The 52,569-nt window shown below is 61.1% G+C and carries 68 protein-coding genes and 1 pseudogene (2 of these 69 cut by a window edge); 47 read left to right on the plus strand and 22 right to left on the minus strand.

Annotated elements, in window-relative coordinates; all coding sequences use genetic code 11:
• The 3 genes from TO66_RS03715 to TO66_RS03725 all read left to right on the plus strand — a co-directional run.
• On the plus strand, positions 1–156 hold the end of the coding sequence (locus TO66_RS03715) for a MurR/RpiR family transcriptional regulator (protein WP_044461059.1). It extends 705 nt beyond the left edge of the window; the window shows 156 of its 861 coding nt (coding positions 706–861); its start codon lies off the left edge, out of view; the stop codon is at positions 154–156.
• A gap of 1 nt (position 157) precedes the next feature.
• The gene (locus tag TO66_RS03720) at positions 158–1,618 is read left to right on the plus strand and encodes an amidohydrolase family protein (protein WP_044461060.1); all 1,461 of its coding nucleotides are present in this window, start codon (positions 158–160) and stop codon (positions 1,616–1,618) included.
• Positions 1,619–1,750: 132 nt separating this feature from the next.
• Entirely contained in the window at positions 1,751–2,119 is a 369-nt protein-coding gene (locus TO66_RS03725; RefSeq protein ID WP_044461061.1) for a glyoxalase superfamily protein, read from the plus strand.
• Between the two features lie 171 nt (positions 2,120–2,290).
• Here TO66_RS03725 and TO66_RS03730 read toward each other — a convergent pair whose 3' ends face one another.
• Complete coding sequence (locus TO66_RS03730; RefSeq protein ID WP_044461062.1) at positions 2,291–3,334, minus strand: AraC family transcriptional regulator; 1,044 nt, start codon at positions 3,332–3,334, stop codon at positions 2,291–2,293.
• A gap of 242 nt (positions 3,335–3,576) precedes the next feature.
• Here TO66_RS03730 and TO66_RS03735 point away from each other — a divergent pair, with 242 nt between their 5' ends.
• Positions 3,577–4,134 (plus strand): hypothetical protein, encoded by a 558-nt coding sequence (locus tag TO66_RS03735; protein WP_044461063.1) that lies wholly within the window; start codon positions 3,577–3,579, stop codon positions 4,132–4,134.
• Positions 4,135–4,381: 247 nt separating this feature from the next.
• Here TO66_RS03735 and TO66_RS34230 read toward each other — a convergent pair whose 3' ends face one another.
• Entirely contained in the window at positions 4,382–5,245 is an 864-nt protein-coding gene (locus TO66_RS34230; protein ID WP_409077182.1) for a methyl-accepting chemotaxis protein, read from the minus strand.
• Positions 5,246–5,287: 42 nt separating this feature from the next.
• A pseudogene (locus TO66_RS34235) lies at positions 5,288–6,166 on the minus strand (methyl-accepting chemotaxis protein); the annotation flags it as partial.
• 492 nt (positions 6,167–6,658) lie between these two features.
• Here TO66_RS34235 and TO66_RS03745 point away from each other — a divergent pair.
• The 3 genes from TO66_RS03745 (at position 6,659) to TO66_RS03755 (ending at position 8,686) form a co-directional block, all read left to right on the plus strand.
• Positions 6,659–7,339, plus strand: a complete 681-nt coding sequence (locus tag TO66_RS03745) for a histidine phosphatase family protein (RefSeq protein ID WP_177330386.1) — start codon at positions 6,659–6,661, stop codon at positions 7,337–7,339.
• Between the two features lie 25 nt (positions 7,340–7,364).
• Positions 7,365–8,195 carry a phosphatase PAP2 family protein gene (locus TO66_RS03750; protein WP_044465935.1) on the plus strand — a complete coding sequence of 277 codons (831 nt, stop codon included), beginning with the start codon at positions 7,365–7,367 and terminating at the stop codon, positions 8,193–8,195.
• A gap of 155 nt (positions 8,196–8,350) precedes the next feature.
• Complete coding sequence (locus TO66_RS03755) at positions 8,351–8,686, plus strand: hypothetical protein (RefSeq protein ID WP_044461066.1); 336 nt, start codon at positions 8,351–8,353, stop codon at positions 8,684–8,686.
• 89 nt (positions 8,687–8,775) lie between these two features.
• Here the strand turns inward: TO66_RS03755 and TO66_RS03760 are convergent, their stop codons facing one another.
• The 6 genes from TO66_RS03760 to TO66_RS03785 all read right to left on the minus strand — a co-directional run bounded on the left by TO66_RS03760 (position 8,776) and on the right by TO66_RS03785 (position 14,761).
• Entirely contained in the window at positions 8,776–10,230 is a 1,455-nt protein-coding gene (locus TO66_RS03760) for a glycosyltransferase family 39 protein (protein ID WP_044461067.1), read from the minus strand.
• Positions 10,231–10,453: 223 nt separating this feature from the next.
• On the minus strand, positions 10,454–11,221 hold the full coding sequence (locus TO66_RS03765) for an ABC transporter ATP-binding protein (protein WP_044461068.1): 768 nt from the start codon (positions 11,219–11,221) through the stop codon (positions 10,454–10,456).
• A 20-nt stretch (positions 11,222–11,241) separates the two neighbouring features.
• A complete protein-coding gene (locus tag TO66_RS03770) occupies positions 11,242–11,955 on the minus strand; it encodes an ABC transporter permease (RefSeq protein ID WP_044461069.1) in 714 nt (237 codons plus the stop codon).
• Positions 11,952–12,641, minus strand: coding sequence for an ABC transporter permease (locus tag TO66_RS03775; protein ID WP_044461070.1), 690 nt, complete (start codon positions 12,639–12,641; stop codon positions 11,952–11,954). The genes TO66_RS03770 and TO66_RS03775 overlap by 4 nt, the downstream gene beginning before the upstream one ends.
• A gap of 87 nt (positions 12,642–12,728) precedes the next feature.
• A complete protein-coding gene (locus TO66_RS03780) occupies positions 12,729–13,508 on the minus strand; it encodes an ABC transporter substrate-binding protein (RefSeq protein WP_409077183.1) in 780 nt (259 codons plus the stop codon).
• 71 nt (positions 13,509–13,579) lie between these two features.
• The gene (locus TO66_RS03785) at positions 13,580–14,761 is read right to left on the minus strand and encodes a M20 aminoacylase family protein (RefSeq protein ID WP_044461072.1); all 1,182 of its coding nucleotides are present in this window, start codon (positions 14,759–14,761) and stop codon (positions 13,580–13,582) included.
• Positions 14,762–14,911: 150 nt separating this feature from the next.
• Between TO66_RS03785 and TO66_RS03790 the strand changes: the two genes are divergently transcribed.
• The 4 genes from TO66_RS03790 to TO66_RS03805 all read left to right on the plus strand — a co-directional run bounded on the left by TO66_RS03790 (position 14,912) and on the right by TO66_RS03805 (position 18,871).
• Positions 14,912–15,865: a LysR substrate-binding domain-containing protein gene (locus TO66_RS03790; RefSeq protein ID WP_044461073.1), complete on the plus strand. Its 954-nt coding sequence runs from the start codon at positions 14,912–14,914 to the stop codon at positions 15,863–15,865.
• A 122-nt stretch (positions 15,866–15,987) separates the two neighbouring features.
• Complete coding sequence (locus TO66_RS03795) at positions 15,988–16,332, plus strand: hypothetical protein (RefSeq protein ID WP_044461074.1); 345 nt, start codon at positions 15,988–15,990, stop codon at positions 16,330–16,332.
• Between the two features lie 412 nt (positions 16,333–16,744).
• Positions 16,745–17,062 carry a hypothetical protein gene (locus tag TO66_RS03800; RefSeq protein ID WP_044461075.1) on the plus strand — a complete coding sequence of 106 codons (318 nt, stop codon included), beginning with the start codon at positions 16,745–16,747 and terminating at the stop codon, positions 17,060–17,062.
• 171 nt (positions 17,063–17,233) lie between these two features.
• The gene (locus TO66_RS03805) at positions 17,234–18,871 is read left to right on the plus strand and encodes a glycosyltransferase family 39 protein (protein WP_044461076.1); all 1,638 of its coding nucleotides are present in this window, start codon (positions 17,234–17,236) and stop codon (positions 18,869–18,871) included.
• 34 nt (positions 18,872–18,905) lie between these two features.
• Here TO66_RS03805 and TO66_RS03810 read toward each other — a convergent pair whose 3' ends face one another.
• Positions 18,906–20,006 (minus strand): polyamine ABC transporter substrate-binding protein, encoded by a 1,101-nt coding sequence (locus tag TO66_RS03810; protein WP_044461077.1) that lies wholly within the window; start codon positions 20,004–20,006, stop codon positions 18,906–18,908.
• Between the two features lie 216 nt (positions 20,007–20,222).
• A complete protein-coding gene (locus TO66_RS03815; RefSeq protein WP_044461078.1) occupies positions 20,223–21,128 on the minus strand; it encodes a LysR family transcriptional regulator in 906 nt (301 codons plus the stop codon).
• Between the two features lie 109 nt (positions 21,129–21,237).
• Between TO66_RS03815 and TO66_RS03820 the strand changes: the two genes are divergently transcribed.
• Both TO66_RS03820 and TO66_RS32220 read left to right on the plus strand, forming a co-directional pair.
• Positions 21,238–22,449: an SGNH/GDSL hydrolase family protein gene (locus TO66_RS03820; RefSeq protein ID WP_044461079.1), complete on the plus strand. Its 1,212-nt coding sequence runs from the start codon at positions 21,238–21,240 to the stop codon at positions 22,447–22,449.
• Positions 22,450–22,977: 528 nt separating this feature from the next.
• Complete coding sequence (locus TO66_RS32220) at positions 22,978–25,395, plus strand: SIR2 family protein (protein WP_082061035.1); 2,418 nt, start codon at positions 22,978–22,980, stop codon at positions 25,393–25,395.
• A gap of 749 nt (positions 25,396–26,144) precedes the next feature.
• Here the strand turns inward: TO66_RS32220 and TO66_RS03825 are convergent.
• The 11 genes from TO66_RS03825 to TO66_RS03870 all read right to left on the minus strand — a co-directional run bounded on the left by TO66_RS03825 (position 26,145) and on the right by TO66_RS03870 (position 32,797).
• Entirely contained in the window at positions 26,145–27,341 is a 1,197-nt protein-coding gene (locus TO66_RS03825; protein ID WP_044461080.1) for a site-specific integrase, read from the minus strand.
• A gap of 159 nt (positions 27,342–27,500) precedes the next feature.
• Positions 27,501–28,073 carry an ead/Ea22-like family protein gene (locus tag TO66_RS33590; protein WP_052506093.1) on the minus strand — a complete coding sequence of 191 codons (573 nt, stop codon included), beginning with the start codon at positions 28,071–28,073 and terminating at the stop codon, positions 27,501–27,503.
• A complete protein-coding gene (locus TO66_RS03835) occupies positions 28,066–28,260 on the minus strand; it encodes a hypothetical protein (protein WP_044465937.1) in 195 nt (64 codons plus the stop codon). The genes TO66_RS33590 and TO66_RS03835 overlap by 8 nt, the downstream gene beginning before the upstream one ends.
• Positions 28,261–28,262: 2 nt before the next feature.
• A complete protein-coding gene (locus tag TO66_RS33165; protein WP_044461081.1) occupies positions 28,263–28,637 on the minus strand; it encodes a hypothetical protein in 375 nt (124 codons plus the stop codon).
• Positions 28,634–29,359 carry a metallophosphoesterase gene (locus TO66_RS03845; RefSeq protein ID WP_044461082.1) on the minus strand — a complete coding sequence of 242 codons (726 nt, stop codon included), beginning with the start codon at positions 29,357–29,359 and terminating at the stop codon, positions 28,634–28,636. The genes TO66_RS33165 and TO66_RS03845 overlap by 4 nt, the downstream gene beginning before the upstream one ends.
• Positions 29,356–30,093 (minus strand): hypothetical protein, encoded by a 738-nt coding sequence (locus tag TO66_RS03850; protein WP_044461083.1) that lies wholly within the window; start codon positions 30,091–30,093, stop codon positions 29,356–29,358. The genes TO66_RS03845 and TO66_RS03850 overlap by 4 nt, the downstream gene beginning before the upstream one ends.
• On the minus strand, positions 30,090–30,701 hold the full coding sequence (locus TO66_RS33595; RefSeq protein ID WP_052506094.1) for a hypothetical protein: 612 nt from the start codon (positions 30,699–30,701) through the stop codon (positions 30,090–30,092). The genes TO66_RS03850 and TO66_RS33595 overlap by 4 nt, the downstream gene beginning before the upstream one ends.
• 49 nt (positions 30,702–30,750) lie before the next feature.
• Positions 30,751–30,915 (minus strand): hypothetical protein, encoded by a 165-nt coding sequence (locus TO66_RS33600; protein WP_177330388.1) that lies wholly within the window; start codon positions 30,913–30,915, stop codon positions 30,751–30,753.
• Positions 30,916–30,917: 2 nt separating this feature from the next.
• A complete protein-coding gene (locus TO66_RS03860; protein ID WP_044461084.1) occupies positions 30,918–31,352 on the minus strand; it encodes a tellurite resistance TerB family protein in 435 nt (144 codons plus the stop codon).
• A gap of 92 nt (positions 31,353–31,444) precedes the next feature.
• A complete protein-coding gene (locus TO66_RS03865) occupies positions 31,445–31,828 on the minus strand; it encodes a helix-turn-helix transcriptional regulator (protein WP_044461085.1) in 384 nt (127 codons plus the stop codon).
• A gap of 174 nt (positions 31,829–32,002) precedes the next feature.
• Positions 32,003–32,797 (minus strand): S24 family peptidase, encoded by a 795-nt coding sequence (locus TO66_RS03870; protein WP_044461086.1) that lies wholly within the window; start codon positions 32,795–32,797, stop codon positions 32,003–32,005.
• Positions 32,798–32,904: 107 nt separating this feature from the next.
• On the opposite strand from TO66_RS03870, the gene TO66_RS32230 reads away from it, so the two are divergent.
• From TO66_RS32230 to TO66_RS04035, 34 genes are all read left to right on the plus strand, one after another.
• Positions 32,905–33,195 (plus strand): Cro/CI family transcriptional regulator, encoded by a 291-nt coding sequence (locus TO66_RS32230; protein WP_082061036.1) that lies wholly within the window; start codon positions 32,905–32,907, stop codon positions 33,193–33,195.
• Positions 33,195–33,740: a KilA-N domain-containing protein gene (locus TO66_RS03875; protein ID WP_044461087.1), complete on the plus strand. Its 546-nt coding sequence runs from the start codon at positions 33,195–33,197 to the stop codon at positions 33,738–33,740. Before TO66_RS32230 ends, TO66_RS03875 begins: the two co-directional genes overlap by 1 nt.
• A gap of 131 nt (positions 33,741–33,871) precedes the next feature.
• Complete coding sequence (locus tag TO66_RS03880; protein ID WP_044461088.1) at positions 33,872–34,210, plus strand: hypothetical protein; 339 nt, start codon at positions 33,872–33,874, stop codon at positions 34,208–34,210.
• A complete protein-coding gene (locus tag TO66_RS03885) occupies positions 34,207–34,476 on the plus strand; it encodes a hypothetical protein (protein WP_044461089.1) in 270 nt (89 codons plus the stop codon). Before TO66_RS03880 ends, TO66_RS03885 begins: the two co-directional genes overlap by 4 nt.
• Positions 34,473–34,733 (plus strand): hypothetical protein, encoded by a 261-nt coding sequence (locus TO66_RS03890; RefSeq protein ID WP_044461090.1) that lies wholly within the window; start codon positions 34,473–34,475, stop codon positions 34,731–34,733. The genes TO66_RS03885 and TO66_RS03890 overlap by 4 nt, the downstream gene beginning before the upstream one ends.
• Complete coding sequence (locus TO66_RS03895) at positions 34,730–34,954, plus strand: hypothetical protein (RefSeq protein ID WP_044461091.1); 225 nt, start codon at positions 34,730–34,732, stop codon at positions 34,952–34,954. Before TO66_RS03890 ends, TO66_RS03895 begins: the two co-directional genes overlap by 4 nt.
• Positions 34,951–35,310: a hypothetical protein gene (locus tag TO66_RS03900; RefSeq protein ID WP_044461092.1), complete on the plus strand. Its 360-nt coding sequence runs from the start codon at positions 34,951–34,953 to the stop codon at positions 35,308–35,310. Before TO66_RS03895 ends, TO66_RS03900 begins: the two co-directional genes overlap by 4 nt.
• Positions 35,311–35,312: 2 nt before the next feature.
• Positions 35,313–36,074, plus strand: coding sequence for a Rha family transcriptional regulator (locus TO66_RS31995; RefSeq protein WP_052506095.1), 762 nt, complete (start codon positions 35,313–35,315; stop codon positions 36,072–36,074).
• Positions 36,071–36,448 carry a hypothetical protein gene (locus TO66_RS03915; RefSeq protein ID WP_044461093.1) on the plus strand — a complete coding sequence of 126 codons (378 nt, stop codon included), beginning with the start codon at positions 36,071–36,073 and terminating at the stop codon, positions 36,446–36,448. The genes TO66_RS31995 and TO66_RS03915 overlap by 4 nt, the downstream gene beginning before the upstream one ends.
• On the plus strand, positions 36,445–36,861 hold the full coding sequence (locus TO66_RS03920) for a hypothetical protein (protein WP_044461094.1): 417 nt from the start codon (positions 36,445–36,447) through the stop codon (positions 36,859–36,861). Before TO66_RS03915 ends, TO66_RS03920 begins: the two co-directional genes overlap by 4 nt.
• A complete protein-coding gene (locus tag TO66_RS03925) occupies positions 36,858–37,085 on the plus strand; it encodes a phage-like protein (protein ID WP_044461095.1) in 228 nt (75 codons plus the stop codon). Before TO66_RS03920 ends, TO66_RS03925 begins: the two co-directional genes overlap by 4 nt.
• Positions 37,082–37,816, plus strand: a complete 735-nt coding sequence (locus tag TO66_RS03930) for a helix-turn-helix domain-containing protein (RefSeq protein WP_044461096.1) — start codon at positions 37,082–37,084, stop codon at positions 37,814–37,816. The genes TO66_RS03925 and TO66_RS03930 overlap by 4 nt, the downstream gene beginning before the upstream one ends.
• Positions 37,800–38,600, plus strand: a complete 801-nt coding sequence (locus tag TO66_RS03935) for an ATP-binding protein (protein WP_044461097.1) — start codon at positions 37,800–37,802, stop codon at positions 38,598–38,600. The genes TO66_RS03930 and TO66_RS03935 overlap by 17 nt, the downstream gene beginning before the upstream one ends.
• Positions 38,597–39,967 (plus strand): DnaB-like helicase C-terminal domain-containing protein, encoded by a 1,371-nt coding sequence (locus tag TO66_RS03940; RefSeq protein WP_044461098.1) that lies wholly within the window; start codon positions 38,597–38,599, stop codon positions 39,965–39,967. Before TO66_RS03935 ends, TO66_RS03940 begins: the two co-directional genes overlap by 4 nt.
• A complete protein-coding gene (locus TO66_RS03945; RefSeq protein WP_044461099.1) occupies positions 39,964–41,301 on the plus strand; it encodes a site-specific integrase in 1,338 nt (445 codons plus the stop codon). Before TO66_RS03940 ends, TO66_RS03945 begins: the two co-directional genes overlap by 4 nt.
• Positions 41,288–41,860, plus strand: a complete 573-nt coding sequence (locus TO66_RS32235) for a hypothetical protein (protein WP_256242498.1) — start codon at positions 41,288–41,290, stop codon at positions 41,858–41,860. Before TO66_RS03945 ends, TO66_RS32235 begins: the two co-directional genes overlap by 14 nt.
• Positions 41,857–42,141, plus strand: a complete 285-nt coding sequence (locus TO66_RS03950) for a hypothetical protein (protein ID WP_044461100.1) — start codon at positions 41,857–41,859, stop codon at positions 42,139–42,141. The genes TO66_RS32235 and TO66_RS03950 overlap by 4 nt, the downstream gene beginning before the upstream one ends.
• Entirely contained in the window at positions 42,138–42,527 is a 390-nt protein-coding gene (locus tag TO66_RS03955; RefSeq protein WP_044461101.1) for an antiterminator Q family protein, read from the plus strand. The genes TO66_RS03950 and TO66_RS03955 overlap by 4 nt, the downstream gene beginning before the upstream one ends.
• Positions 42,528–42,835: 308 nt before the next feature.
• Positions 42,836–43,348 (plus strand): hypothetical protein, encoded by a 513-nt coding sequence (locus tag TO66_RS03960; RefSeq protein ID WP_044461102.1) that lies wholly within the window; start codon positions 42,836–42,838, stop codon positions 43,346–43,348.
• Between the two features lie 44 nt (positions 43,349–43,392).
• Positions 43,393–43,722: a phage holin, lambda family gene (locus TO66_RS03965; RefSeq protein ID WP_044461103.1), complete on the plus strand. Its 330-nt coding sequence runs from the start codon at positions 43,393–43,395 to the stop codon at positions 43,720–43,722.
• 114 nt (positions 43,723–43,836) lie between these two features.
• Complete coding sequence (locus tag TO66_RS03970) at positions 43,837–44,172, plus strand: HNH endonuclease (protein WP_044461104.1); 336 nt, start codon at positions 43,837–43,839, stop codon at positions 44,170–44,172.
• A 95-nt stretch (positions 44,173–44,267) separates the two neighbouring features.
• Positions 44,268–44,759, plus strand: coding sequence for a terminase small subunit (locus tag TO66_RS03975; RefSeq protein WP_044461105.1), 492 nt, complete (start codon positions 44,268–44,270; stop codon positions 44,757–44,759).
• Positions 44,760–44,762: 3 nt separating this feature from the next.
• Positions 44,763–46,442, plus strand: coding sequence for a terminase large subunit (locus tag TO66_RS03980; RefSeq protein ID WP_044461106.1), 1,680 nt, complete (start codon positions 44,763–44,765; stop codon positions 46,440–46,442).
• A 2-nt stretch (positions 46,443–46,444) separates the two neighbouring features.
• Positions 46,445–47,659 carry a phage portal protein gene (locus tag TO66_RS03985; RefSeq protein WP_044461107.1) on the plus strand — a complete coding sequence of 405 codons (1,215 nt, stop codon included), beginning with the start codon at positions 46,445–46,447 and terminating at the stop codon, positions 47,657–47,659.
• Positions 47,646–48,287 (plus strand): HK97 family phage prohead protease, encoded by a 642-nt coding sequence (locus tag TO66_RS03990; protein WP_044461108.1) that lies wholly within the window; start codon positions 47,646–47,648, stop codon positions 48,285–48,287. The genes TO66_RS03985 and TO66_RS03990 overlap by 14 nt, the downstream gene beginning before the upstream one ends.
• Positions 48,284–49,483 (plus strand): phage major capsid protein, encoded by a 1,200-nt coding sequence (locus tag TO66_RS03995; protein ID WP_044461109.1) that lies wholly within the window; start codon positions 48,284–48,286, stop codon positions 49,481–49,483. The genes TO66_RS03990 and TO66_RS03995 overlap by 4 nt, the downstream gene beginning before the upstream one ends.
• A 54-nt stretch (positions 49,484–49,537) precedes the next feature.
• Entirely contained in the window at positions 49,538–49,810 is a 273-nt protein-coding gene (locus TO66_RS04000) for a hypothetical protein (protein ID WP_044461110.1), read from the plus strand.
• Entirely contained in the window at positions 49,811–50,110 is a 300-nt protein-coding gene (locus TO66_RS04005; RefSeq protein WP_044461111.1) for a head-tail connector protein, read from the plus strand.
• Positions 50,110–50,451, plus strand: a complete 342-nt coding sequence (locus TO66_RS04010) for a phage head closure protein (protein ID WP_044461112.1) — start codon at positions 50,110–50,112, stop codon at positions 50,449–50,451. Before TO66_RS04005 ends, TO66_RS04010 begins: the two co-directional genes overlap by 1 nt.
• Complete coding sequence (locus TO66_RS04015) at positions 50,444–50,890, plus strand: HK97-gp10 family putative phage morphogenesis protein (protein WP_177330389.1); 447 nt, start codon at positions 50,444–50,446, stop codon at positions 50,888–50,890. Before TO66_RS04010 ends, TO66_RS04015 begins: the two co-directional genes overlap by 8 nt.
• Positions 50,887–51,252: a DUF3168 domain-containing protein gene (locus TO66_RS04020; RefSeq protein WP_044461114.1), complete on the plus strand. Its 366-nt coding sequence runs from the start codon at positions 50,887–50,889 to the stop codon at positions 51,250–51,252. Before TO66_RS04015 ends, TO66_RS04020 begins: the two co-directional genes overlap by 4 nt.
• Before the next feature lie 87 nt (positions 51,253–51,339).
• A complete protein-coding gene (locus tag TO66_RS32240) occupies positions 51,340–52,080 on the plus strand; it encodes a phage tail tube protein (RefSeq protein ID WP_044461115.1) in 741 nt (246 codons plus the stop codon).
• Positions 52,081–52,089: 9 nt separating this feature from the next.
• Positions 52,090–52,449 (plus strand): phage tail assembly chaperone family protein, TAC, encoded by a 360-nt coding sequence (locus TO66_RS04030; RefSeq protein WP_044461116.1) that lies wholly within the window; start codon positions 52,090–52,092, stop codon positions 52,447–52,449.
• Positions 52,450–52,478: 29 nt separating this feature from the next.
• Positions 52,479–52,569: the 5' portion of a hypothetical protein gene (locus TO66_RS04035; RefSeq protein WP_256242509.1), read on the plus strand. It continues 188 nt past the right edge of the window; 91 of the gene's 279 nt are visible here — the first part of the coding sequence; the start codon lies at positions 52,479–52,481; its stop codon lies off the right edge, out of view.

Here is a 52,569-nt window from a genome sequence, read left to right on the forward strand (position 1 = left end):
ACGGCCGCGCGCTACGGCATGCTGCTGGCCATCGACGTGCTGGCCACCGAGCTGGCGCTGGCCTTGCCCGAAGACAACCAGGAACGCCTGCGCCGGATCAAACTGGCCCTGGACGATTACCGTGGCGGCGACGATTGCCTGCCGCTGGGAGACTGACATGCTCTACGACACCCTGATCCGCAACGCCCTGGTCATCGACGGCAGCGACCGTCCGGGCTACCCCGCCGACGTGGCGTTGCTCGACGGTCGGATCGCCCGTATCGGCGACCTGCAAGACGCCCGCGCCAAGGAGGCAATCGATGCCGCCGGGCGGGTGCTGGCGCCGGGTTTCATCGACGTGCACACCCATGACGACACTGTGGTGATCCGCCAGCCGCAGATGCTGCCCAAGCTCAGCCAGGGCGTGACCACGGTGATCGTCGGCAACTGCGGCATCAGCGCCGCGCCGGTGAGTTTGCGCGCCGACCCGCCGGACCCGATGAACCTGCTGGGCAGCCGGGCGGCCTTCGCCTACCCGCGTTTTCGCGACTACCGCGACGCGGTGGACGCCGCGCAACCGGCGGTCAACGTCGCCGCGCTGGTGGGTCATACGGCGCTGCGCAGCAACCATCTGGACGATCTGTATCGCACCGCCACGGCAGAGGAAATCGCCGCCATGCGCGAGCAACTGCGTGACAGCCTGGAACACGGCGCCTTGGGCTTATCCACCGGGCTGGCCTACGCCAGCGCCTTCTCGGCGGAGACCGACGAGGTGCTGCAACTGGCCGAGGAACTGACGGCCTTCGGCGCGGTGTACACCACCCATTTGCGCAGCGAGTTCGAACCGGTGCTGGAGGCCATGGACGAAGCCTTCCAGATCGGCCGCCACGCCAAGGCGCCGGTGATCGTCTCCCATCTCAAATGCGCGGGCGCGGGGAACTGGGGGCGCAGCCCGCAGTTGCTGGCGTCCCTGGAGCAGGCGGCGCAGGACCATCCGGTGGGCTGCGATTGCTACCCCTACGCGGCCAGTTCCTCGACCCTCGACCTCAAGCAGGTCACCGACGCCTTTCGCATCACCATCACCTGGTCCACACCGCACCCGGAGCTGGGCGGCCGCGACCTGCAGGACATCGCTATCGAGTGGGGCACCACCCTGGTCGACGCAGCGCGCCGCCTGCAACCGGCCGGGGCGGTGTACTACGGCATGGACGAGGCCGATGTGCGGCGCATCCTCGCCCACCCGCTATCGATGATCGGCTCCGACGGATTGCCGGAAGATCCATTCCCCCATCCACGGCTGTGGGGCGCTTTCCCACGGGTGCTCGGCCACTTCAGCCGCGACCTCGGCCTGTTCCCGCTGCACACCGCGGTGCACAAGATGACCGGCCTGTCGGCGGCGCGTTTCGGTCTCAGGCAGCGCGGCGAAATCCGCGAAGGGTACTGGGCAGACCTGGTGCTGTTCGACCCGGCGCGGGTCCGGGATGTGGCCGACTTCAAGAGTCCGCAACAGGCCGCCGAGGGTATCGAGGGGGTATGGGTCAACGGCGTGCGCAGCTATGCCGAAGGCCAGGCCAATGGCCGCCGGCAAGGGCGCTTCCTGGCGCGGGAAGGGGACTTGCGCGAAGGGTTCAACGGCTGAAGGCGCGCGGTGCCGAATAGGTGAAAGCCGTCACAATGATGGCCTGATGATATTAAAGAAAGCGAGCGCCAAGCCGAAGTGCTGACATCCACCTGTTGTACGGTGGTGCATCTTTGATCAGGGAGTCGCGCAATGAGCTTTGGCAAAACCACCCCCATCCTGCGGATTTTCGACGAGGCCAAGGCGCTGGAGTTCTATGTCGGTTTCCTGGGCTTCACCCTCGATTGGCAGCACCGTTTCGAAGACAACTTCCCGTTGTACATGCAGGTCTCGCGGGGGGCGTGCGTGCTGCACCTGTCGGAACATCATGGCGACAGCACGCCGGGCGCTGCGTTGCGCATCGAGACCGACGAACTGGAGGCCTTCCAGCAGCAATTGCTGGCCAAGGATTACCGCTTCGCCCACCCGCAGATCCAGGCCATGCCCTGGGGCAGCCAGGACATGACCGTACTCGATCCGTTCGGCAATCGGCTGGTGTTCACCAACGCCATCAGCGCCTGACCCCGAATCCCAACCCGAGTTTGAATTTGGCCCCGAACCTGTAGCCGCTGCCGAGCACCAGCGAGGCTGCGATCGACCCCGAAGGGGGCGCCGGGCCTTGAGGCCGCTGGAGGACCTTCGGTCCTATCGCAGCCTCGCTAGGGCTCGACAGCGGCTACAGAGTTTTAGGGTTCAGGGTTTTGGGGGCGTCAGCGAGACAGGGGGCCGGTGACTCTGGCGATACTCGCCGGGCGGCATTCCGCGGCAGTTCTTGAACGTCCGGTGAAACGAGCGCTGGTCGGAAAACCCCAGGTAGTAGGCGATCTCATGGATCGGCAGGTCGCTGTGCAGCAGGTAATGCTCGGCCAGCTCCTGGCGCAGGTCGTCGAGGATCTGCTGGTAAGAGGTGCCGGCCTGTTGCAACTGGCGTTGCAGCGTCCGTGGCGACATCGCCAGCAGATCGGCCACCTGTTCCTTGCGCGGCAAACCTTCCTTGAGCAACTGGCGCAGGGCGTTTTTCACCTGCAGCGCCAGCGGTGCTTCTGCCAGCGAGGCCATCAGGCTCACGGCGTGTTCCTCCAGGGTTCGCAGCAACTGGGCGTCGGCCTGGCGCAACGGCAGTCGCAGATAATCCAGCGGTGCCAGCAAGGCCGAGCAAGGTTGCTCGAACAACACCGCGCAGCCGAAAAACGCCTCGTATTGCGCCAGGCGGGTGCCGGCCGGCAGCGGGTGTTCGAACCACACGGCACTCGGCGAGAGCTGGGTATCGGCGATCCAGCGGGCATAGAGCAGCCAGGACGCGAGCACGTTCTCCACCAGCTGGCGGCGGGTGTCGGAGACGGGCAGGCGGCAGTTCCAGATCAGCCGCACCTGGTCCTCGGCCATTTCGATGCGGCTGACCCCCATGTCCCCCACCAGCTTCTCGAACGGCATGATCCGGCTCATGGCGTCGCCCAGGGTCGCGCAATTCATGGTGATGTAGCCGAGCACGCTCCAGGAGTTGGGCAGCACGTAGCGAGCGGCATGCAGGCCGAACAGCGGGTCGCCGGAATGTTGGCAGAAGTACCCCAGCAGGCGCTCGTGGACCTCGACGGGCAGGCGCAGGCTGTTGTCGTTCAACTGTTCGGCCACAAGGCCGGCCGCCTGTAGCGCGGGGGCCGTGGACAAGCCGAGGTGTTCGGCGTGGCGCAGGTATTTGAGCAGCGGTGGGACCGAGGTGTAACCAAGGGGCTGCATGGTAGGGGTCCTGAGGGCGTGACGCTTTTTGAGGGTAAAGGTAATGGGCCGCTATCGTTGGCGCAACGCCTGACCTGTAGGAGCGAGGCTTGCCCGCGATGAGGCCAGTAGCCTCCCAGGGAATGCTGGGCGGCATGCACGGTCACTCAAGACTGTGCGGGGCCGGCCGATCTGCGAGAGGCAGGGAAATTTACGGGGGCCTGAAAAGTGCGCCCCGACAACCCCAGGAACGGAGTCCGAAGATGAATACGACACCTGTATGGCCGGAGGTTTTTCTCGCGGCTTTCGAAGCGATCAGCGAGCGCATGGCACAGGTACTGGAACTGGCCGACTGCCGGGAGCACTGGATCCAGGCGGAGCTCAGCCTGTATGCCTGGCAGCACGGCTATCCCGACATCTGGACGGGCGGCAATGCCGGCGGGCGCACCAAGGTCGACCTGTACACGGAAGATCTCGACATGGCGGCCGAGGTGAAATGCCTGGGGGATGTGTCATTTGCCAAGTGCCTGATGGGCAAGGGGATGGGCGAGACCCTCTGCGCTCTTCGAGAGGACGGCGATGGCCGGTTGTGGTTTCCGCAGATCGATCCGGGCGAGGTGGTGCTCTGGTCGGTGTTTGCCGATCTGCACCGGCTGCAACGGATGACGGGCGTGAAGAACAAATTGCTCATCCTGGTGATAGCCAAGGACTTCGTGGCCGAGACGGAAATGGGCGCGACGCTGCGGCGACTTCGCTTGTCGCACGAAGAGTGGTCGCTCGAATTGCCGCGTGCCACGGTGAGGATCTGGCGGATCGAGTGATTAGCCGCGGCCTGCCGTCGACGCTAAACCTGTAGCCGCTGCCGAGCGTTAGCGAGGCTGCGAACGACCCCGAAGGGGGCGCAGGACCTTGAGACCGCAGGAGGACCTTCGGTCCTATCGCAGCCTCGCCATGGCTCGGCAGCGGCTACAGGGATTGTGCGGGTCATGAGAGGGGTGAGGTTTGCGCGGGGGAGGGCGGCCCACTTCCTTGTGGGCGCCTCGTTTTCCCGTGGCGGGAAGGCGAGGGTCAGACGCGGAAGTGGCTGACCATCATTTGCAGCTGGTTGCCCAGGCGGGCCAGTTCGACGCTGGAGGCGGCGGTTTCATCGCTGGCGGCGGCGGTCTGTTCCGACACGTCGCGCACGTTGATGATGCTGCGGCTGATTTCCTCGGCCACGGCGCTCTGCTCTTCGGCAGCGGCGGCGATCTGCTGGTTCATCGACTGGATATTCGACACCGTGCGGGTGATGTTCTCCAGGGAGGCACCGGCCTTGCGGGTCAGGTCGACGCTGCTGTCGGTCAGGTTGCGGCTGTTGTTCATCACGTGGGCCACTTGCTGGGTGCCGCTCTGCAGGCCGGCCACCAGGCCTTCGATTTCCTCGGTGGACTTCTGCGTGCGTTGCGCCAGGGCGCGGACTTCGTCGGCGACCACGGCGAAACCGCGACCGGCCTCACCGGCGCGGGCGGCTTCGATGGCGGCGTTCAGCGCCAGCAGGTTGGTCTGTTCGGCCACGGCCTTGATCACGTCCATGACGCTGCCGATCTTCTGGCTTTCCTGTTGCAGCACGCTCATGGCGTCGGTGGAACGCACCACTTCGCTGGCCAGGCGCTCGATCTGGGCGATGGCTTCGGCCACCACCTTGTCGCCGTCGCGGGCTTCGCTGTCGGCTGCGGCTGCGGCTTGCGAGGCTTCCTCGGCGTTGCGCGCGACTTCCTGCACGGTGGCGGTCATCTCGTGCATGGCGGTGGCCACCTGGTCGGTCTCGACCTTCTGGCTGTTGACCCCGGCGCTGGTTTCCTCGGTCACGGCCGACAGTTCCTCGGCGGCGCTGGCGATCTGGGTCACGCCGTCGCGGATGCCGCCGATCAGCTCGCGCAGGGTCACGCCCATGCGGCCGATGCCTTGTTGCAGCACGCCGAGTTCGTCGCGGCGGGTCACGTGTACGTCCTGGGTCAGGTCGCCGGAGGCGATGCGCTCGACCACGGTCATGGTTTCACGCAGCGGACGGGTGATCTGGCGGGTGATGATCACCGCGGCCAGGATGCCCACCAGCAGCGCCAGCAGGGTACTGATCATTTGCAGGCTGCGGGCCTGGACGCTTTCTTCGTCGCGGCGGTCGAGCTGGAACTGGTACAGCTCTTCACTCTGGTTGACGATCTGTGCGCCCTGGTCGGTCATTTCCTGGCGGGCCTGGGCGGCTTCGCTGACGGCTGTCTTGAAGGTCAGCAAGGAGGTGCGGTAGTCGCCCAGCGCGGCTTTCAGCTGGCGCAGGGACTCGCCCTGGGTGCTGGCGAAATGGCTGTCCAGGGGGGCCAGGGCGGCGATCGCGGCGTCCATCTGGGCGATGGCGTTGCGTTCGGCCTCGGCGGTGCTGTTGTAGATGTATTCGCGGGCTTCGAAGCGCGCCAGCAGGAATTCTTCACGGGCCTTGGTGATGGCCTGGAACTGCTCGAAACGCTGGTCGCTCAGGGGCATCTGCTGGACGTGCGCGGTAATGGTGTTGATCAGGTTGCGCGCGCTTTCCGAGTTGCCATTCATCACCCCGCGGGCGGCATTGGCGTTGCGGTAGGCGTTGCGCATCTTGTTCAGGGACGCCTGGTAGGCGCTGATGGTGGCGCCCTGTTCCTTGAGCAGCTTGACGTTGGCCGGGTTCTTGAAGCTGTTCTGCAGCTTCTGCTGCTGGGCCGAGAAGGCGTCCAGGGTGGTCTGCACATTCTGCGCGGCGGTTTCGTCGCCGTTGGTCAGCATGTATTGCAGGCGGGTCACGCGCAGCTTGGTCAGCCCGGCGTTCAGTTGGGTGATATCGCTCATCCAGTTGCTGCGGTCGATCAGACCGCCGAGGCTGGTCCAGCCCGTGATGGCGAGAATGGTAGTCAGGGCCAGGACCAGGCCGAAGCCCAGGCCTAACTTGAGATTGACGCTGATGTTGCCGAACCAGCTGTTCATGCAATTCCTCCAGGAACGTTGTGCTTCTTGATCGTTATCGCTGGAAGATTGTTGTTATTGGTTGGCCAGCAAGGGTTTGTTCGCAGGTGTGTATCGGCGGCAAGCGCAATAGCTGAAACGATTTCGTCAGATTAGTTTTCTTGCACCATCGTGGTGCTTTTTTGCCCGGGATTTCCCCCTGGAAACCGCCTGGCCAATTGAGCTTTTTTTCACATCCGTTTCACTCCCGGGCCACGCCCGTGGCCCTAAAGTCCGCCCCATCGCTCGGGCGCCACGCGCTCGATTTGTCATGAATGACAGCTAGCTTCTGCTGCGCTGCTCAACTCATTCGCTGGTAGTCATATAGGGGCGGCTCGCGTGACCTCAGGACTCAGTCTTCCGGTGGCAAAGCCCGCGCTCGTCGCGAGTCGCCTTGCCCGTTATCGCAATACCCTGGTGATCGCGCTGGTGGCTCTGCTGGTGCTGCCGCTGACGTTCTTTCTGCTGCGGCCCGCGGCGGTGCCGGACCTGGCCCACGGCAACCTGGCCGGCGCCAGGGCGCTGGGCGAGGGCTGGGCCAAGGGCCAGATGATCGTGCTGATCCGCCATGTGGAGCGCTGCGACCGTTCCCGGGCCGCCTGCCTGAACGCGCCCGACGGCATCACCGATCGGGCCCGCGACGTGGCGGTGGGGGTGGGCGCGCAATTCGAACACCTGGGCCTGGACAAGGCCGACATCTACCACAGTCCGCTGACCCGCGCGGTGCAGACCTCCGGCTACATGTTCAGCAAGGCCGGCAGCGGCGAAGACTGGCTGATCAACTGCAAACGCACCCTGTTGCGCGATGCCCTGGCGCACAAAGTGGCCGGGCGCAACCTGGTGCTGGTCACCCACAGCGAATGCATGGCCGAGCTGGAGAAGGAGATGAAACTGCCGTCTTCGACCCTGGGCTACGGTGCGTCCCTGTTCGTGTCCACTGACGCCCAAGGCGGGAATCCGCACCTGCTCGGCTTCATCGAAGCCAGCGACTGGCGTTCCGTTGCCCTCAATCGTCCCTGACCTTCCCTTGCCCGAGACCCTGACCATGCCGGCGCTTTCCCGTTCGCGCTTTTACCTGTGGAACCTTGGCCTGCCGCTGCTGCTGGCGGCGCTGGTGTTCCTGATGTTCGACATGACCAAGATCGACATCGCCTTCAGCGACCTGTTCTTCGACCCGGTGAGCCAGACCTTCCCGCTGGACCATTCGCGGCTGTTCGAGAAGATCACCCACAAGTGGGCGCGGATCATCCCCGACTGGACCGGCGAGCTGGCGGTGGTGGGGTTGCTGCTGTCGCTGGTCTGGCCACTGTGCAAGGGCCGCGGCAAGGCCCTGCTGGAGAAGCTGCGCCTGGCGCCGCTGCTGCGCTTCACCGCGCGCCATCGCCGGGACCTGCTGTTCGTGGTGGTGGCCTTCGCCCTCTGCACCGGGGCGATCCATTACCTCAAGAGCCACACCAGCGTGTACTGCCCGGTGGAAACCACCCAGTACGCCGGCAAGATCGAGCACAAGGAGTGGTACCAGAACTTCGAGTTACTGCAGACCGCCGGTGAAGGCCGCTGCTGGCCGGGTGGCCATGCCTCGGGCGGTTTCACCATGCTTGCGCTGTATTTCGTGGCCCGGCGTTATCGCTGGTGCTATTCCAAGGCGCTGCTGCATGGCTCGCTGTTGCTGGGCTTCGTGTATGGCACCACCCGGGTGTTGCAGGGCTGGCACTACATGTCCCATACCTTCTGGGCGGGCATCGTGGTGTGGCTGACCTGCCTGCTCACGGCGCTGCTGTTCTATGGCCGCGCGCGCCTGCAACAGCCGGTGCTGGCGCGCACGGAACCGGGGGCCGAGCAGTCCGCGACGCTGATCGCGGCGACGGACCAATAACCTTGCCTCGGTCGCTGACGAAGTCGTCGGCGCGAGGGGGGAGGGGCCAAGGGACAATTTTTGACGCGGGCCGAGGTTTTTTTGCTGACCAGAACTGTTAGGGTGCGCGCCCCCGGAGAAAAGAGTTCCCGGGTTTCTGGTTTATGGAGTCATGCATGAAACATTTGAGCAAAGTCGCCGCCTCTGCGCTGGTTGTCCTGGCCCTGGCTGGCTGTACCGGCACTGCGATGAAAACTCAGCAACTGGATAGCAGCCAATACACCGTGATCGGTCACAGCGAAGCATCGGCTACCGGCCTCATGCTGTTGGGGTTCATTCCCATCCGGCAGAACAGCCGCTTCGTCCGCGCCCAGACCGCGGCCATCCAGGCCAAGGGCGGTGACGCCATGATCAACACCCAAGTCCAGGAAAGCTGGTTCTGGGCCTGGGTACTGAACGGTTACACCACCAAGGTCTCCGGTGATGTAGTCAAGCTGAAAAGCGTTCAGTGAGCCATGACGGCGCCGGCGCGAAAGCCCGGCGACGAGATTGAAAAAGGCACCCATGCGGGTGCCTTTTTTATGCGCGCCCGCTGTGCCGGTCATTGGCCGACAAAGTAGTAGTCCTGGCGGCTGACCGTGACCTTCTTCAGGACCTTGAACGGTGGCTTGGGGGCTTCCTGCAGGGCCATGAGCGCCACGTTGTGTGGCGAGGCGCTGAGAAACTCATTCAGTTGGGCTTCGGTCTGCACGTCCTTGAGCAGGCTCTGGGTGTAGAACACGCTGGCGCCGCCGGTGCGCTCGTTGGCCTGGTATAGCGCCACTTGCTGGCCGGCGGCCTGCAGCGCCTGGATCTCGGTGATCAGCGGCACGAAGGACAGCTTGCGATCGGCGCGCGGCAAGGCCCATTGCGCGGCGGCGAGGTAGCTGCACACCACCAGGGTCAGTACGCCCAGGGCCAGGCCGCGGCGCTGGCGCCCCACGGCGCCCCAGAATCCCGCTCCCGCGGCGCGCTGGCGCAAGCGTTCGTAGAGCACTGCGGCGTACTCGGCCGCCAGCACCGCCGCGGCCGGGGTCAGCGACATCAGGTACACGGTGCGCTTGCTCGACGCCAGGCACAGCAGGGTGAACTGGGCCAGCAGCCACAGGCTGAAAAACAGCAGGTAGCGGTTCTGCACCAGGCGTTTGCGGAAATGCCACAGGCCCAGGTAGACCAGGATGTTCCAGGGCAGGAAGGCCTGCGGCAGCTTCGCCAGGTAGTAATAGAAGGGTTCGTAGTGCCCGGCCTCCTCGAAGGAGCCGTCGAAGCGCCCGACGCTGTTGGTCCACAGCACTTCGCCCAGCGCTTGCAGGCCGCCGCGCTGGTACAGCAGGCAGAGCCAGATCAGCAGCGGTATCAGGCCGAGCAGGGTCAGCAGGGCGGGCTTCAGCCAGTGGCCCGGGGCGAAGCGTTTCTCGATCAGGCTGTCGGCCACCAGGTAGGCGAAGATCACCACGCCCGGCATCGCCAGGCCCAGCACGCCCTTGCTCAGGGTGGCGATGGCGATGCCGAGGGCGAACAGCAGCCAGCTCAGGCGGGCCGGCTGGTGTTCGGCCTGGCGCCGGTGCGCCTGGTAGAACGCCAGCAGCGCCAGGGTCACGCCAAGGCTGAGCAGGGCGTCTTCACCGACGCCACGTACGTTGCTCCAGTAACTGGCCATGGTCGCCAGCATGGCCCCCGCCATCCAGGCCAGCGCCGTGGGCCGGCCGAAGCGGCGCAGCATCGCATACAGCAGCATGACGCTGAACAGCCCGGCGAAGGCCGAGGCCAGGCGCACCGCCCAGGGCGTACCGCCGAACACCCGGATGGCGCTGGCGTCGAGCCACAGGCTCAGCGGCGGTTTTTCCAGGAAGGGCTGGCCGAACAGGCGAGGCGTCACCCAGTCGTCGTCCAGGTGCATCTGCATGGCGATCCCGGCCACCCGGGCCTCGGTGGAACCCTGCAACTGGTGGTTGCCCAGGGCGAAGAAGAACAGCAGAGCGGCGAGCAGGAAGAGCAGCGGGGCGGGTCGCGACATGGGGGGAGTGCCGAAGAAGTGGCGCCGGGAAGAATCAGGCGACCCGAGTATACCGAGGCAATTCTTAACGAATCGTGAACGGGTGCGCAGCGAATCGAGCTGTCCGGCGGGGGCGCTTGCCAGCGCGCGCTCCCGGGCGCCAGTCCGCTCCCTGGAGCTGGCGCCCGAACGCGGCCCTGCCGCCGGGCGTAAGGGGCAACACCCGACGGTGACGCTCAGGACTCTATTTGAGGCAGCCGGAAAGAAACTGCTTCAGGCGCTCGCTGCTGGGTTGTTCCAGGACCTGGGCGGGCGGACCTTGCTCTTCCACCCGGCCCTGATGCAGGAACATGACGTGGTTGGACACTTCGCGGGCGAAGGCCATTTCGTGGGTGACCACCACCATGGTCCGGCCTTCCTCGGCCAGTTGTTGCATGACCCGTAGTACCTCCGATACCAATTGCGGGTCCAGCGCCGATGTCGGCTCGTCGAACAGCATCACCTGTGGCTCCATGGCCAGCGCCCGGGCGATGGCCACGCGCTGTTGCTGGCCACCGGAGAGATAGGAGGGGTACTGGTTCTCGACCTTGGCCGGCAGGTCGACTTTGTCCAGGTACCTGCGCGCCCGCTCGACGGCTTCGTCGCGCGGGATGCCCAGCACGTTGATCGGGCACTCGATGATGTTTTCCAGCACCGTCATGTGGCTCCACAGGTTGAAGTGCTGGAACACCATCGCCAGTTTGCTGCGCATTGCCTGCAGCTGCTTGGGGTCGGCCGCGCACAGCTCGCCCAGGCGATTCTTGCGGGTGCGCAGTTCCTCGGCGTTGACCAGGATACGCCCGCCGGACGGTTGTTCGAGGTAGTTGATGCAACGCAGAAAGGTGCTTTTGCCGGAACCCGAGGAGCCGATGATGCTAATCACATCGCCGGCCCTGGCCTTGAGCGACACGCCCTTGAGCACCTCATGGCTACCGTAGTTCTTGTACAGGTCTTCGACGATCAATTTGTACATGCGAGCCTCCCCGTTGGAGATCAATGTGTCTGTGGCTTGAGGTAGGCCAGCCAGCGCAGTTCGGCGCGGCGAAACAGCCAGATCAGGAAAAACGCACTGCAGGCGTAGAGCACGCCGGCAATGCCGAAGGCGCTGAAGGAGGCGTAGGTGGCCGAGTTGACGTCGCGGGCCACCTTCAGCAGGTCCGGTACCGTGGCGGTAAAGGCCACCGAGGTGGAGTGCAGCATCAGGATCACTTCGTTGCTGAAGGACGGCAGCGCCCGGCGCAGTGCCGATGGCAAGAGGATGCGCCGGTAGAAGGTGAATCGGCTCATGCCATAGGCCTTGGCCGCTTCGACCTCGCCGTGGGCGATGGCGCGGATGGAGCCGGCGAAAATCTCCGTCATGTAGGCGCAGGTGTTGAGCCCGAACGCCAGCACCGTGCAGTTGAAGCCGTCGCGAAAAAACGCGTCGAGAAAGTCCTGGGTGCGCACCACGCTCAGGCTGTAGACCCCGGCGTAGAAGAACAGCAGCTGGATATACAACGGCGTGCCGCGGAACACGTAGGTGTAGAGCCACACCGGGGTACGCAGCAGCGGGTTGTGGCTGACCCGTGCCAGGGACAAGGGCACCGCCAGGGTGAAACCGATCAGCACCGACAGCACCAGCAGCCACAGGGTCATGGCCAACCCGGACAGTTGCGCGGCGTCGCTCCACAGGTAGGCCTGCCAGTACTCCTGGAGAATGTCGGTCATAACGAGGCCCTCCTCACGCCCACCGAGTAGCGCTGGCTCAGCCAGATCAGCATCAGGTGTGAAACGCTGGTAATGGCCAGGTAGATCAGGCCGCCGACCAGGGTGAAGTAAAAGAACTGCATTGAGCCTTTGCCGGCGTCCTGGGTGGCCTTGACCACGTCGCTCAGGCCGATGATCGACACCAGCGCCGTGGACTTGATCAGCACCAGCCAGTTGTTGCCGATGCCCGGCAAGGCATGGCGCAACATCTGTGGGAACAGCACTTTGCGAAAGGTTTGGGCGCGACTCATGCCATAGGCCCTGGCCGCTTCCACCTGGCCCCGGGGCACCGCCTGGAACGCGCCGCGAAAGGTCTCGGTGAAGTAGGCGCCGTAGATGAAGGCCAGGGTCAGGACCCCAGCCACAAACGGGTCGATGTCGATCTGCGCCAGGTGCAGCCGGTCGGTGAACTGGTTGAGCAGCATCTGCAGGCTGAAGAACAGCAGCAGCATGATCACCAGGTCGGGCATGCTGCGGATCAGCGTGGTGTAGCCGCCGGCGAGCGCTTGCAGGCCGCGGTTGCCGCTCGCCTTGGCGCTGGCGCCGAGCAGCCCCAGCAGCACCGCCAGCAGCAGTGACGACAGGGCCAGTTTGAGGGTGGTCAGGGTGCCCTGCAGGATCTGCGGGCCAAAACCTTCCAGAAGCATTTCATGCCCCTTGTTGTTATTAGAGTGAGCTGAAAGAGGCGGCGCCGCGGCCGTGGCGGGCGTCGCGCCGGGAGCTGGGCGCTGCCGTCAGGGCGCGCCGTAGATATCGAAGTCGAAGTACTTCTGGTTGATCCGTGCGTAGGTGCCGTTGGCCAGGATGGTCGCCAGCGCCTTGTTCAGATCTTCACGCAATTCCACATCGTCCTTGCGCAGGCCAATGCCGTCGCCCACACCGAAAAATTCCGTGTCGGCGAGGGTGTCTCCGGCGAACTCGAAATCCTTGCCGATGGGTTTGGACAGGAAGCCGTAGCTGGCCTGGATCGACGACTGCAACGAGGCGTCGAGACGCCCGACGATCAAGTCGGCATACACCTGGTCCTGGCTCTGATAGGACAGGATCTGTACCCCTTGGGCGCCCCATTTGGCTTTGGCATAGGCCTCCTGGGCCGAGCCTTGTTCGACGCCGACCCGCTTGCCCTTGAGTGAGTCGAGGGTTGGCACCAGGCCCGAGCCGCGCTTGGCGATCAGCCGAGCGGGGGCGTTGGAGATCTTGTCGGTGAAGGCGATGCGGGTCATGCGCTTGGGGGTGACGGTCATCGATGAGGCGATGGCGTCGAACTTGCGCGCCAGCAGGGCGGGGATCATCCCGTCCCAGCTGCTTTCAACCCACTCGCAGCGGGCCTTGAGTTCGGCGCAGAGGGCTTCGGCGATGTCGATGCCAAACCCGCTCAGCTTGCCGTCGGGGTCTTTGTATTCCAGGGGCGGGTAGGTCGGGTCGACGCCCAGCTTGAGCACCTTGCCCGACCAGTCGGCCGCGCCGGCGGTCGCCGATATCGACAACAGCACCCATGAAACCGCAGCGATCATTTTTTTCATTGTTTTCTCCTCGGTTAATCGCCGGCTACGGCAGTGATGGCACTGCCACGGCCTTTTTGTCGCTACCTGCCCTCTGTGCCGAGAAAACGCTCGGCCAGCTTGACCCAGTAGGTCGCGCCAATGGGCAGGCAGTGGTCGTTGAAGTCGTAGCCCGGGTGGTGCAGCAGACAGCTGCCTTCGCCCTGGCCATTGCCGATCACCAGATAGCTGCCGGGGCAGCGCTCGAGCATGAAGGCGAAGTCTTCGCTGGCGGTGAACGGCTTGAGGTCGTGGATCAGGTGTTCCTCGCCCAGCCAGTCGCGGGCCACGCCCCGTGCCAGGGCGGTTTCGTCGGGGTGGTTGATCAGCACCGGATGGCAGTGCTGGTAGTCGACTTGCGCCTGGGCGCCGAAACTCGCGGCCTGGCCATGGACCAGCTCGGTGATGCGCCGCTCGAGCAGCTGCCGCACCTCGGGCGTCAGGGCACGCACGCTGATGCTCATGTCGGCCGAAGCCGGAATCACATTGGAGACGGTCCCGGAGTGGATCGCGCCGACGCTGATAATGGCCGTGTCCTGCGGGTTGATATTGCGCGCGACGATGCTTTGCAGGGCGACCACGATCGATGCGCACACCAGCACCGGATCGACCGCCTTGTGGGGCACCGCACCGTGGCCGCCGTGGCCGATGATCTTGACGCTCACGGTGTCGGCCGAGGCCATGAACGGGCCGCTGTAGAAGCCCAGGTGCCCGGTCGGATGGCCCGGCACATTGTGCATGGCGAATACCGCGTCGCAGGGAAAACGCTCGAACAGGCCGTCGTCGAGCATCGCCCGGGCGCCGCCCAGGCCTTCTTCGGCGGGCTGGAAAATCAGTTGCAGGGTGCCCTTGAAGTTGCGCGAACGGGCCAGGTATTGCGCGGCCGCCAGGAGGGTGGCGGTGTGGCCGTCGTGACCGCAGGCATGCATCACCCCGTCGATCCGGCTGGCATGGGCCACGCCGCTGGTTTCCTGGATCGGCAGGGCATCCATGTCGGCCCGCAGGCCGAGCGAACGGCCTTCGCCGTTTTTCAAGGTGGCCACCACGCCGGTGCGACCGACGCCGGTGCTGACCTCATAACCCCATTCGCGCAGTTGCCCGGCCACCCGTGCGCTGGTAACGAATTCTTCGAAGCCCAGCTCTGGATGGGCGTGGATCTGGCGGCGCAGGGCGATCATCGCGCTCTGTTGCTCGGCAATCTCGGGTAGCACGTAACGGGGATTCATGCGGGAACTCCTCGGTCAGGTCCTTGCCTGCTCGGACCCGTCGGGCGAATCGTTGAGGCGCTGTCGGGCTGATCTTAGGCACCGCGCGCGCTGCCGGGGAGGCTCACTTTGGTTATGATGACAACCCGAAGTTGTCACCTGGGCACGCAGATGAAATTGCATCAACTCCAAGCCTTGATCGCCAGCGCCGAGACCGGCAGCATCCGTGGCGCCGCGCGCTCGCTGAGCCTGTCCCAGGCGGCCGTGACCAAGGCGCTGCGCGAACTGGAAACCGCCCAGCAGCTGCCGTTGTTCGTCCGCACGCCCAGCGGCCTGAACTTCACCGAGTACGGCAAGGTGCTCCTGACCCACGCCCGACTGGTACTCAAGCAACTGGAGCATGCCCAGGCCGAGCTCGACCAACTGCGCGGCAAGAACAGCGGCCGCTTATGCGTCGGGGTCACGCCGTGGGTGGCCCTGACCCTGCTGCCCGAAGTGGTGCTGGAGTTTCGCCAGCGCATGCCGCAGGTGCGCCTGGAGTTGTTCGAAAGCCTGATGGCAGTGGCCCAGCCGCTGCTGCGCGACGGCAGCATGGATTTCGCCATCGGTCAGTTGCACCCGTCCCAGGCGCCCCAGGATTTTTCCTGCGAGACCCTGCTGGACTATCAGACCTCGGTGCTGGTGCGCCAGGGACACCCACGGCAGGACGCTCGTTCGATCCATGAGTTGCTCGATCAGGGCTGGACGCTGAACTATGCCCCGGACGGCCACGATGCGCTGATGCAGGATCTGTTCTGGCGCCACGGTGCGCAGATCGACGAGCGCCGTATCGTCCAGGCACATTCGCTGGCGATCCTGCAAATGCTGGTCGAGCGTGCGGATATGTGCACCTGGGGACCCACCATCATGAGTACCACCTCGCCGTTTCTCGGACGCCTGGTGTCGTTGCAACTGCAGGAGCGGTTCGAACCCCGGCACCTGAGCATCGTCACCCGCTGCAATGTTGCTCTCAGTCCCCCGGCGCAGTGTTTTGCCGATTGCCTGTTGCAGGTGATCCGCCGGCATGCGCGCTCGGCGCGCAAAGAGGACCGTGCGCTGTTCGAGACCGTGCGGCTGCGGGTTTGAAACTTGTCCCGCAGGCTTGCAGGCACTGTGGCGCAATCGTCACTACGCTGGGAGGTGGGCCCGGCGGCCTTGCCGAAACCGCGGGCGCCGGTCTTTCCCATGGCTGAACAGGTGCCCCGAACATGCGTGAACTATGGCGAAAGTATTTGCAATTGCTGGACGACGACCTGAATACGCGAGTCTTCGACAACTTCAAGAACCTGCTGGTCTGCGCGCTGCTGTTCGCCGCCGGGACCAACGCGCTGCACGGTGACCATCACCTGTTCATGGGCCTGCTTGGGTCGAGCCTGACCGGCTGGGGGCTGATCGCGGTGTCGGCGTTGCTGATGCTGCTCAATATCAGCGACGGCCTGCGCCGGCTGGCCAAGCTGCGTTATCACACGGCCCTGCAGATCGGGCTGTTCCTGGTGTACCTGATCCTCGCGGTGCGGGTGGTGGAAATCGTCTGGAATTTCCGCGCCGACTAGCCTTCCCCTACCGGTCGATGCTCGATTGCTCGCGATGGTCGTCAACGATACCCGCGTATTGACTGGATAGACGCGGCGCTCTCAAGTCCATCGCGGGCAAGCCTCGCTCCTGCAGCTCGGCACTAGCCGCCTTTTTTGCAACACAAATGCCCTACAAAAAATCGCTATCGACGGTTTCGCCAATGCCCTATACAGAGAGCGGCCGGCGATACCGGCGCCCGCAACCCACTACACAGGAGATGGACATGTTCAGGTTCCTCACGGTCACTGAGCTGGAGCACACCCCTCGGCATCGTCATGGCGGCTCCGTCAGCGGAGCCATTGTTGCCTGGGAGCTGAGAAATCTGGCTCTCAATACCAAGGGGTTTGTCATATGTCCAAAGAATTACTCGGAGTTTCTGCTGTAGGGTTGATGGTGCTGGGCGAGTTCTGCGCGATCTACAGCGAAGTGGTCGCCGCCCGCCTGGCGCATACGGGTAACACCACCTGGCCGGACCTGGCCTTGCCGGTGTTGATCATGTGTTTCGCCGGCATCTGCCTGATCGGCGCCTACTGGCTGGGGTACCTGGCGGTGGGCGATATCTGGATGATCACGGTGGTGTCGGTGACCTCGCTGTTGCTGCTCGAGCCACTGGTGATCTGGGCGATATTCCGTGAGTTGCCCGGCCGCGGCACCCTGATCGGCTGCTGCCTGGGGGCCCTGGGCATGCTTTCGGCGGTGTTTCTGTAATCTGCGCAATGACTCGCATGCGGCCTGGCGGTAATCCCGCCGGGCCGTTTTTTTTGCCTGCCGTCGGCCGCAGATGAATCCTGCAAAACGTTCAGCGATCGTTCAGCATCTGTTCCCGCAACATGCCTGCCGGCACGCCCACTGAAGGGCGATCAACCTGGTGGGTGAAGCATGAGTCAACGACAGTTGGGGGTGCAGTCCTCGGCGATTTTCCTGGTGGCCCTGCTGTTGTTCAGTCTCGGCATCTGGGACCAGCCGGCACAAGGTTTCGACGGGCGCTGGTGGTTGTTCCTGCAGGAGATGTTCCGCCACGGTGCGAGCCTGTTTCCCACCACCTATGGCGAGCCGTACCCGGACTATCCGGGCACCGCCACCCTGTTCAGCTATGGCTTTGCCCAGTTGTTCGGCGCGCCCAACCAGCTGGCCAATATCCTGCCCACGGCGTTGGCCTCGGCCGGAGTGCTGGCGCTGCTGTTCCGCTTGCTGGCCCCCTTCGATCGCAGTTGGGCGCTGCTGGCGGTGTTGCTGACGGCGCTGACGACCCAGTTGCTGGAGAAGTCGCGCTCGGTGTGCCTGGACCAGATGGTCTCGCTGCTGTGCCTGGGCTGCTTCTACCTGCTGCACCGCGGCGAGCAATTGGGATCGCAATGGCGCCAGTACGCGGTCTTCCCGCTGTTCGTCATCGCTTTCGCCATTCGCGGCCCGCTGGGGCTGATCGAGGTCTGCGGCGTGGCCTGTGTCTTCTGGGCGCTAGGGCCGGTGCGGGGGCCGGGCGACGGTGGACGCCGGGTGAAGAAGGTACTGGCCTATGGCGTCGGCGGCTTGCTCCTGCTGGCGGCCTGCTGGTGGGGGCTGATGCAGCTGGCGCAGTTCAGCGGCGGTGAGGCCTTCGCCCGGCAGGTCTACCAGATGCAGGTGGGCGGGCGCCTGGATGAAAGTGGCGAGCCGTTCTACTTCTACCTCCAGTTGAGCCTCTATCGCTACTTCCCGGTGGTGCCGCTGGCGCTGGCGACTATGTTCGTGCTGCGGCAGCGATGGGCCGCGCGGCATACCGACGCCGACGTGCTGTTGCTGGTTCGCCTGGGAGGCTGCGGGCTGATGATCCTGCTGGGCCTGTCGGTGCCGCACTTCAAGCGGGCCTACTACATCCTGCCCATGGTGCCGATGTTCGCCGCCGTTGCCGCCTATGGCCTGCTCAAGCCAGAACGCTGGTTGCTCCGGGTGCGCGGGGTGTACCTCGGCCTGGTGGCGGCGTTGCCGGGGTTGTGCGTGGTGGTGTTGCTGGTCTGTCGGCACGGCTGGCAGAAGCACGGTTATTGGCCGGCGCTGTCGTTGCCGCTGATGATCGCGGTGTTTTTCGGTTTGCAGGTGCTGGCGCTGCATGCCTGGCACATCACCCGCGACGCACCGCGGCGGCGCCTGGTGCTGCTCAGCCTGCTGGCCCTGGCGGCGCAGTGGTGGCTGCTGGTGAAGCTGATCGAGCCGGCCAAGGACTTGCAGTTCGCCACCCGAGGTTTTGTCGAGCAGGTCGAGCAACGGCGCGCCGCAGACCGTGGAACCCTGGCGTTTCTCAACCTGGGCAAGGACACCTGGGCGGTGCGCTACATGATGAACCTGGACCACGACGAACAGCCGCTGTTTATCGGCAAGGGCGAGCTGGCGCGGCTGGCCGCCGTGCCGCGTCCGGCCTGGGTGATAGTCGCGCGCAAGGACCAGGCGCTGCTGGCCGGTACCGCGCTGGAGCAGGCGAGCCCGGTCTACGAAGGGCGGCTCAATGACAATCCGTGCCTGGTGTTCGAGCTGAAGTGACCTCAGGCCACCCGGGGGTGGCCTGAGGGGCCGATCATTTGTCCGACTTGATGCTGGTCCAGACCCGGGTCCGCACCCGCTCCAGCTTCTGCGGCAGCGGCTGCACCACATAGAGCTTCTTCAGGGCCTCGGGGGTTGGCGTCAGGTTCGGGTTACCGGTGATTTCCTTGTTGATCAGCGCCAGCGAATCCTTGTTGGCATTGGGATAGCCGAGGAAATCGCTGATCGGCGCGATGACTTTCGGGTCCAGCAGGGTGTTGAGGAATTCATGGGCCTCGGCGACGTTCTTCGCGCTCTTGGGAATGGCGAAGGTGTCGAACCAGATCGGCGCGCCTTCCTTGGGCAGGCGCCAGTCCACCACCACGCCGTTGCCGGCCTCTTTGGCGCGGTTGCCGAACTGGTAGAAACTGCCGGAGTAACCGATGGCCACGCAGATGTCGCCGTTGGCGATATCGGTCATGTACTTGGCCGAGTTGAAGTAGGTGACGTAGGGGCGGACTTTCAGCATCAGTTCCTTGGCTTTTTCGTAGTCCTGCGGGTTCTGGCTGTTGGGGTCCAGCCCCAGGTAATGCAGGGCCAGCGGTAGGATCTCCGACGGCGAATCGAGCATGGCCACGCCGCAGGACTTGAGCTTCTCCATGTTCTCGGGTTTGAACACCAGGTCCCAGCTGTCCACCGGCGCGTTGTCGCCCAGGGCCGCCTTGACCTTGGCCGGGTTGAAGCCGATCAGCACCGTGCCGTACATGTAGGGCACGCCGTACTGGTTGCCCGGGTCGTTGCTGTCCAGCAGCTTGAGCAGCGCCGGGTCCTGGTGCTGCCAGTTGGGCAGCTTGGACTTGTCGAGCTTCTGGAATACCCCGGCCTTGATCTGGGTGTCGAGGAACTGGTTCGACGGCACCACCAGGTCGTAGCCCGAGTTGCCGGTGAGCAATTTGGCTTCCAGGGATTCGTTGGTGTCGAAGGTGTCCCAGGTGACCTTGATGCCGCTGTTCTTGGCGAAATCCTTGGGCACCGACGGCAGGATGTAGTCGGCCCAGTTGTACACCCGCAGCTCGCGCGGCTCGGCCTGCGCCGCGGCGGCCAGCAGCGACAGCCCACAGAAGGCGGCACCCAGTATGCGTTTTCTCGTGACCATGAATGGTTCCCCAGCGTGGCGATGGTTTTTATGTTCTGTACACGGCAGGCGGTCCCTTGAAAGGGCAAGGGAGAAGGGTGGTTCTGTTGAATCTGTAGGCCGCTGAGTCAGCGTGCCGGGCTTGATTCTTGCCGAGGGGCCCGGCGCTGCACAGCACGGGGTTGGCCAAAAGGGGATCGTAATGGCCATTGATCGTGGCCACGGCGGGCTGTCGGGTCAGGCGGTGAAGCCCGGCAAGCGCGGCAGCCGTTCGGCCAGATATTCCATCAGCAGGCGCACGCGCAGCGGGCGGTAGCGGCGCTCGGGGTAGATCAGGAACGCCTCGTGGGGCGGGCCGCTCCAGTCGGGCAGGACGCGCACCAAGCGGCCGCTGTCCAGCAGGTCGCTGACCAGCCAGGCCGGGGTGATGCACAACCCGGCGCCTTGCAGCACGCCGTCGCGGATGGCCAGCGAACTGTTGGTCCGATAGCGCCCTTGAGCGGTGATGCAGACCTTCTCGCCAGCCGGGCCGCTCAGGTCCAGCGTGTCGCCCGAGCTCAACCAGGCGAAGCGCAGGAACTCGTGTTCGCCCAGGTCGGCGGGGCTGTGCAAGGGCGTGTGTCGTTGCAGGTATTCCGGCGCCGCCACCAGGTAGCGCGGCGCCGTGGCGATGCGCCGGGCGATGGCGTTGGGCGGCAAGTCGCCGCCCAGGCGCAGGGCCAGGTCGACGTTTTCCTCGGTGAGGTCGACGAAGCGATCGTTGAGGATCAGCTCCACCTCGATGTCCGGGTACTGCGCCATGAACGCCAGCATCAGCCCATTCAGGTGCAACACCCCCAGGCTCACCGGCACATTGACCCGCAGCACACCCTCGGGGCGCTCGGTCAGGCCGCGCACCTCGGCCACCGCCTCGCCATATTCCTCCAGCACGGCCTTGGCCCGCTCATAGAAACGCTTGCCCTGCTCGGTAGGGGTCAAGCCAGTGGTGCCCCGGGTCAGCAGGCGCGTGCCCAGCTGTTTCTCCAGCGCCGCCACCAGCTTGCTGACCGTGGGTTGAGTGCTGCCTAGCTCACGAGCAGCCGATGACAGGCTGCCCAGCTCGACGGCGCGGACGAAACAGTGCATCGCTTTGAGGCTGTCCATGAGTATTCGATATCGGAATGGGCTGTATGAAGTTATGCCTTCTATCACGGTTATTTTGCATGGAGCAATCTGGCCGCCTCAGCCTTACGGCTTCAAGGAGCGACCTGAAATGAAAAACCTGCACTTTTGCCTGCCCCTGGCGTTGACGGCGCTGCTGGCCGCCGGCCCGGCCCTGGCACAGGAAAACTGGATCACCACCTGGATGGCCAGTCCGCAGCCGACCTGGGGCACTGAGCTGCCGCTGCCCACTCGGATTCCCGAGGCACTGACCGACAGCACCATTCACCAGCGGCTGCGGGTCAGCGTGGGCGGTAGTCAGATACGCGTGGTGCTGTCCAACGAGTACGGCAAGCAGCCACTGTTGATCGGCGCCGCGCGGGTCGCGGCCATGACCGGCTCCGGGCAAATCCTGACATTTGGTGGTCGGCAGCAGGTCAGCATTGCGCCCGGCGAGACCCGAACCAGTGATCCCCTAGCGCTGACCGTGCCGGATCTCGGCGATCTACGGGTCTCGTTGTACCTGCCGCAGCGCACGCCACTGAGTACCTTCCATTGGGATGGCAAACAAACCGCCTTTATCGCCCCGGGCAACCAGGTCGACGCACCACGGCCGGAAGGCCAGGAACAACTGGAAGCACGCCTGTTCCTCAGCGATATCCTGGTGGACGCCCCGCCCGACAGCCAAGCCCTGGTGGTACTCGGCGACTCCATCACCGACGGCAACGGCTCCACCCTCGACCGCAACCGACGCTGGCCAGACTTCCTCGCCCAACGCCTGGCCAGCGATAAAGTCGCCGTGCTCAACGGCGGCATCTCCGGCGCACGTCTGCTCCAAGACGGCATGGGCGCCAGCGCGCTGAAGCGCTTCGAACGCGACGTGCTGGGCAAACCCGGAGTAAAAAGCGTGGTGCTGATGCTGGGCATCAACGACATCAGCTGGCCCGGCACCGCCTTCGCACCGAACGCACCATTACCCTCGCTGGACGAGTTGATCGCCGGCTATCGACAACTGATCGACCAGGCCCATCGCCACAACATCCGCCTCATCGGCACCACCCTGCTGCCCTTCGAAGGCGCCCTGGAAGGCAGCATCATCGAGCACTACCACAGCCTGCAGAAGGAACAACTGCGCCAGGCGCTTAACCAGTGGATACGCGGTAGTCAGGCGTTCGATGCGGTGATTGATTTCGATCGGATAACTCGTGATCCGCGGCATCCGACCCGGTTGTTGCCAAAGGTCGATTCGGGGGATCACCTGCATCCGGGGGATGAGGGGAATAGGGTGATGGCGGAGGGGGTGGGGTTGGAGGGGCTTTTTTGAGTGTTTGGTAAAGGCGCCGGGCTCAAGAACTGCCGGGGAAAGGGTGGTTTCTGAGAGGTCAGAAACGACAAAAACCGCACAAGGCAGGCCTTGTTTTACTTTGTTTGGTGGGCTGGGGTCGTTTTAGCATGAGTCTCAACTATATGTATTAAAAGGGTTTATTAGTTTTTTGTTTTGTTGGGGGACATCTTGGGATACGTGGTGCGGCCTGCTGGGCCATTTTTGGCCCCTTTCGATCGCAATAGCATTATCCCTAGTCCAAGGGAGTCCGATTGATAAACCTACTTCGCCTGATGATCCAGAAGTTTTTCTAGGATAACCGGTGCTAGCGGAGCCCCCCTCCACAGAGCTTTGCTGTGCAGAGGGGGTCGTAGCGTCGTAGGTCTTGTGGCAGTTGGCATCAATCGGCGTTGCTTGGGGGCACAGATCAGTTCAGGATATTGTCCTGATAGTATCGGACGCCATTCGATGGATTCTCATACGACTACCAGAGATTCATAGGAATACAAATAAAGGGATGAAATAACTATGCAACTTTCCGAAGCTGTTCAACATGCTCTTGATGGGAATGCAGTTCTTTTTGTAGGTTCTGGATTTTCGTTCGGTGCGACGAGTCTTTCTGGCGGTTCACCAATGTCGGGTCGGGATTTTGCAAGGTATCTATACAAAGAAGCGGGCGTGGATGCGGAAGATACTGATCTGGCAATGGCGTCTCAGTTTTATTCTCAAAAGTTCGGAGAGGCAAAGTTAACACAAATATGTCGTGATATGTTTACGATTCGCCATCCGGCAGTGCATCACAACAATATTGTTAACGTCCCTTGGCAGCGAATTTATACGACAAACTACGATGATCTTGTGGAGAAAAGTGGGGCTGAGTCGGGTAGGTCTATTACTGCATTAACACCAAGTGACTCACCCGAAAGATTTCTTTCTAATGGTAAGGTTTGTCTTCATATAAACGGCTTGATAACCCGCTTAGGCGTTGGTGATCTTTCAGCGACATTTAAGTTGACCTTTGAGTCGTATATGACAGATGCACTGGAGCACTCATCGTGGAAGGCGGTCTTGTGCCAGGACCTTCGATTGGCACGATCGATCATATTTATCGGATACTCGATGTATGATTTGAATTTAGCTCAAATTGTACATGTCGAAGATATAAAGGATAAAACCATTTTTATCGCAGCGCCTGACCTATCAAGTAATTCACCTGATGCGCTGAGACTTCCAATGTTTGGTGAGCTTTTTCCTATCGGTGTTGGTAGTTTTTCTCAGATAGTAACAGATGTTAGGAAAGACTATCTCCCCAAAAAAACATATCAAAATTATTTTTCACTCGAAAAGCTCAAGCAATCTGCTGCTGTTGCGCAGCCAATGAACTCAGATGTTGAAAAATTATTTCTATATGGTGATTTGAACTCAAAATTCTTAGGGTGTACATCAGCTAATAGTGATCCCAGATTTTATCTGATCGAGCGGTCGATTATGGCTGAAGTTAAGAAGTCAGTTAAGGCTGGGCAGGACATCCTATTTACATCAGATCTTGGTAACGGAAAAAGTATTGCTCTTGAGCAAGCTGGTCGTGAACTCTCAGAGCTGGGGTGGGAAGTATTTAAAGTAACTGAAGACTCACAGGTTGCTCGTAAAGAGATCGTGCAACTCTTATCGTTGGATGCGCCTGTAGCGTTGTTGATAGATGGTTATATTCCATTTCTCGAATTTATCGACTTCGTTTCGATTAGGCGTGTTGGCAAAAAAGTTTGTTTCTTGCTTACTTCGAGGACGCATGTGCATGAGGCTTATTTGGATCGGCTAGAGAACGCACTGCACGTGGCGTTAGTTCCAGAGTTTGATATAAATCAGCTATCAAAATCAGATTCCCTTTCACTTGTATCAATGATCGATACGTATGGGTTATGGTCAGAATTCTCCTCTCTCCCGGATATTCAGCGCGTACGCTTAATTGATAGCGAATGTCGTGGGCAGTTTCATCAGGTATTGCTGAAGTTATACGAAGCTCCTCAGATCGCCAGTAGAATAAAAAGTTTGTTTGGAGAGATCAGACCTGATGTGAAGAGGATCGTCATTGCGATTTTTTTGGTTAAGGCAAGCGGGCTGGAGATGAGTAAGTCTCTGGTTAATGATTTGCTTGAAGGATCACCTCTCGCTAGATTGTCGAACAATGATAAAGAGTCAGTGCGATTCTTGTGGAGCGACAATAGTGGATATATTCAGCTAAAGTCGTCAGTTTTGGCTGAGTATTACTTGACCTCGCTAAGTGATGCGTACGAAGTTCTATCGGTCCTGACTGGAATGTTCTTGAGAGCGGAAACGTTGGAGGGGCGGAATTACGAGTTTTTTATGCGTAGCGTTATGACTTATTCGGCACTACAGAAGATGTTGCCTAGGAGTGGTTTGGAAACAGCGGTGGTTTCGTTCTATGAAGAAATCCAAAATACAAAATTTGCAAAAAAAAATCCTCACTACTGGCTTCAATATGCTATTGCCCGGATGGCTCTAGAAGACAATGGTTTGGAGCACGTTGAGGCATATTTTAAGTCAGCGTATGCGTTTGCGAAGTTAAAGCCAAATTATAATACTTATCAAATCGATAATCACTTTGCTAGGTTTACACTTCAGAAATCGCTTCTATCAGAGAGTGCAGATGGAGCCTTTGAATTGTATTTGGACGCAAAGGCTATTTTGCTAAGGCAAACATTGAATGAGCAAAAACACTATCCATTCCGCGTCGCTGCAAAGGTAGCTGATGTAGTGCAGAAATATGGAAGTCAGTTTTCTTTAAGTCAGAAAACTGATCTTGTACAGTTTTGCGAGGTGGTATTGGAGCGAATTGCTAAACTACCTCCTGAGACGCGTAGTCACCGGCATGTAGAAAATTGTAAGCGCATGCTTGTTGCTACGGTTAAGGAACTTAGCTCTTGAGATGGCTGGTGTAGAACTCTTCTCCTAATTGTAATTTTGTAGACGAAGGATTTGACTGGCATTTTTAGTCTTACTGTCTTTTTGTATTGAAATGGCCAATTTCCCGCTTGAGATATTTGATTTTCTTGGTGTTTGTCAGGTTCTCAGGCGGTCTGGTTGGCGCAAGTTTCGGCTTAACTGCCCACGCTTAATGCAGGAACTCACAGTCCGTCAAAATTTTGTTCAGAGTCCGTAGGAGAATTACGACTTTCCTAGCCAGCCGGAACTGTTAGGTCTGAGATGTCTTGATGAATGAATTCCAGATTTTCATCCAACGTTTCGAGTGCTCGGCGCACTTTATTCACGATATCGGCCGACCACGCTGCTCGACCTAATTGGAAAACTCTTCAATCGCTACGTCGAGCGCGATCTGGTTATGGTTCAATCGATCAAAAAGGCTAACGCTCAAGTTAGGTGCCCGTCATAGTGCTCTCCATGTTTCGAGGAAGCCCAGCATTGATGCCTTGATCATTGTCTTGGATCTTTAGCCCAGCTTCTTCAGTTCCCCTACCGATACAGCCTCAGACGCTCCCACGGTACCCCATACGCCACCAGCTGCGAATCCGCCGACGCCTCCGGTGGCGATGGATGAGGAGTACAGCCAGAAACAAGAAAGCCCGCACTAGGCGGGCTTCTTGGGGTGTTTCATAGACTGTCTGAGACAGGACTAGATTGCTATTTGGTGGAGCCGGGGGGATTTGAACCCGCGTCTATGCCTTTGTTTTCGCGGTGTTCAGCGTTGAAGCTGTCATATTGCTGTCATTCCCAGCAAAGGCCAGCTCTGCTTTGCTGCCAGCCGTATCGTCGGCGCTCGGCATCCATCTTCCATAGACCCTGGCAATCATTGTCCAGTCGCTATGCCCCATTTGCTTTGCAACCCACATCGGGTGCTCGCCAGCCGAAAGCATCATCGAGGCATAAGTGTGCCTGGTCTGGTACGGGCGCCGGTACCGAACGCCGGCCTTCTTCATCGCTGGCACCCACATCGTTTTCCTGATCGGCCCATCACCCGCCCAGCGCTCGAGCGTACGTGGGTTCTGGAAGACTTCTGCGTCTGCCAAGAACGTGTGAGCCTTCTGAGCTTTCAGTGCCTCCATAGCGGGCCTGAGCAGCTTCACGCTTCGTCGTCCAGCTGCTGTCTTCGTTGTCTCGGCCTCCCCCTTGCTGGCCTGGGTCATCGCTCGGCTTACCACCACCTCCTCGCGTAGCCAGTCGATATCGCCCCAGTCCAGCGCTACGAGCTCGCTGGTGCGTAGGCCGGTCCACAAAGCGAACTGCATCATGTTGCGCGCCTGTCCGGAGAGGGCGCCCAGCACCGCCTGCTGTTCTTCGGAACTGAACGGATCCACATCATCTTCCCTTGGCGGGGCCTCCTTGAGCGAGTAGGTCCAGCCCGCCAAAGGGTTTACCTCGATCAACTCCTCATCCGTTGCGTCGCCAAGAGCAGAGCGCAGGCAGCTCTGGATATTGCTCAAGGTTTTGTTGCCAACTTCCAAGGTAGCCAGCCAGTCGCGCACATCTTTCCTTTTTAGGTCGATCATCATCTTGTCGCCAAGTGCAGGAATCAATCGGAGCTCAACAAGCTTGCGGTATCCGTCGAAGGTGCTGCTTGAAATGTGCTTTCGCTTCCCTTCCAGCCACCTGGTCAAGAATCCGTTCACGGTTTCGCGTGAAGTCTCTGGCGCAAACTTCGCCGCCCGAGGCGACCCTGGAAAGGTCACCGAGTAGTCGAAGGTTCCGATAGAAATTGCATGTTCAATGGCCGCCTTGTGCTGCTCGGCCTTCTTCAGGTTAGTGGCGGTGGGCTTGAGCGTGATCCGCTCGCGGCACCGGACGCCCCGATACATGAACGTGATTTCGATACTCGAATCGGAGACTGTCCGGACTCCCCTCCCGCCTCTACCCATGACTCATATCCCTCTATATCGAGAAGCGTCCGGCCATCCGGCGCCTTGATCCATATCTCACCGAGCCGCCAGATCCCGTCACGGATCTTTGAGCGGATCGCGTCTTCTGTGTAGCCAGATTCGCTGGCAAATTTCCTGACGGTCACATAGCGCATAGCTTCACCGCTCTTCGTGTCGCGACACGTTTTCGGTTTCGGCGTTTTGTGTCGCTGCCTTGCTCATGGCTGCGTCGACGGATTCGTCAGTCGATCCGTAGTCACCGTCTGGACGATGCCCGCGATAGTCGATATCGCAATGCTGTTGAATCCACTGATACCGCTCGTTGTTCTTGATCAGGGTCTCCAGATCGACCTGCCCCCTGGTGGTCACTGTGTCGAGTTCGTGCTTTAGCTTCTTGTTCTCGGCGATGCTCAGGAAGCAGGCGTGATTGGTGATCTGCAGGTCATCCTTCAGCCGCTCGATCTCAGCGACCAGCACCAGCACCGCCTTCGGGTTCGCCTCGGCGATAAACTCGGCGTTGGCCCGGCACTGCTCATCGGTCTTTACCAGGCAGTTGGCGAACGTGTTGGCGATCCGCCCGCCACGTTTCCGGCCGCTGGCGATGTAGCTGTACAGCACGTAGCCGTGCTCGTTGACGTAGTCGCCGTCGGTTACCCATGGCCCAGGAGTTGCGGCCTTGGCCAGCACCTTGAGTTTGGCGGCGAGCCTCTGTGCAGCATTAGGCTTACTCATCACGACCATCCTCGTTGTCAGCGACCACACGAAGCTTGAAGTTGATCCCGCAGGCCTGGGCCAGGGCAACTAGCTCGCTTACCCGGGTGCTGGGCTCTTGCAGGGCCTGGCCGAAGCGCACCAGACGGGCGCCGAGGCTGGCGAACTCAGATCCGGCGCCGGGCTTGTCTTCCAATTTGAAGGTCATGGTCATAGCTGGAATACCTCTTTGTGCTGGCGCTGGAGCTGCACCGCGGCCGGGGTTGGCCCGTCCTGGTCCTGCTCGGGGGCCAGGGTTGAATGGTTCTGTAGCTGCTCGAGGGGCAGGGCGGCTTGAACCCGTAGGAGCGGGGCGGCCACCAAAGGCCCGCTTTCACGCATCGAATTGGCCGGAAACGCCCGGTCCGCATCGCTTGAGGGGGTGGCCTGCTGTAGGGTTGAGTCGGGCAAGCAACTGATCCCGGTGTTGTTCAAGATCCAGCAGGTAACGCCGCGCTGGCTGTCGTGCTGCACGCTGATGATTTGCTCGTCGGATGCGGCTTGGCCGGCTACCAGCAGCAGAATCGAAAGGATTATTGGCCTCATGGCTTCGGCTCCCAGTCCCATTGAAGTTTCGGATTGATTGGCGGGTGACACTGGAGCGTGGCCAGGTTGATCAGCGTGAAGTGCCCGCCCATCCATGCTCCGGTGTCGATGTGGTAGACGTTGCCCAGCACCGCCGGCTGGCGGGTTGGCGTGTGGCCAACGATCACAGCCCGGACGCCGCTGACGCCTTTTTGGTTCTCGCTGGCGATGCGGGAGCGGGACCACTGGCAGCAGGCCTCAATGTTTTGCACGCCTGACACCCGGCCCGAAAGCGCATCGCGAAGCGTTGACCAGGACAAGAAAGGGCAGTCGGCGTGCACGATACCTACCAGGCCGGCGTCCGTTTCCACCTCGATCGCCACCGGCAGCTCGCGCAGCACCACCGCATACTCGGTCTTTTCGTCTCGGTTCTTGGCCATCAACCAGGCCCCGCCGTTGTGCATGTACAGGTCATCGCGCAGCGCCTGCTGTACGTAGCCGACCGCCATGTCTTCGTGGTTGCCTTGCACAGCGTGAAACCATGGCTTGGCCAGCCACTCCAGGACCTGCTCGCTTTCCGGCCCGCGGTCGACCAGGTCGCCGACGCTGAACAGCCGATCCGCCGTAGGAGCGAACTGGACCGCATCCAGCGCCGCCTGCAGCTTGGTGAAGTGGCCGTGAATGTCGCCAACGGCGAAGTCGCGACCGGCGGTGTTGATCTCGAATCGCTGAATCCTGTTCATGCGCGAGCCTCCCCGGCGATCAGTGCCAGCCTAGCCACCAGATCCTCGGTGCGACCGTAGAAGCGGCCGGTGTCCTCGTTGATGAACTGCTCCAGCACCTGGGCTACCTCGGCGCTTTCGGCCAGGCCGCGCAGGGCTGGTGCTGTAGGAGCGAAGTCTCCGGCAGGTTCATGCACGAAGGCATTGGCCTTGATCGGCAAGACCTTCACCGGTCGGACTCCCTTCTCTTTGCTGCTCCAGTTCGTATCAGGTACGCACCAGGGCAGCATGTGCAGGCACCACGAACTGCCCGCCGTCGGCTTCTGAGTGCTCGACCAGTATTCGCGCAATGCAAATGCCTGGGCAGGTCCGCCAGCGCCTTGGATTGGCCAATGCGTGCCCCACGCTTCCAGCTGCAGCAGGTTGGCGCGCATCACCTGGAGTTCTTCAATGGCTGGAATGTGCCAGCCACGATGCCCGCGGATGTTCATGTTCAGCACCTGCTGGGCGATCGCGCTACCAGCTTCAGCCATGGCCTTGGTGTTCGCCATCCCGTCGTAGTAGGACTTGGAACCGCGGATGTTGAGCCGCGGGCCAGGCCGGTCCCACCACTGGGCGTCCTTCTCGAACTCACGGCCGGAATCTATCAGCGCGTGCTCGGCGCCATCGAAGAACAGGCGCCCGGCGTAGAAGCCGCCGGCGAGTGGCTGGCCGATCTGGGGCAGGGTGGCCGGGGAAATCTCGCGGCGCTTCATGGCTGCTGCTCCCGTGGCCAGTCTTCGTCGATTGGCCAGTCCAATTTTGCGGCGTCCACGGCGGCGTCGAGGTCCTTGCCGCCAACAGGATCACCAGACCCGATCCTGACCATGGGCACGTTCGCAGAGCCGGTTCCGAGTGCGCCGTCTCGCAACCACTCGTAGCGCCTGGCGTTGGCCACCAACTTGACGTGATCATCGATCGAGAATGCATGCAGGAACGCCGGCTCGCCCTTGTCCGCCATGTAACGAAGGCCATCATTGATATCGCTGAACTTTAAGTCGCCTTCCACAACCACATGGCGCAGAGCGACAGAGCAGAAGTCGAGCACCTGCTTGTCGGTCCAGTTGGCAACTACCGATGATTTCTCGGTGGTTCGGTTGGCTTTTTCGCATCCACTGGCAATTTGGTTGCCCATGGCGAACCAGGCGCCAATGCAGGCGGTAAGGATCACCCAGACGGCGACGAGGAAGACACCGACGATCAGCTCAAGGTCGCTTGGGTTGTCGAAAATTTTCGGCGTGACCTTGTAGAAAAAGATCAGGGTTGCGAACAGGTACACGGCGATCAGAAGCAGGAAATTGAACATCTTCAAGGGGGCTTGCATGTTGATCTCCAGGCTGATGAGGTAACGTTTCGCTACCCCATCGTCTTCATCAGTGTTTGGGCTTTCCGGCCATCAGCACCACCAACAGCAGAACGACCAGTACCAAGTCGCCCACCATCGAAAGGATGCGACTGGCCGAGTCGACGAAGACAACGCCGCCAGCAAGCCCGTAGGCTGCCAGCGAACGAGTCTTATTGCCGAGCTTGGCCAGCATGGTTACAGGTGGTCTTTGAGGTTGAGGCCCAGCAGCTTGGCGCTGCGCTCAAGGGCAGTCAGTTCCTCAGGCTCAATCTCGCCGTCAGCCTCAGCCACGGTCAGCATCACGTTGAGTACGGTCAGCGCTTCGGAAGGGGAATGGGCCAAGTCACCCAGTTCCTTTTCGGCGTTCTGCCGCAGGATGCGCGTGCCCGACTTGAAGTCGGTCTTGGCGCGGTCGATGGTATTGGACAGCTCTGCGCCGAAGCCCTGGAGCGCTGGGTTGTTGCTGAGAATGGTTTCGATCTTGGACAGCTCGCTTTCCTCCAGATCGCCATCCGCTGCGGCGACGTAGATCGAGCCGTACACGACCGCTTCCATCAGGTCACGGTTTGCCAGCTTCGCTACAGCTGCGCGAGCTTGGCCAGATTTCTTACCGAACAATTTACCGAGCATGGGTGTTTCCTCTTTCGTGGGTTGGGGTGAGGCTTTTTCCAGGCCGAGCGAATCCCGGCCGCGTTGTTGGCTTTCGCAAAAATCAGGTTGGGTTAGGCGGTGAGGGCAACCTCGATGCGGCGGACAGCCACGCGGGTTTCAATGCGGCGTTCTCCACCGCCGCGACGGACACGAAGGGTTGGGTCTTCTGCCATCGACGCATGAACGGCAAGGATCATGGCCATCACAGCTGCTGGAGAGATCAAGCCGCGTTTGAAGGCTTCGGCGACCAGGGCCGCACGACGCTTCACCCCCAGCTTGGTGGTCAACGCCAAAAGGCGCTTGTCGATGGTGTCCGGAGCAACGCCAAGATCACGCGCCACTTCTTTCGAGGTGTGACCAGCTGCAACCGCCAGCAGGCACTCCAGCTCGCGAGGTGCGGCGCCACGGCCAAGAAAGCCTGTGAAGCCGTGGGCGGTGATGGTGGCGGTGGTCATGTGGGAAGCTCCATGCGGGTTGCGATGGGGCTGATATTGCGTGCGGTTTTATTTTTAGTCAACACCTGCGGTTTTATTTTTATGTAGAAATTGCTCCTGACGGTCTTGGATTTTTTTGACAGAGCATAAAAAAGCCGCCCAGTGGACGGCTTGCAAATGCAGTGTATTTGCGACTTATCTGGAAAACATACCCCACCAAAAAACGTGTCCAATCAGGGAAATTTGCTGGTCATGAATATCCTGGTAGGTGTAATCCTCATCCGGGTGCTCGTCACGATTGAAGCTGCGAAGGCGAATCCCAGTAGGCGTTCTGTAAACCTGTTTTACACGCAATTGACCATTGTGATTAATGGCATACAGATCCCCGTCAGACACCTCACCGAAAGATGTCCGCCCCAGGTTTACGCCTACTGTCGCGCCATCCCGTAAAACGGGAAACATGCTGTTTCCTCTGACCGTGACGCATCTGGCATTGGAAAACTGAACGCCATTTTCTCGCAGATCCCTCTTAGCGAAGCGGAGTCGAGATCCGTCGTTTTCTTCGATAGCATATCGACCAGAACCGGCATCCAGCTCAATCTCCCGAAGGAACGGGACGTAAACCTCATCTTCGCTAAGCGGGGTACTATCATCCCACGCAAGGACAGGACTCAAGACCACCTCGTTAGATCGGTTCTCTGGAGTGGCGTCTGTGGAAACGCTGATGGACGCTAGTCGCTCAATGACCCCGGCGATTCTGGGACTGAAGGAAGACACGGGCTCTTTGAGCACGCTTGAAAACCTGGCGGCCGTCATAACGTTTAGCGCGTTCAAGCCGTTCAGGTACATGCTGATCGCGGTTTGCGTCATTCCAAAAGCTTCTGCGACCTTCTCCTGGCTGAGGCCCAGCTCTTTCTTTTTTGCCATGTAAATGCGCTTTAGCGCATTGCATTCGGCAAGTTCGGTGGCGGTTAGCTGTCTCTTTTTCATAGGTCAAGCCTATAACCTTCGGTGTTTAAACTCAAAAGACCTGCGGTGTTTACATTAAAAACACCGCAGGTTATTGTTTGTGTCATAAGCCACTTCTAGGTGACTCCATGACACCAATTCTCTTAGGCGATTTCGTCGGGCCGCTTGGCCAGGCAGAGGCCGCAAAAAAACTCGGTTCAAGTCAGGTCGCTATCAGCAAAGCGCTGAAGGCTGACAGGTTGATTTTGGTTTCAACTGATCCGAGCGGAGCTGTTTCGTCTTTCGAAATCAAGGTCTTTCCAGGTGGCGGTAGCCGTGACAAGGCTCGCCTCGACCTTGAAGAAATTGTGAGCCAAATGACTAAGTTCGGTCAGTCCGGCGCCCCTGCTGTGAATCCATCCAGTGCCGGGGGTGCGTAGTGAACAACGTCATTTCGCTTTCGTTCGAGGGCACCCCAGTCCAGTTCAATTTGGACGGCTGGATTAATGCCACTCGGGCGGCCGCGCAGTTTGGCAAGGTTCCGAACGACTGGCTGCGACTGGCTTCCACTCGGGAGTACCTTGAGAAGCTGGCTGCCAGGGTGCCAGCGAGTAATACGGGGAAATCCCGCATTACTTTTGTGACCTCGCGTCGGGGCAATTCCGCAGACAGTGGTACGTGGATTCACCCCCGACTTGCCGTGAAGTTCGCTCGCTGGCTCTCCGTCGATTTTGAACTCTGGGTCGACGAACAGATTGATGCGTTGCTTCGTGGCACCCAATCCGCCCTGGATACTTTCAATCGCGCCTGCAAGAAATATGACGATGGCGAAGCTCTCGCTAGTGCGCACGGTCGTGGATTGAACGCCTGGAAGCGCCAGAAACCTTTGCTGATTGGTGAGGTTGAGCGCGGCCGCCAGCTTCTGCAAATGACCCTGGGGCTGAACTCCCCCGAAAACCACAACCACTTGCGGTCCTCGTCGTGAAGGTCTGCCCCTCCCAGTTTTTGTTGTCCGGCTAATTCGCAGGCAACAAAAAGCCCGCTTAGCAGGCGGGCTTCTTAAACCACTCGTTAGCAGCGAGTGATTCTGTACTTCTCGTTCTGGAGAACGATTTCATGCACCCGAAAAATAGCACCACGCTACCACCAGTGCAAGACCTGCTGACCGTGAAGGTCGAGTTTTGCAATACGCCCATCAGCAACACGGGCGCACAGATGCTCAACGTGGCGGCCGGCATTGGCGCAGAGGACGCGCTTCAAACCGCAAAGGTTCTCTCCTCTGGCCTGGGCCAGATCTGCCGGCATATGCATGACAGCCTGAATATGGGCGAGCTTGCGTATTGCGACGGTGTCGCGGCGATGGCGTTCCTGGCCGAGACGGTAAGCGCGCTGGTTTGGTCAGTTGAGCGCGGTTTTCAAGCTGCCTGTGACGCAAGCGGGGAGGGGCGGCCATGAAAACCGAACTCCTGACCCTTGGCCATGAGTTTCACAAACATGGCGCTCATGACCTGCTGATCGCCGCCGATGGCGTCCCGATCCATGACGCCCTTGATGCGGCCACCTGTTATCTCGAGGCGGTGGTGCACGGCCTGCGTGACCTCATGTCTGAGCCTGCCGTTTCCAACGAGGCGACCCTTCTTTTCTTTGCTGCCGAGAATGCGCTGGCATTGACCTACGCCGCCCACGCCGGGGTTGATCCCTTCCAAGGAGGTGCAGCATGAACGAGCAGCAGCGCATTGCTGAAGACGCCACCTTCCAGATCGGCTGTGCCATGGACCATATCAACTGGTTGCGCGGGGTACTGCACGTCCTGCGCGATCACTTGAAGCTGGAGACGGGCGGCGAACACTACAGCACCGTGGCAGATCTGGCGATCTACAACGCGGACGACTGGCACAACCAGCTCGACGTTGAGCGCCAGGAGTTGGAAGCCCGCACTGACAAGGCCTTTCCTGCTGAAGACGGGGGTGTCCAGTGACCCGGCAATCCCTTCTTCCCGATCGCCTGGAAGACGCACTGACCACGATCAATCAGCTCAGCAAGATCCTGATCAATAACGAAGCGCTGCACGACTCGGACGTGTCGCCCCAACTCGATCGCTTGGACGTCGACGCGGTAATGCGGGCGGTGCTGCTGATCAGTGCCCAGGCACACGACGATTTTTGCGAAATCATGAATTCAGTGGAGGCCCGGCAATGACCGACCCGAAGAACAAGCGCAACGCGACCGAGCAGATAACCCCTGAGTTCCTGGCTGCCGGGCGCCTCTATTCCCAGCTACATGACGCCGGCCTGGAGAAATCCCCAGAGGCCGCAGAAGCGCTCCAGCACATGTACGACGCTGCCCCCGAGTCGTTCCGCCAGGAGATGCACGACATGGCCGTGCAGATGGGGCTGATGCCGTCTGTTCCTGATGGATACACCGATGACGGAGAGCCCGTTTACTCGTTGGAAGGGTTGGCTAACCGCCTGGGGCTGAGCCCCGAGGAGGCTCAGCGCGCTGCCGAAGAGCTGGGCATCAAGCCCGGCACCACCAAAGTCAACAAGGTGCACTGATCATGACCATCGTCATCATCAAAGACGGCGATGCCGTCACCACGACCCTGGCGATTGCCGAGGGAACCCTCAACGACCACGCGAGCGTCATCAAGTTGGTTCGCACCTACCAGACTGATCTGGAAGACTTCGGCTTGGTCAGATTTGAAATCCAACCAAGATTGCCGGGTCAGCATGGCGGTGGCGATGCAGAGTTCGCAATCCTCAACGAGCCCCAGTCCACCCTGCTGCTGACCTTCATGCGCAACACGGACGTCATCCGGGCTTTCAAGAAGACGCTTGTCCGTGAGTTCTGGGAAATGGTCCAGAGCCGCAACCGAGCCAGGACTCCCGCGGAGCAGCTGCTAGCCAATGCTCAGTTGCTGGTGGATATGGAGCGCCGCCAGGACCAGACCGAGCGCGTGGTGGCCGGGATCGAAAACCGTGTCGCCCAGGTTGAGCAGGTCAGGTACCTGGATTCCAGGCCGGCCGGTTTCGAGTCGATGACCTCGATCCGGGAGCGCATCAATCAGCGCTACGGGCTGCCCCAGTGGGTGGTAAATGCCGTGATGCGCGACGTTCCAGGATGCCCGCTGCCATTCGCCATGGTGCGCAGCAAGCACGCCGACGACGGCGCTCAGCCCTACGCAATCTGGCCCAAGGCCGATATCACCCGCCGCTTTGATCGGTTCGCCGCCGAGTGCACTTTCGTTACCGCGGAGCGCGCCACCCACCCAGACATTGAACAGGGCCGCTTCAAGCTGTGCCTGAGGAATTCTGCATGAGCAAGAAACCCACCAAGCAACAATTGGTCGAGCGCGTTGCTGAACTGGCCATGGAGCTTCATCGCGCCGAGTCCATCATGAAGATCATGCGGGGGCGCCTGAATCGTGAGTACGAGGAGTATTTCAGCGTTCATGGGGAAATCGAGCCAAACCGCCGAGGCATCCGCGTCGATGACCCGCGCTATGAGGGCGTGATCAATTTCACCAATCAGGCCTACGACAACCTACAGGCCAGCCGGAGCAAGAAGAACAGCGCCAAGCGCAAGCTCACAACCGCCGTGCGCGCGCTGATGTCGTTCACCGGCGAGCAGGTGAAGGCGCCCCGCGAGCCAATTGTTAGGCGTACCAATCTCGCAGGAGTGACGCTGCAATGATCGCTCAACCATCCGAACTACTCGACGCGAAACCGGAGCCAGAACTGCCGCCGAACTGGCTGAACGTTGTGGCCCGCAAGAAGCTTGGCCAGCCCCAGGAATGGCGCTGGTGCAAATTCGAGATGATCGGCGACACCGACGACTGCGTGGTCGAGGGTGGTATTCCTCGGCTGCTGCAGAGCGGCAAGCGCAAGGGCCAACCGACTTGGCGCGATTGCGAGTTGACCAAGTGCGTCGTCACCAAGGCCGAGTATGACCAGGCCAAGGTCGACTACGAGGCCGAAACCGGTAAGTGCCGCGACTGCGCGGGCACTGGTCAGTGGCTGGCCGGCTGGTGTTCAGCTGCGGGCAACCGATTTGAGCCGTGCAAGCGTTGCGCGGCCACCGGAAAAGCTCCGGAGGCCCGCCTATGAGCATCATTCGACCGCAATCCACAACCGCCGAGAAAGGACCTGTATCCGTGATCGCAGGCCCGTGGCCGTCGTATACGGCATTCAGAAGCCTGCCAGAGCGTGATCGGTGGGTTCTGTATGGCAGCGCCAAGGCTTACCGCCAGGCGCTGGAAGATCAGGGCTTGGTGATGGCTGAGGGGTATGACGACTTCGTCCGTCGAGTGACTGGGGAGCTTGAGCTATGAGCATGAATTTGATGGTCAAGGCCATGGAAACCAAGGTCGGCAATCCATTGCGCAAGCTGGTGCTGATTAAGCTGGCCGACAATGCCAGCGATATGGGCGAATGCTGGCCGTCCTACCAGCACATCGCGGACCAGTGCGAGATCGGTCGCTCAACTGTGAAGCTGCATATTCGCGAGCTAGAAAAGGCCGGGTTGTTGCGACGTGAGTTCCGTCGCAAAGGAGAGCTGAATCAATCGAACGTCTTCCACTTGACTCTCGACGGTGGGGCAGATCATGACCTAGGGGGTGGGGCACCAGATAACCCACCTGGGGCACCAGATAACCCAGGGGGTGGGGCAGGAGCTGCCCCCAGAACCAGTCACTCTTATGAACCAGTCAAGGAACCTAAACCTACGGTCATTCCAACTGACCCAGTGGATGGCTTCGACCAGTTCTGGAAGCTGTACCCGAAGAAGAAGGGACGCAAGGACGCTGCCAAGGCCTGGGCGAAGCTGAAGCCGAACGAAGAGCTGCGACAGACCTTGATCACCGCCCTGGGCCAGCACAGCGTTTCCGAGGACTGGACCAAGGACCGCGGCCGCTACGTTCCCAACGCCGCTACCTGGTTGAACGGCGAACGCTGGACCGATGAGCTGTTGCCGGCCAGCGGCGCCAAGCCATCGGCCTATACCGGCCTGCCCACCCATACACCCGATATGTACCAGGAGGCGCCCAATGGCCCCGCTTTCTAATTTTCGTCGCCTGCCAATGACCCGCACCTTCACCGGCACTTGCGAGGTTCATGGCGAGGTTGATCGGTCAGAAGTTGAGCAGTTCGATGGCTCGATGCAGATCCGCTTCTGCAAGAAGTGCCAATGGGAGGCCTTGAACATCGCCGCCCGGGGGAGTGACGCCTATACCCAGGCCCAGGAGCGACTGCGCGCCGAACGGCTCAATGCCGACCTGATCGCCTCCGGCATCACGCCGCGCTTTGCCGATCGCATGTTCGCCAACTACCGGGTCGACGGAGACATGGCCAAGGCCCGTGCGTTGGCGGTCTGCCAGGGCTACGCCGATCACTTTGTCGATCACTACCAGGCCGGTCGCAATCTGTTGCTGCTGGGCAATGTCGGCACCGGGAAAACCCACCTCGCCACCAGCATCGCGCAACAGGTGATCCGCCAGCACGGCGCAACCGCGGTAATCACTTCCGCAGCGGAGATCATTCGGGTGTTCAAGGGCGCCATGGATCGCAACGCCGGGTACACGGATCGTGACGTTCTGGCCGACTTGGCCGAGATTGACCTGCTGTGCATTGACGAGGTTGGTGCGCAGGCTGGCACTGCATACGAGCTATCGGTGCTGCATGAGGTGATTGACCGACGGTATCAACTGATCAAGCCCACGGTGGTGATCTCCAACATGGACGCCAAGGGCCTCGGCCAGTACATCGGCGACCGCGCGCTGGATCGCCTGCGCGAGAACGGCGGCCTGCTGGCCGGTTTCACCTGGGCCTCGGCGCGAGGTGCAGCATGAGCCGCGAACTGTTCAGCACTGAAGCCGAGCACGGGGTGCTGGGGGCGCTTCTGCTCGAAGGCGACCTGTTCGACCTGATCACCGAAAAAGTGAAGGTCTCCGACTTCCACGACCTGGAGAACGCCGCGCTGTTCCAGGCAATGGTCGATTGCCACGCTGCCGGCCAGCCAATCGATGTCGTTACGGTCGCCGACCAGTGCCGGTTCCTGCCCAGCGGCGAGCCAACGATGGCCTACGCCGGAGACATTGCCCGGAACGTACCCAGCACGGCGAACTGGACGGCCTATGCCCGCATCATGCGCGAGCGCTCGGTGCTGCGGCAGGTGATCCAGGCGGCGGACGTGATTCGCGAGCAGGCCAGCGCCGACCGTCCGGTTGCCGAGATCGTGGCCCTGGCCCAGCAGGCGACGGCCGACCTGCGCGATCTGGACGATGGCGCGCCGAAGTATCAGCGCCTGGACCAAATGATGGGCCGCGCGGCGGACATCATCGACGACAAGTTCAATGGCCGCATGCCGTCTTGGCCTTCGACCGGCCTGAAGGATTTGGATGAGCTGGCGCAGGGCATCCGTCCGAAGAAGGTCACGGTCATCGCGGGCTTGCCGGGTAGCGGCAAGACAACGCTGGCCCTGCAGATCGCCCAGCACAACGCCATTGCCAAGCGTAAGCCCTGGCTGGTGTTCTCCATCGAAATGCCCGGCGAGGAGCTGGGTGTGCGGGCCATTGCCTCGCTGGGCGGGGTGGACCTGCGTCGACTGGACAACCCCGCGAAAATGCAGGACGACGACTGGTCGAAGATGGTGGGGGCCGTGGCTCAGGCCGCGAACGCGCCGCTGTTCATCTGCGACGACCCGGTGCAGACACCGGCCAGTATTCGCGCCACCTCCCGCCAGTGCCAGCGTGAGCACGGCCTGGCCGGGATCGTGGTCGACTACCTGGGTCTGATCCAGCTGGAGAAGAGAGGGCGCAGCCGGACCGAGGAGGTCGGCGCGATCAGTAAGGCGCTTCTGCGGTTGGCCAAGGAGCTCGATGTGCCGGTGATCGAGCTGGCCCAGCTCAATCGCGATTCCACCAAGCGCCCCGGAAAGAAACCCCAGGCCAGCGACCTGCGCGACTCCGGCGAGATCGAAGCCGACGCCAGTTGCATCATCCTGGTTCACCGCGACATGGACAGCGAGGCCGGCCAGAATGGCGTCACTGAACTGCTCATGCCGAAGTGCCGCCACGCCAAGGTGGGCAGCTGCGTTGTCCAGCAGCAGGGCGAGTACGGTCGCTTCGTCGACTTCTCGGGCAATCCATTCCCTTCTGACGAAGAGGTCGAGATGGGGCGCAGCTTAGCCAGCCAGTACAGGAGGAAGTCGGCATGACCATCACCCCGAAAACCCTGGCGGTCTCCCTGAGCGATGCCGAGATCCGGCGGCACCAGAGCAGCGACGTTCGCCAGTTGCGTGACCCGCGGTATCGCGAATTGCGCTTTCGCTACTCGACCGTAGACCGCACCAGAGGCGCGTGGCACGTCGTTGTCGCTGGCAAGTGGGGCAAGGCCGGCGATTACCCCGGAATCAGCGCTAAGGCGATGCTGGCGACGTTGCCGAGCATTCTGGCGCGCCGGTCTGCCGACCCCGCGTCCAGCTCCACCGTCAGCCAGTGGCTTGCGGTGGGCGACCTGCTGACCTGGTACGCCGATCGCACGGCGCGCAACCAGGGCCTTTCCAGCAAACGCAAGTCCAGCATCAAGTCGGCGCTCAAGTGCCACCTGTGGCCGTGCCTGGGCGAGGTCCGGCTGGGCGACCTGGACCGCGCGACCCTCGACCGACTGCTGATGTGGCCGATGCAGGAGCGCTACGCCCTGTCGTTCGTGCGCTCGGTGTATGCGGTGCTGGCGGTGGCGTTCCGGCAAGCGGCGCGCCTGCGCCTGATCGAGCGCAACCCGATGGCGGAGCTGAAGTTCACCGACTTCGTGACGACCCGGATCCGACCGAAGCCGGCCCAATTACGTGCCGACGACCTGCCTGACCTGCTGCGGGTGCTCAACGAGCAGTTCGAGGAGCGGCCGGTGGAGTCGATGCTCGCCCTGATGATGCTGTACCACGGCACCCGCCTGGGCGAGACCCGTCTGGCGCGCTGGAAGAACACCAACCTGATTTCGGGCAAGTGGTTCCTGCCGGCGGCGGACACCAAGACCAAGGCCGAGCACACCCTGCCGCTGACCGATCAGGCCCGGCAGTTGCTCCTGCGCTATCGGGCGATCCAGCTGGAAAAGGGGTACAGCGGCCCGTTCCTGTTCCCGGGCAACGCCGGCCAGGCCCTGAGCGCCACCAAGGCCAGCAACCTGTTCACCAACATCGCCCGCGGCGAATGGTCGAGCCACGACCTGCGCAAGGTGGCGCGTACCGCCTGGACGGACCTGGGCACCGACTACATGGTCGGCGAGCTGCTGCTCAACCACGCGATGAAAGACCTGGATGCGACCTACATCCACACCACCGCCGAGGAGCTGAAGCGCCGGGCGCTGGAGTCCTGGCATGAGCATCTGGATCAGCAGGCTTTCGAGGTGATTGCCGCCGAGACATACCCGGGACACGAAAAACAACCCAATGGCGCGCAGGCCGCACAGGGCGAGGCTTTCAGCGCTTCCACGCATCCATCCCAAGGGAGGATGCAAAACCGCCGTGGAGGGCATGATCATGAGTTGGTTTAACCGAATCGGTTGGTTGCGGAGGGAGCGGAGCCCGGTGCCAGTGGCCGAGCCGACCAAGAAGACCCGCCTCGAAGATCTGGCTGATCGCCTTTCCGAAGAAGTCGCTGTCTTGCCGCCTGGGCCAAGCTGTCCAGAGGCCGAGCGCATTGCCGCCTCGTTGCGCGACTTCCCGGGAGACTGGGCGTGGTCGCACAAAGGCTATGAGCTGCGGCACACCCCCACCGGTTTCACGCTATGGGTGGCGAACAAAGACTATGGACTTGCCGAGGTAAGCAGCGGCCACAAGGCTGCTTTCTCCGACCCTGAGAAGGCAATCATCTGGCCGGCGGTCGAGACATGGCTGTCACTGCACCGGTTAGGTTTCACCGGCCGCCTGCCGAAGCCCAGGATCAACTTCAGCGGCGACACTTTTTGGTGTCGTGCCCCAGAGCATCCGTGGGTTGGTGTGGGGTGTTCGCCAGAGTTGGCATACCGGTCATGGGCAAGGGCTGTATCAATCCAGGCACGCACTGACAGCGCGCCTGGAGAAATTTTGCACGTATGGAGTGCCGCACGATGAACAACGTAACCGCGGCACTGCCGCGCAAGAACCTGACCGCGGTGGAGCGCAAATTCCTCAAGGTCGGAAACCGCATGCTGCTGGAACAAACCAATGGCCGAATTGCATCAGCGGCGCTGATGGACATCGTGTCCGACTGGCACGGCACCCGGGCGAACATCGGTTTCGAGCAATTCGCCAAGGCATGGATCACAGAGGGCAATGCCAAGAACAAGATCGCCGACAAGTTGCTCCGTGAGCTGTTCGGCATGAATGGACCGAAACCGAGGAAAGCGGCATGAAGAAGCGAACCTATGCAGGCAAGCCGCTGGGTGATACCGAGTATCTGCTGGAGCAGTGGGGGTGGTGGCGGATGGATGGGATGGGGGTTCCGAGTTATGTGTCCCCGCTGTACGCCCTGATCCGGGACAACAATGTGACGGAGGGAGGCGGCAAGAACTACTGCGTTACCGATGATGTTGCCCTGGTGGTGGATCGTGCTGTTGCGAGGCTTGCCGGCCGCGATGAACAGATGGGCAATTTCGTCTGGTTGTACTTCGGCATGAAATGGCCGGCGCTCCGAATTGCCAGGGAGAACAGTATCGGGGAGGCCAAGGCAAGGGAGATCATCAAGGCCGGTGTGGCCTGGGTGGATTGCGCGGTCGAGATTTTTCGCGAGGCTGCGTAAAAAAGTCTTTCCACGCGGATAAACACCTGTTTTCATGGCACGGTGTTCAGCTTTTCAAGCACGACACCAAAGAGAAAGCCCGGCCATTGAGTCGGGCTTTTTCGTTCATGCAGATGACGCGCGCAGGCAGCTGCGCTAAGTCGGTAGTGGCGTCGATCAAAGCCGTGCGCTCCCTGATCGGCTACGCGATGAGAGTCTGGGGTACGTGACCCAGCGAGCCAGACCACCAAGCCGGAGATGTGCCGGCCCTCTGCACCCATTCCAAGCCTCGGCATCTGCCGGGGCTTTCTTGTTTCTGGAGCACTGCAATGCAGAGTCATGACTTCGTAGAGGGTGTATCTGGTTGGCGGTTGAGCAAGGACAAGCTGGAGCTGTTCGGCGGGCCCTGGCCGATCATCATCGGTAACTTCGATGCGCCGGAGAGTCGTTCAGCCACTGATCAGCTAGAGCCGTTCATCGTGACTGATGGTGTGACCTGCCTTCGCAAAAAGGAGGTCGACAACGCGTCGATCGCCAGCCCGAAACTCAGTGATGCCTGGGCAGTGAACATGGAGCTGCTCAATGGCAAACCCGTCGTTGCTGGCATTGGCGCAGGTCTCGACTCCCAGTTCCAGGTAAACGCAGATCGCTATGCCATCCGCTGCCGCCCCGAGGATTCCCCACAGCCCGGTGATGCACTGAAGACTGGTGGCGTGACCTCGATGCTCGACGCCATGGCCAGCACGATTTCTGAAACATCGCTCGGCAAGGATCTCGCCGGCCAGATCCGCGACACCCTACGCGCCGAACTCAAGCCAGGCGGCATGCTGTACCGCGGCTGATCGCCACAAACCATTAATGCACTCCCCGAAAGGGAGGAATCGAGATGTCGAACATGCCTGATAAACCAGATACCTGGCTGCTCGTCCTTGCGTGGCTGAGCCAGCACGCGCCGACGATCTATGCCGGCGCGCTGTCGTTCGTAGTGGGTGCGCTACGCATCATCTACGGCGGCGGGACTCGGCGCCAGGCACTGCTCGAGGCCTGTCTCTGCACCTTGATCACCATCGGGCTGATACCGCTGCTCGAGTATTTCGGGTTGCCGCAGAGCTTCGCCACTCCGGCTGGCGTGTTCATCGGCTTCCTCGGCGTGAAGAAGATCGCTGAGCTGGCTGATCGGTTCGCTGACTTTAAGATCCCGAGGCGTGCTGAGTGATGGCTTGCAGTGGATGCTCTGCCCGCCGAGCGCGAGCGGCGAAGTGGCTGATGATTGCAGCAGAGCGAGCGAGGTCGATCGTTCTGCCCGCATCATTAAAAGGAGATCGCCACGATGGCAAGGCTGAAGACGTTGAGAAGTCGAGTCCAAACCCAGGCTGACCGATTGCCGGCCGTCAACACAAACTCATGGCGTGCTACGAAGGAGACTTCTGCGCAGCGCGGCTACGGTTACAAGTGGCAGAAGGCCCGAGAGGTATGGCTACGCGATAATCCGCTATGCGTCTACTGCGAGCGAGCTGGGCGCGTGGCAGCTGGCGTCGTTGTAGACCACAAGGTTGCGCATCGGGGAGACATGGATCTGTTCTGGGATAGATCCAACTGGCAGACCCTCTGCAAGCACTGTCATGACTCGGTCAAACAGGCTGAGGAAGCGGCAGATTGGGGCTGAGGTGGGGGGGGGCACTAAAATATAGGGCCTCTTCCGCTTCCAGACCGCGCCCGACCTCACGCACACATTTTTTCCCGTTTCAGGAAAAGTTAACCATGGCTTTAACCGACAAGAAGCGGCGGTTTGTTGACGCTTTGCTGTCGGGAGCCACAAATCGCGAGGCGGCAATCGCCGCCGGATATTCCGAGAGAACCGCATCACAAGCGGGCTCCAAGCTGGCCAAGGATGATGATGTGCTGACCGAAGTCGGGCGGCGCCTCAAGCAGAAGCAGGCTACCAGCTCTGAGGTTAAACCTGCTCGAAAAGTTAAAGGCGAGGATGCCTCTGAGGAAGAGCCGGATGAGGTTGCGCTCACCCATACCGATGACCCCCGGGTCTTCCTAACTGAGCTGATGAATGCAGGTTCGGCAGACCTCCGCATGCGACTGGACGCAGCCAAGACACTGATGCCCTATGTGCACGGAAAGGTCGCCGACCAGGGCAAGAAAGAACAGAAGGCTGACGCCGCCAAGGAGGCGGGGAAGGGCAAGTACTCCCAGGGCAAACCGCCAGCCGGAAAGCCATCACTCAGCATGGTCAAGGGGTAGGTTATGCAATGGACTACTGCCTGCCCGGAATGGTGGCGGCTTCTGGCTGCCGGCGAATCGATTATCCCGGCACCCCTGTTCCCGGATGAAGCAGAGGCCAGCCTCGAGGTATTCAAGGGGCTGAAGATTGTCGATGCCCCTGGTAGCCCGACAATTGAGGCATCTTGCGCACCGTGGGTGCTGGCCTTCGCCGGCGCAGTGTTCGGCAGCTACAACAGCGAAACCGGCGAGCGCCTGATTCGGGAAGTGATGCTCTGCATCCCGAAGAAGAACAGTAAATCGACCATCGCCGCCGGCATCATGCTGACCGCGCTGATTCGCAACTGGCGGCTCTCGGCGGAGTTCATCATCTTGGCCCCGACCAAGGAGATTGCCGACAACTCGTTTATCCCGGCCAAGGACATGGTCAACAACGATGATGAGCTGAAGGCGCTGCTGCATGTTCAACCGCATCTTCGACTGATCACCCATCGCGAGACGGGGGCCACCTTGAAGGTGGTGGCGGCAGACAGCGACGTGGTCGGCGGCAAGAAGGCAGTCGGCGTGTTGATCGATGAGGCCTGGCTGTTCGGCAAGAACCCCAAGGCGGCGGACATGATCCGCGAGGCCACCGGCGGTCTGCTGTCCAGGCCGGAAGGCTTCATCATCTGGCTGACAACTCAGTCGAACGAGCCGCCGGCCGGGGTGTTCAGGTCGAAGTTGAACTATGCCCGCGGCGTGCGAGATGGTCGCATCGACGACAACCGCTTCCTGCCAATCATCTACGAGTTCTCCCAGGAGATGATCAAGAGCGGCGATGCCCGCAAGCCTGAAAACTTCCACCTGGTCAACCCGAATATCAACTACTCGGTAGACCGAGCCACGCTGGAGCGCCTGCACATGCAGGCCGAGATCGACGGCGAGGCGGAGATGCGCGGCTTCCTGGCCAAGCACCTCAACATCGAGATCGGCCTGGCGCTCATGTCTGACAGCTGGGTCGGCGCTGCCTTCTGGGAGCCGCAGGCCAGGGAGGGCATGACGCTGGATGACCTGCTCGAGCAATGCGAGGTCATCGTGGTTGGAGGCGATGGCGGCGGACTTGATGACCTTCTCGGGTTGGCCGCGCTTGGCCGGGTCCGCGAGTCACGGGTCTGGTTGCACTGGGCGCATGCCTGGGCGCATCCGTCGGTGCTGGAGCGCCGCAAGTCAGAAGCTCCTCGCCTGCTGGACCTGCAGGCTACTGGCGACCTAACCATCGTGGACAAGATCGGTGACGACGTGGACCAGTTGGCCGCTATCGTCGCGAGGATCAACGAGGCGGGATTGCTGGACAAGGTCGGCCTTGATCCGGCTGGCATCGGCGCCGTGCTCGATGCATTGGCAGATGTCGGTATCGACGAGGAGCAGATCGTCGGCATCTCGCAAGGCTGGAAGCTCACCGGTGCAATCAAGACCACTGAGCGGCGCCTGGCCGATGGCTCGCTGTTTCATTGCGGTCAGCCGCTGATGGCTTGGGCCTGCGGCAACGCCAAGGGCGTGCCATCGGCCAACGCCTTTCTTATCACCAAGCAGGCCTCGGGCACGGCAAAGATCGACCCGCTGATGGCCACGTTCAATGCCGTGTCACTGATGGCCCTCAATCCAGAGGCCCGCGGAGGCCTGGACGATTACCTCAATAACGGATTCTTCGGACTAGTAGGCTGACCATGGCATTCAAATGGTACAACCCCATGACCTGGGGCTTCTTCGGCTACACCGACCCGACCACGGGCGACTATGTCGAGGTTGATCTTGAGGTCGGTGGCAAGCGCACCAAGGCCGGCGTGCGTGTCACCGTCAAGACGGCGCTGTCCATCAGCATGGTCTGGTCCTGCGTCAAGATCCTCTCCGAGTCCCTGAGCGGTCTGCCGCTCAAGCTGTACGAGGACAAGGAGGGCGGGCGGAAGTTGGTGGCCGGTGCTGACCGGATGCTTAAGCTGCTGCGCAAGCCAAACCCCTACATGACCATGCTGAACTTCCTAAAGTTCGTAGTCGTGAACATGGCGCTGCGCGGCAATGCGTTTGCCCTGATTGAGCGCAACATCCACGGCGAACCGATAGGTCTGGTGCCGCTGGATGGCAGGGCTGTGAAGATCGATACCGATGGCGACCTGCTCTATCTGGTCACCCCAAGCGAGGGCGACCCTTTCCCGGTTTCCCCGGAGAACATGTTGCATTTCAAGCTGTTCAGTCTGGACGGAGTCGTCGGGCTGTCCCCGATTGAGCACCAGGCCGAAACCATGGGCCTGGCCAAGGCCGGCCAACAGTGGTCGGCGCGCTTCATGCGCAAGGGAGGATTCACTGGCGGCTACGTCATCTATGAGCAGTTCCTGACCAAGGCCCAACAAGCCCAGGTCATGGAGAAGTTCCCGGATGTGCGCAAGGCCGATGCCGACGACATCGGCAAGATGGCGATTCTGCAGGGAAACCCCAAGATCGTTCCGGCCGGCATCAGCCAGAAAGATGCCCAGTTCATCGAATCCCAGCAGTTCCAGGAGGAGGCTCTCGCGGGCATCTACGGCGTCCCGCTGTGGCTGGCCAACCGCGCCGGCAAGACCTCAATCATGGGCTCCAACCTGGAGCAGCAACTGACCGGCTTTATCACGTTTGGCCTGAAGCCCTACATCGACACAGTCGAGGACGAGCTCAACGACAAGCTGTTCGGCTCCGGCGCCCGCTTTGTGGAGTTCGCGGTAGAGGGGTTGTTGCGCGCTGATAGCGCCGGCCGCGCCACGTATTACCAAGCGGCTCTTGGCGGCTCTAGTGGCTCCGGCTGGATGTTCATCAATGAAGTCCGCCAGAAAGAAAACCTGCCTCCCCTGGAAGGCGACGAATACAACCGGGTCACCCGGTGGGAGATGGAAAAAAATGGCGAGTCTTGAAGTTCCGTTCGAGCTTAAGGCCGTGGACGAAGCCGGCAATTTCGAGGGCTACGCCGCGGTTTTCAATAACGTTGACCTGGGCGACGACGTGATCCTGCCTGGCGCCTTCACCCGGGTGAAGGCTACACGCAATGGGAAGCTCAAGCTGGCGATCTATCACGACCTCTCCCGCCTGATCGGGAAGGCAGATTACACCCAGGACGATCACGGCCTGCATCTCAAGGGAAAGGTCAACCTCAATGTCAGCTACGCCCGAGATGCCTATGAGCTGATGAAGGATGACGTGCTCGACAGCATGTCGATCGGCTTCAACACCATCAATGAAGCTTTCGAGGAGCGTGCCGGTCGGCGCGTGCGCCTCATCAAGGAGGCCGAGCTGTGGGAGGCCTCCATCGTACCGTTCGGCATGAACCCCGAGGCCCAGGTCCTCAGCGTCAAGTCGGACATCAGGCTTTTCGAGAATGCCCTGCGCGAGCGCATGGGCCTCTCGCAGAAGGAGGCGGCGGCAGTCGCTTCGCTCGGCTACTCCGCGCTCCGCCGTGATGGCGGCAGCGAGGCCACGGTGATCGTGGAAGAGCTGAAAGAAATTTCCACCCTGTTCACCCACCATTTTGGAGTATCGCCATGAGCGAAGTTAAAGAACTGAAAGACTCTCTGGAGCTGCAACTGAAAAGCGGCTTCGACGGCCTGCAGAAGAAATACGACGCGGCCATCGCCGAAGTCGAGAAGGGCAACCAGGTCACCACTGACCTGAAGTCCCAAATCGAGAACCAGAAGGGCGAGCTGCAGCGAGTCATCGACCAGGTCCAGGATCTGGAGCAGAAGGGCGTTAAGCTCCGCACCCAGCCGGGCGAGGGCAAGAGCTTTATCGATCTCATCAAGGGTGATGAGAGTTACAAGGCGTTGAAGAAGGGCGGCGGTGTCGCTGAGCTCGATGTGACCAAGTCCGACATGGCCAGCATGAAGGAAATGAAGGTCACCAGCGCCGGCATCGTCGCGCCAAACTACGATCCGGTGATCCAGCCGGGCATTCGTCAGGAACTGCGCATCCGCGACCTGCTGACCGCGATCCCGGTCACCGGCCAGCAGTACACCTACTTCCGCGAGAAACTGCACACTCGCGGCGCCGCTCCGGTTGCCGAAGGCGGTCTCAAGCCAACCAGCAACGTCACGTTCGAAACTGTTACCGATCGGGTGAAAAAGCTTGCGGTCTGGATGCCGGTGACCGACGAGGCACTGGATGACGTTCCTCAGATGTTCGCCTACCTGCAGCAGCTGCTGCGCTACGACCTCAAGCTGGAGGAAGAGGCGCAGATTCTCAAGGGCGACGGCACCGGCGAGAACCTGAATGGCCTGATGACCCAGGCAACCGCCTACAACACTGCGCTGAGCAAAGCCGGTGACACCGCCATCGACATGGTGCGCCGCGCCGTCTACCAGGTGCGCAAGCAATCGCAGATGTCGGCCGATGGGGTGGTGATGACCGAACTCGACTGGATGAACATCGAGCTGCAGAAAGACGGCGAGAACCGCTACCTGTTCGCCAACCTGCAGGGACTGGTAACCCCGATCCTGTGGGGCCGTCCGGTGATCACCTCCGACAGCATGGACGAGGGCGATGCCGATACTGGCGGCGAGCTGCTGGTGGCGAACTTTGCGCGGTCCACCACGCTTTTCGACCGCATGTCGTTCGTGTTCAAGATGGGCCTGATCAACGACCAGTTCATCAAGAACGAACGCGCCTTGCTGGTCGAGGAGCGTCTGGGCCTGGGCGTACGCCGCAAGGAAGCGCTGGTCAAGGGCACCTTCCCGGTCGCTCCATAATTCAAACCCACTGAGGGCCGGCACAGCACCGGCCTTTTCGTTTCTGGAGGCAGCATGAAAATCAAGACTCTGTGGGGGTTCGTCGGCAATGGCGCGCTGTTGGGCGCCGACTCGAACAAGATCAAGGCCAATGTGGTATTCGACGAGGCCGAGGATGAGTATGCCCACGCCCTGATCGGCAAGGGCCTGGCCGTCGAGGTCGACGCCAATGGCAAGTCACGGGCAGCCAAGTCCAAGGAAAACAAGGCTGCTGCGGAAAAGGAATCCGCCGATAAGGCTGCCGCCGAGAAAGCGGATGCTGACAAAGCTGCTGGCGAGGACAAGTAAATGCTCGATCTGGCCCGCGTGAAGATCCACCTGAAGGTGGATGACGATGAGGAGGACCAGCTCATCGGGGGCTACCTCGAGTCGGCCAAGTCTCACGTGGCCATGCACTGCGACCGGGTGCTGGTCGAAGTCGACCCGATGGAGCCCGAACAGATGGGGCTTACCCCTGATGTCGAGCAGGCCATCTTGCTGCTGGTCGGGCACTGGTACGCCAACCGCGAAGCTGTGGTGATCGGCGCCGCGCCGTCGGCCGTTCCGCTCGCAGTCGAAAGGCTGCTCTGGTACAGGAAGCGTTTCTAATGCAAGCCGGCAAACTCAAGCATCGGGTTCAAATCCAGCACAAGGTTACGAGCCAGGACCCGCAAACTGGTGAACAATTGACTGATCAATGGGTCGAGTTCGCCAAGGTCTGGGCCTCGATCGAGGATTTAAGCGCGCGTGACTTTATCGCCGCTCAAGCTGGTCAGTCCGAGGCGAAAAGCAGGGTAGTCATTCGCTACCGCAAAGGTATCACTGCTGCAATGCGTGTTGTGCTGGATGACGGGGCTGTTTGCGGAATTGTCGGACCTCCACTGGCTGACGCGAGCTCCCGCAAGGAATATCTGACGCTTCTGGTCACCTCGGGGGTGAATGATGGCTGATTGGGTCACGTACAACCTCAAGGGAGCCGACGAGCTGTCAGCTCGCTTCAAGGGCCTGAGCGAGGAAATGCGCCGCAAGGTGGTGACGCCTGCGGCCCGGGATGCCATGGAGATCGTGCTGCTGGACGCGAAGGATCGCGCCGCACGAGTCGATGACCCGGAGACCGCGAACTTCATCCCGGCCAACCTGGCCATGATCGAGCGTAAGGCGCTCGGCCAAGAACTCGGCGCGGTGGTGATCTCCGTCGGCGTGCGGATGCGCAAGCGCGGCCAGAAGGGCGGCAACACGTTCTATTGGTGGTGGGTTGAGCTGGGCACTGAGAAGAACCGGGCAAAACCGTTTCTTCGGCCGGCCCTGGCCAACAACCGAGAGGCGCTGTTCAAAGAGTTCCTGAGTTCCGCCAAGTACCAACTGATCAAGCTGGGGGTGAATGGATGACCGCACCGATTTTCACCGTGTGCGCAGCCAGTCCGGCAGTCACCACGCTGCTCGGCACTGGCCCAACGCGCCTTTACCCGCATGGCGAGGCACCAGAAGGCACGGCCAAGCCCTACGTGGTCTGGCAGGTCGTCAGCGGCTCGCCGATCAACTATCTCAATTGCGTGCCCGACACGGACCGTTACGGCCTGCAGGTCGACGTGTACGCCGATACGGCCTCGTCCGCCGAGGCCGTTTGGATGGCGCTGCGCAAAGCGATCGCGCAACAGGCCTATATCACCGGTTTCGGCATCGACGCCCGGGACAAGGACACACACAACTATCGCAAAGGTTTCGACGTTGCCTGGCTGGTGAGTCTGTAGCCGGAAACCAGAAAAGAACGACCCGCTTCGGCGGGTTTTTTTATGCCCGCTCAAAAGTGATTTCGCAGGAAATCGGGGAGTACCAAATTGACCATCAAGACCCAAGGCACGGATCTCTATGCCATCGACCCTGCCAACAACTCGTTGTTGGTGGTTGGCTGCTTCACTTCCCTGGATGGGATCGATACCAGCATCGCGCAGATCGAAACGACCTGCATGAACTCCAGCGCCAGGGAATATGAGGCCGGCCTCGCAGAGCCTGGATCGGCCTCTTTCGGCCTAAACATCGACCCGCAATCGCCGGCACACGTCCGCCTTCACCAGCTGAAGACCGCCGGCACCAAGCTGCTGTGGGCGATCGGCTGGTCTGACGGCCGCGTGGTGAACAGCAGCGGCGAACTGGTTGGCATTCCGCCGACCATCAGTCAGCCAGGCACTGTGACGGCGCTGGCGGTCACCAATCCGGGCAGCGGCTATACCACGGCTCCTACCGTCGCGCTGACCGGTGGTGGCGGTACCGGCGCAACCGCAACCGCGACCGTCTCCGGCGGCGAAGTGACTGGGCTCACCATCACCAACCCTGGCAGCGGTTACACCTCGGCTCCGACAGTGGCATTCACTGGCGGAGCCGGAACCGGCGCCGCGGCAACGGCCGTAATCGACGCTGGTGTCGACTTCAACCTGCCAACCACTCGCACCTGGATCACCTTCGAGGGCTACATGAACAGCTTCCCGTTCAGCTTCGCGTTGAACGACGTTGTGAAGTCCACCGTCGGCATCCAGGTATCCGGCGATCCGGTATTCGTCCCGAAAGTCATCACCCCATAAGGAAGCCCCATGGATCTCAGCATTAAAGCACTGACCGCGGCCGGCGCATTCGTCGCGCCGCCGGTGAAGAAGGACATCACCTGGCACGCTGGCGGCAAGGTTCAAAAGGCCACGATCTACGTGCGACAGGAGTCGTTCGTCGAGCTCACCGACCGCTGGAAAAACGAAGATCAGGGCGCCGACATGCTGGCTGCCCGGATCGCGACCAACGTTCTGAAAAAGGACGGGACGCCGGTATTCACCATCGAGGACGTACTCGGTTCCGAAGCATCTGGTCATGGCCCGCTGTGCGCCGAACTGACCATCGTGCTGCTCAACGCCATTTCCGAAGCGAACGGCGCAAACCGGGCTGAACCGCCAAAAAAATAGGACCCGCCGAAGAGTTCTGGCACGAACTGGTGCTCAACGGCATCGGCGGGCGCACGGTCGCCGAAGCGCAAGCCAACCTCAGCTACAACGAGGCGCTTTCGTGGATGGCGTACGTCGAGC

The organism is Pseudomonas sp. MRSN 12121, assembly GCF_000931465.1.
GTDB lineage: Bacteria > Pseudomonadota > Gammaproteobacteria > Pseudomonadales > Pseudomonadaceae > Aquipseudomonas.

What these genes read in the sequence shown, in the direction of transcription:
- TO66_RS03720 (WP_044461060.1), top strand. Translation starts at nt 158, where the DNA reads ATGCTCTACGACACCCTGATCCGCAACGCCCTGGTCATCGACGGCAGC.
- TO66_RS03725 (WP_044461061.1), top strand. Translation starts at nt 1,751, where the DNA reads ATGAGCTTTGGCAAAACCACCCCCATCCTGCGGATTTTCGACGAGGCC.
- TO66_RS03730 (WP_044461062.1), bottom strand. Translation starts at nt 3,334, where the DNA reads ATGCAGCCCCTTGGTTACACCTCGGTCCCACCGCTGCTCAAATACCTG.
- TO66_RS03735 (WP_044461063.1), top strand. Translation starts at nt 3,577, where the DNA reads ATGAATACGACACCTGTATGGCCGGAGGTTTTTCTCGCGGCTTTCGAA.
- TO66_RS34230 (WP_409077182.1), bottom strand. Translation starts at nt 5,245, where the DNA reads ATGGGCGTGACCCTGCGCGAGCTGATCGGCGGCATCCGCGACGGCGTG.
- TO66_RS03750 (WP_044465935.1), top strand. Translation starts at nt 7,365, where the DNA reads ATGCCGGCGCTTTCCCGTTCGCGCTTTTACCTGTGGAACCTTGGCCTG.
- TO66_RS03755 (WP_044461066.1), top strand. Translation starts at nt 8,351, where the DNA reads ATGAAACATTTGAGCAAAGTCGCCGCCTCTGCGCTGGTTGTCCTGGCC.
- TO66_RS03760 (WP_044461067.1), bottom strand. Translation starts at nt 10,230, where the DNA reads ATGTCGCGACCCGCCCCGCTGCTCTTCCTGCTCGCCGCTCTGCTGTTC.
- TO66_RS03765 (WP_044461068.1), bottom strand. Translation starts at nt 11,221, where the DNA reads ATGTACAAATTGATCGTCGAAGACCTGTACAAGAACTACGGTAGCCAT.
- TO66_RS03770 (WP_044461069.1), bottom strand. Translation starts at nt 11,955, where the DNA reads ATGACCGACATTCTCCAGGAGTACTGGCAGGCCTACCTGTGGAGCGAC.
- TO66_RS03775 (WP_044461070.1), bottom strand. Translation starts at nt 12,641, where the DNA reads ATGCTTCTGGAAGGTTTTGGCCCGCAGATCCTGCAGGGCACCCTGACC.
- TO66_RS03780 (WP_409077183.1), bottom strand. Translation starts at nt 13,508, where the DNA reads ATGATCGCTGCGGTTTCATGGGTGCTGTTGTCGATATCGGCGACCGCC.
- TO66_RS03785 (WP_044461072.1), bottom strand. Translation starts at nt 14,761, where the DNA reads ATGAATCCCCGTTACGTGCTACCCGAGATTGCCGAGCAACAGAGCGCG.
- TO66_RS03790 (WP_044461073.1), top strand. Translation starts at nt 14,912, where the DNA reads ATGAAATTGCATCAACTCCAAGCCTTGATCGCCAGCGCCGAGACCGGC.
- TO66_RS03795 (WP_044461074.1), top strand. Translation starts at nt 15,988, where the DNA reads ATGCGTGAACTATGGCGAAAGTATTTGCAATTGCTGGACGACGACCTG.
- TO66_RS03800 (WP_044461075.1), top strand. Translation starts at nt 16,745, where the DNA reads ATGGTGCTGGGCGAGTTCTGCGCGATCTACAGCGAAGTGGTCGCCGCC.
- TO66_RS03805 (WP_044461076.1), top strand. Translation starts at nt 17,234, where the DNA reads ATGAGTCAACGACAGTTGGGGGTGCAGTCCTCGGCGATTTTCCTGGTG.
- TO66_RS03810 (WP_044461077.1), bottom strand. Translation starts at nt 20,006, where the DNA reads ATGGTCACGAGAAAACGCATACTGGGTGCCGCCTTCTGTGGGCTGTCG.
- TO66_RS03815 (WP_044461078.1), bottom strand. Translation starts at nt 21,128, where the DNA reads ATGGACAGCCTCAAAGCGATGCACTGTTTCGTCCGCGCCGTCGAGCTG.
- TO66_RS03820 (WP_044461079.1), top strand. Translation starts at nt 21,238, where the DNA reads ATGAAAAACCTGCACTTTTGCCTGCCCCTGGCGTTGACGGCGCTGCTG.
- TO66_RS32220 (WP_082061035.1), top strand. Translation starts at nt 22,978, where the DNA reads ATGCAACTTTCCGAAGCTGTTCAACATGCTCTTGATGGGAATGCAGTT.
- TO66_RS03825 (WP_044461080.1), bottom strand. Translation starts at nt 27,341, where the DNA reads ATGGGTAGAGGCGGGAGGGGAGTCCGGACAGTCTCCGATTCGAGTATC.
- TO66_RS33590 (WP_052506093.1), bottom strand. Translation starts at nt 28,073, where the DNA reads ATGAGTAAGCCTAATGCTGCACAGAGGCTCGCCGCCAAACTCAAGGTG.
- TO66_RS03835 (WP_044465937.1), bottom strand. Translation starts at nt 28,260, where the DNA reads ATGACCTTCAAATTGGAAGACAAGCCCGGCGCCGGATCTGAGTTCGCC.
- TO66_RS33165 (WP_044461081.1), bottom strand. Translation starts at nt 28,637, where the DNA reads ATGAGGCCAATAATCCTTTCGATTCTGCTGCTGGTAGCCGGCCAAGCC.
- TO66_RS03845 (WP_044461082.1), bottom strand. Translation starts at nt 29,359, where the DNA reads ATGAACAGGATTCAGCGATTCGAGATCAACACCGCCGGTCGCGACTTC.
- TO66_RS03850 (WP_044461083.1), bottom strand. Translation starts at nt 30,093, where the DNA reads ATGAAGCGCCGCGAGATTTCCCCGGCCACCCTGCCCCAGATCGGCCAG.
- TO66_RS33595 (WP_052506094.1), bottom strand. Translation starts at nt 30,701, where the DNA reads ATGCAAGCCCCCTTGAAGATGTTCAATTTCCTGCTTCTGATCGCCGTG.
- TO66_RS33600 (WP_177330388.1), bottom strand. Translation starts at nt 30,915, where the DNA reads ATGCTGGCCAAGCTCGGCAATAAGACTCGTTCGCTGGCAGCCTACGGG.
- TO66_RS03860 (WP_044461084.1), bottom strand. Translation starts at nt 31,352, where the DNA reads ATGCTCGGTAAATTGTTCGGTAAGAAATCTGGCCAAGCTCGCGCAGCT.
- TO66_RS03865 (WP_044461085.1), bottom strand. Translation starts at nt 31,828, where the DNA reads ATGACCACCGCCACCATCACCGCCCACGGCTTCACAGGCTTTCTTGGC.
- TO66_RS03870 (WP_044461086.1), bottom strand. Translation starts at nt 32,797, where the DNA reads ATGAAAAAGAGACAGCTAACCGCCACCGAACTTGCCGAATGCAATGCG.
- TO66_RS32230 (WP_082061036.1), top strand. Translation starts at nt 32,905, where the DNA reads ATGACACCAATTCTCTTAGGCGATTTCGTCGGGCCGCTTGGCCAGGCA.
- TO66_RS03880 (WP_044461088.1), top strand. Translation starts at nt 33,872, where the DNA reads ATGCACCCGAAAAATAGCACCACGCTACCACCAGTGCAAGACCTGCTG.
- TO66_RS03885 (WP_044461089.1), top strand. Translation starts at nt 34,207, where the DNA reads ATGAAAACCGAACTCCTGACCCTTGGCCATGAGTTTCACAAACATGGC.
- TO66_RS03890 (WP_044461090.1), top strand. Translation starts at nt 34,473, where the DNA reads ATGAACGAGCAGCAGCGCATTGCTGAAGACGCCACCTTCCAGATCGGC.
- TO66_RS03900 (WP_044461092.1), top strand. Translation starts at nt 34,951, where the DNA reads ATGACCGACCCGAAGAACAAGCGCAACGCGACCGAGCAGATAACCCCT.
- TO66_RS31995 (WP_052506095.1), top strand. Translation starts at nt 35,313, where the DNA reads ATGACCATCGTCATCATCAAAGACGGCGATGCCGTCACCACGACCCTG.
- TO66_RS03915 (WP_044461093.1), top strand. Translation starts at nt 36,071, where the DNA reads ATGAGCAAGAAACCCACCAAGCAACAATTGGTCGAGCGCGTTGCTGAA.
- TO66_RS03920 (WP_044461094.1), top strand. Translation starts at nt 36,445, where the DNA reads ATGATCGCTCAACCATCCGAACTACTCGACGCGAAACCGGAGCCAGAA.
- TO66_RS03925 (WP_044461095.1), top strand. Translation starts at nt 36,858, where the DNA reads ATGAGCATCATTCGACCGCAATCCACAACCGCCGAGAAAGGACCTGTA.
- TO66_RS03930 (WP_044461096.1), top strand. Translation starts at nt 37,082, where the DNA reads ATGAGCATGAATTTGATGGTCAAGGCCATGGAAACCAAGGTCGGCAAT.
- TO66_RS03935 (WP_044461097.1), top strand. Translation starts at nt 37,800, where the DNA reads ATGGCCCCGCTTTCTAATTTTCGTCGCCTGCCAATGACCCGCACCTTC.
- TO66_RS03940 (WP_044461098.1), top strand. Translation starts at nt 38,597, where the DNA reads ATGAGCCGCGAACTGTTCAGCACTGAAGCCGAGCACGGGGTGCTGGGG.
- TO66_RS03945 (WP_044461099.1), top strand. Translation starts at nt 39,964, where the DNA reads ATGACCATCACCCCGAAAACCCTGGCGGTCTCCCTGAGCGATGCCGAG.
- TO66_RS32235 (WP_256242498.1), top strand. Translation starts at nt 41,288, where the DNA reads ATGAGTTGGTTTAACCGAATCGGTTGGTTGCGGAGGGAGCGGAGCCCG.
- TO66_RS03950 (WP_044461100.1), top strand. Translation starts at nt 41,857, where the DNA reads ATGAACAACGTAACCGCGGCACTGCCGCGCAAGAACCTGACCGCGGTG.
- TO66_RS03955 (WP_044461101.1), top strand. Translation starts at nt 42,138, where the DNA reads ATGAAGAAGCGAACCTATGCAGGCAAGCCGCTGGGTGATACCGAGTAT.
- TO66_RS03960 (WP_044461102.1), top strand. Translation starts at nt 42,836, where the DNA reads ATGCAGAGTCATGACTTCGTAGAGGGTGTATCTGGTTGGCGGTTGAGC.
- TO66_RS03965 (WP_044461103.1), top strand. Translation starts at nt 43,393, where the DNA reads ATGTCGAACATGCCTGATAAACCAGATACCTGGCTGCTCGTCCTTGCG.
- TO66_RS03970 (WP_044461104.1), top strand. Translation starts at nt 43,837, where the DNA reads ATGGCAAGGCTGAAGACGTTGAGAAGTCGAGTCCAAACCCAGGCTGAC.
- TO66_RS03975 (WP_044461105.1), top strand. Translation starts at nt 44,268, where the DNA reads ATGGCTTTAACCGACAAGAAGCGGCGGTTTGTTGACGCTTTGCTGTCG.
- TO66_RS03980 (WP_044461106.1), top strand. Translation starts at nt 44,763, where the DNA reads ATGCAATGGACTACTGCCTGCCCGGAATGGTGGCGGCTTCTGGCTGCC.
- TO66_RS03985 (WP_044461107.1), top strand. Translation starts at nt 46,445, where the DNA reads ATGGCATTCAAATGGTACAACCCCATGACCTGGGGCTTCTTCGGCTAC.
- TO66_RS03990 (WP_044461108.1), top strand. Translation starts at nt 47,646, where the DNA reads ATGGCGAGTCTTGAAGTTCCGTTCGAGCTTAAGGCCGTGGACGAAGCC.
- TO66_RS03995 (WP_044461109.1), top strand. Translation starts at nt 48,284, where the DNA reads ATGAGCGAAGTTAAAGAACTGAAAGACTCTCTGGAGCTGCAACTGAAA.
- TO66_RS04000 (WP_044461110.1), top strand. Translation starts at nt 49,538, where the DNA reads ATGAAAATCAAGACTCTGTGGGGGTTCGTCGGCAATGGCGCGCTGTTG.
- TO66_RS04005 (WP_044461111.1), top strand. Translation starts at nt 49,811, where the DNA reads ATGCTCGATCTGGCCCGCGTGAAGATCCACCTGAAGGTGGATGACGAT.
- TO66_RS04010 (WP_044461112.1), top strand. Translation starts at nt 50,110, where the DNA reads ATGCAAGCCGGCAAACTCAAGCATCGGGTTCAAATCCAGCACAAGGTT.
- TO66_RS04015 (WP_177330389.1), top strand. Translation starts at nt 50,444, where the DNA reads ATGGCTGATTGGGTCACGTACAACCTCAAGGGAGCCGACGAGCTGTCA.
- TO66_RS04020 (WP_044461114.1), top strand. Translation starts at nt 50,887, where the DNA reads ATGACCGCACCGATTTTCACCGTGTGCGCAGCCAGTCCGGCAGTCACC.
- TO66_RS04030 (WP_044461116.1), top strand. Translation starts at nt 52,090, where the DNA reads ATGGATCTCAGCATTAAAGCACTGACCGCGGCCGGCGCATTCGTCGCG.